The organism is Billgrantia kenyensis, from assembly GCF_013697085.1.
In the GTDB taxonomy this organism is placed as follows: Bacteria; Pseudomonadota; Gammaproteobacteria; order Pseudomonadales; family Halomonadaceae; genus Halomonas; species Halomonas kenyensis.
Genome location: NZ_JACEFT010000006.1, coordinates 1 through 57,671 on the forward strand (window position 1 = coordinate 1; position 57,671 = coordinate 57,671).

Consider the following 57,671-nt stretch of genomic DNA (forward strand, 5'->3'; position numbering starts at 1 on the left):
ATGAATTGCTGAAGAAGCCCTCTGGCCACTAGCAGAGGATAACTCCTATAGGCGATTTGATCATCCGGGACCCTACAGTTAGGCATTCTGAACCATGCGCCGGAACATCAGGTTACGGGTGTTCAGCTCGTCGTAACTGCCTTGATCGATCACCTGACCGTTTTCCATCAGATAGATACGATCGCACTTTCTCACAGTGGCCAGGCGATGCGCGATGATTACGATGGTCTTGTTACCGGAGAAATCATTGATGGCATCCATGATCAACTGCTCGGTGATCCCATCAAGAGCACTGGTCGCTTCATCGAGCACCAGAAGGTCCGCATCATGATAGAGCGCTCGAGCAATGCCGATACGCTGTCGTTGGCCACCGGATAGCTGGACCCCCCGCTCCCCTACCCGGGTATCCAGTCCCTGAGGCAGTTGATCGAGCAGCTCACCCAAGTGTGCCATGTCTGCTGCACGCCGGACCTTCTCTTCATTGACCTGCTCCGATGGTAGGCCAAAGGCGATGTTCTCCCGGATGCTGGCATCGGCCAGAAAAATGAACTGCGGTACCAGCCCCAAAGCGTTCTGCCACTGGCGTTTCTGCTCCGGCTGGAGTGGGGTTCCGTCTATCAATAGCTCACCTTCATTAGGTTCAATCAGCCCCAGCAATAGATCGATCGTCGTTGACTTGCCCGAGCCTGATGGCCCCACCAGGCCGATGGTCTTTCGAGCCGGTATCGTCAGCGTCAGGCCGTTCAATGCCGGCTCCACTTTCCCTGGGTAGCGGAAGGTGATGTCCTTGAGTACTAGTGTCTCCTCTGGGATTAGCCGTTTGCTATCGCAATTTGCTTCACCTAGGAGCAATTTCTCGTCTACACTCGCAGCCAGATCGTCACGGATACTCTCGAATGCCGCAACGTTGCTGCGAATGTTGGAAATTCCGGAATAGATCTCCTGAAAAGCAGGCAAGAGTTTGAACCCGGCCAGGGCATAAACCGAGAGTACCGGCAGGATCGCTCCCAGATTGCTTTGGTGACTTTTCAATAGATAAAGCACCAGGAAAATGACGCTACCAAAGGCCACCAGCTCCATCATGTAGCGTGGAACGCGGGCCATGACCTGATTGGTTCCCACAGCCCACGCAAAGCGCCGACTCTGATCATTGAATCGCTCGACAAATATCCGCTGACGCCCCAACAGCAGCATGTCCTTGACACCCCCAAACCCCTCCGCCATCAACTTGTAACGCATGCCTTCCACCGCGGAAATTACTTGGCCGTTTTTTCTCAAACGCTGGCGAACAGTACGGTACAGTACAACATAAGAGGCTAGGAATATTGATATCCCAATGATCGCTACCCATGGGTTATAGATAAAAATCGCCGCCATCATAAACAGCGCCATCATCGCCCTGGCATTTAGCTGAAGGACCGGATTGATGATATTGTCAGTGACCCTCCGGCACTCCTGAGCAATCTTGTTGGTCAGCTGATTGCTGCTGCCTGAGGCATGGTAGAGCCAATCCTGATGTACATAATAACGATATAGTCGGCTAGATAGCTCCGCTCCAATCAATGACCCGAACAAACACAGCCGCCAGACGGTATACATCGAGACCAGGGCCGCGGTGATAAGACATACCAACACCACCACCCCTGCCCAGAATAAAAACGCCTCAGGCGTTGCCATTCCGCTCCATTGGTAGATACCAGCCATCACTCCCTCCCCCTCGAGGAGACTGATATCCCCTACCATCGCCATGAAAGGACCGATCGACATCACACCTAGAATCTCGAGAAGCGCCATCACCACGACTAGAATTTGCAGCTTTAGTAACTTCCTACGCTGCTCGTGGGTCAGCAGCCTGTAGAGTTCCAACAAGCTTGTCAGCATAGTTCACCGAAAGAGTTAATCCTCACCTGGAACCAAATCCAGTGAGTATGATCTTGACTGTCTTTATCACGATTAGCATATCGAGCCAGAATGAAATGTTCTTGATATAGTAGAAATCGTATTCAATCTTGCGCACCATGCCGTCAACTTCAGCGGCATAGCCCTGCTCCACCTGGGCCCAGCCGGTGATACCCGGCTTCACCATATGGCGATAGAAGAAGAAAGGTACATCCTTTTCGTACCAATCGGTGAGATTCATGGACTCGGGCCGAGGGCCGATCAGGCTCATGTCACCCTTGAGTACATTGAATAGCTGGGGAAGTTCATCGATCCGATACTTTCTCAGAACGTGCCCTATACGGGTAATTCTCGGATCATATCCTTCACTTGTGAACCCAGATCCCTGTTGATCGACATACATTGTGCGAAACTTGTAGAGAGTAAAAGGGCGACAGTGAAATCCCATTCGCTGCTGGGTAAACAGGGACGGACCGGAGCTGTCATGTCGTATCAGCACGGCTACGATCAGCATCAGCGGTAACATGACGGGGATGAGTATCAAGGCGCCTAAAATATCCATCAGGCGCTTGATCACATCATAATCATCACGCGGCCGCAGGCTCCCGTATTGATTTTCGAATAGTTGATCGAGGGGAACCCGGCCGTTGATCATCTCCTGGACGGTGGTGGCATGGTAGATGGGAATACCACTGATGGTGCAATCCGCCAGAAAGCCTTGCCACTCTTTCGGCAGTAACTCCTTCATGTCGACCACTACGCCATCCACTCGGTGACCGACCAAGCTGGGAGCCAGGAGTGGACACCACTCTACATTCGGGCTGGGACTCATACTATTGGCTCTGCCGTAAGGTACTACGGCCAGTTTCAAGATCGAGTAGCGAGAAACCAACTGGTAGTGTGCAAGCGACCAGAGCGCCGCCAGCCCCATTGCAGATCCAACATAGGTAGGATCAATCAACAGTTCCAGAGCGATGGCTCCGCCCAATGCCACACCAAAGCCCATCGCCAACCCCGGCAAAACGACCATCAGCGGACGCATCCCAGGATAACGTGACAACTGAAGTGCCAGAATCACCGGCAAGGCGTAGGCCAATGTCACTACGGCCATGCTGTAGCCTTGGCTGGGTGCACTGTTCGTCCAGAAGCTCCACCCCCACAGCCACAAAGCCGGTGCCAGCACCACTACGCACAGGCCGGTTGCGAACTGCACACGCCTGCTCAACAGCAAGCGTTCTGAAAAACGTGAACGCCGTCGCTGGTGCTGCATGACATTGGAAAGTGTATTCACGTTCCCTCGCCACCATTGTGTCAAGCTATGGATGATTGGTCCCTAGAGGCCGGTCATATATCAGCGGTAGCTATAGCTGTAGTACTGATAGCCATACTGCTTGGCTAGTCGCCTCTCGATACCGTTGAGGATCGCACCCCGTACCCTGACACCAGCCGTTTCCAGTTTCCGAAGCGCTGCCTCGACCTCTTTCTGCGTGGTTACCTGGAAGCGCGTTATCATCAGGCTGGTGCCCACCACCTTGCCGACGATGGTGGCATCCGTGACCGCCAGGATGGGGGGGGTGTCGATGATGACCAGATCATATTTGGCGCTGAGCTCATCGATGAGTGACGAGAAGCGCTTCTGCATCAGCAGCTCCGACGGATTGGGGGGCACCTTTCCGCGGGAGATGTATTCCAGCCCTTCTATATGGGTGTGGCGTACAGCATCCTGGCATTCGACCTGCCCCGACAGCAGTTCGGATAGTCCCAGTTCCGGGCTCCCCTTGAAGGCATCGTGGATATGGCCTTTGCGCATGTCGGCATCGATGACCAAGACTCGCTGACTGCCCTGGGCACAGGTTGCTGCGAGGTTGATCGTCGTGAAGCTTTTCCCCAACTCCATGGTCGGCCCAGTAATCATGATGGAATTGCTCTTGGCTTCCACCATCGCGAAGTGCAGACTGGTTCTCAGGCTGCGGAGCGCTTCAACTGCACCATCGGTGGGGTTAGCCGTGGCCAGGGTTCCATATATCACATTCTTCTTGTACTTCCTGCGCCGGTTATGGATCCGTCGCACCAGTTTCTGTTGGCTGTCAGATTGCGGGATAGTAGCATAGACCGGCAGGCCTGCCTCTTCCAGCTGTTGAGAGGTCTCGATTCCACGACTCATCAGACCACGCACCACGGCGAAGGCGACGCCCAGCAGGACCCCGAGGAAGCTGTACAGCAGCAGCATCAGCTTGCGATTGGGAAAGATGGGGCCTCCTCCCACATGCGCATTGTCGATGATGCGGATATTGCCCACGATCCCCGCCCGAGAGACCTGCAACTCCTGTGCACGGTTAAGCATACTCACATAGATGCTTTGAGCGACCTCCACGTCCCGAGTCAACCGGATGATCTCTTGCTGGGAACCGGGCATTTCGTCGATGCGAGCATTGAGCCTCTCGCGCTCTTCCAGCAATCGTGTACGCTGGCGCATCAACGACTGATAGGCAGGATGGTGGCGGGTATAGCGCATGGACATCTCCTCCTGGGAGACCTCCAGCTCGTTAAGCCGCTCTTCCAACTCAATCAGTCGTGACACCAGGCTCGATGACTCGGACGAGAGATCGACGCTGCCCGCCTGGACCCGATATTCGTTGAGTCGATTCTCCGCTCCGGTGAGAGTCTCCCGCATGGACGGAGCCTGCTCTTCGAGGAAACGCAGCCGCTTGTCGGCCTCCTCCGACTGCCGCTCCACGTTTTGCATCAAGAAGGTACGTGTGATGGCATTTAGCGAGCTGTCTATCTCAGCACGGTCCTCGCCCCTGAGCAGCAGAGTGATGATGCCGGTGCTACCGCTACGCCCACCGTCCGGAATTACCTCCAGCCGCGATCGCAGTGAGCCGATGGCTGCGGTACGTGACAGCTTGGTCAGAGCGAACTCACTGCGAGCCGGCGCCCGAATCTCTCCCACTCGGACACTGAGGGCTCCGTCCATGAAGGCCTCCAACCGACCTACCATGCCCTCCCCGAGCAGTTCCTCTCCCAGATAGAGTCGATACTGTAGTGGACTGGCCACTCGTAGGGTAATGGGCGTATTGCGGTATCGATCATCGGTATCCAACTCGGTGACCTGAATCCACTCATGGCCCCAGACAGCCTCATCGAAGCTCATATATGCCAGCAGGTCGAACGGCAAGCGGGACAACAGCCAGCCGATCACCGGGTGCTCTTCAGGATTGGGGCGCTCAATTCCATTGCGCTGAACGTACTCCCCGATCAGTGGGAGCCGCCTGGGCTGTACTAGCGTATCGATATCAGTCTGATCAACCACCTGACCCAGCACCATCCGGGAGCTCAGAATGCGCACTTCAGCCATGGCGTTATCATCCCCCTCGCTCCCCATGGCGTCCGCCAAAGGGTTCACAGTGCCGCGTCGCTCGATCTGGACCAGGGCATCTCCCTGGTAGATCGGGATCGAAAGCTGACCATAGCCCCACCCCCACGCCGTAAACACCAGGGTGATGGCCAGAATCCACCACTTGTACTGCAAGAAATTTCCAAAGAACCGACGCAGGTCGATATCATTGTTCCTGGGCGGTGTGGAAGGAAGAGAAGGCATCTGGGTCATATCTAAGGTCTGCCTGTTCAGAGTTCGCCAATATCCGACGAGACATCGACTACGGTCCCCGGCAGGATTGCCGAAGGCAGCAGCAGACTGATCACAGTGTTCCAGCGAGCGATTGGTGCGGCGGTGACATAGACCACATCCTGGGGTTGCAGCGGGAAGTGAGTGCCCATGGTCAGCGCCGTAGCATTACTGATATCGAGCTGATAGACGGTAGCAATCTTGTCGCTCTCTTCCGGCTGAGTGCGGATGACAAAGATGCCGGAAGGCCGCGCTGCGGTTTCCACCACCCCTCCTGCCCTGGCAATTGCATCGGTCAGTGTGATCCTTTCGTTGCCCAAGGTCAGGTTACCGGGAGAACGTACCTGACCTAGTACCGCCACATTTTGGGTTTCGAGAGTCGGCACGTGCACGACATCTCCATCCTTCAGCAGGCGATTCTGGGTCTGATCGCCCTGTCGTAACAGTGCATAAAGAGAGAGCTCTTCCTTGCGACCATCGCGGTTGAGCACTACTTGATGCCAGTTTGCGCTATCACTCGCGCCACCCACAGCACTGATAGCATCCAGGACAGTCATGGGCTCGTTGGTGACCGGCAGCGTGCCGGGAGATCCCACAGCACCGCTGATATAGACCCTCTTCGACCGGTAGCCGGCGACACGGACTTCAAGCTGGGGGTCGGAGATGTATTGAGAGAGGCGGCTGGTAAGGATCCGGCGGATATCTTCTACCGTGCGCCCTTCGACATGGACACGACCAATATAGGGATAAAAGATGCTGCCATCGCGCTGGACGACATGCCCGGCCTCTTCGGCGCTGCGCTCACCGCCGGCAGGAATCGTCAACTCTGGATGGTCGTAGACAGTGATACTCAGGACGTCGCTCCGCCCAACAAGATACTCGTATTCATCTATCTCTGTGCGAAGTTGTGGCGGCATCAAGCTGGCGATATCACCATTCACCTCACGCCGATAACGGGACACTAACTCCGGTGTGATAGCCTGAATATCCACCAAGTGATCGATGTCCGGAGGGTCGGCATCATAGGTAATATTTCCCCCAGGCGCCAAAGCACAGCCAGAAAGGCTGATGACAGCGAACAGATACCACGCCAGATTCCTGCGTAAGATGCCCATATTTCTTCCTACCATTATAGTTTTTTATTACTTTAATCTCATGCTAATGAAAAAACTGACATCCAATATGATTTATCGATCCTCTCAACCTTAACGCACTCGGCAAGCCTTACAATATCTTTGCCCATGCTTCTGCAGCTTCTTTTATCTTTAAATGTACGTGCATATACATTTCGTCACTCTGCCTGTATGGGTCTGGTATTTCCTTTCCTTTTTCATCATCTAGCCAGTGTCCCATAAGCATCACTTTTCCCAGGGCTTCCGGGGCGCGCTCCCCGATAGCATTGCGTTGTCTTTCGCTCATCACCAAGATGAGGTCGTGCTCCAAGATAAGTTGGTGACTAAGCTGTCGCGCCTTGTGATCGGCCACTTCAAGGCCGTCTGCCTCAGCCAGATAACGCGCCTGATGGGCGACTCCGCGCCCTACCAAGGCCATGAGGCCGGCGGAACTCACTTGCCTATCAGGCATGAGTTTCCTGAGTAAGGCCGCAGCTACCGGGCTGCGGCATACATTACCAGTGCAAATGATTAGTACACGTAAGGACATCTTTATCGGTTTAGCAGGCCACTGCTCTTCCCACTGTCAGTCATGGTGCCTCGCATGCGCTGGCAAACCATTGGCAATTCCAAATTTTGCAGAGCGTAACTTTGGGTTGCGTATAATTTTGCCACGCTACCGCCCCGGAGTTTTATCGGCCGCCTCCCTAGCCTTACTTCCCAAGATTCACCTTTCTAGGATTTCCACCAAACCCTGTCTCCGTATGGCAACAGGAATAGCTAGGACGGAAACTTTGGAAACACCCTGCATACAATAATTAACAAACCGGGCCGGGTTTGACATCCTTATTTTTTAAACATGTGCTGAAGGAGGTTTCGACATACGCCAAAATTAGAAATATAACTTTATTTTATTAAAAATGACTAGTTTAGTAATACTAAAATAATTACAAAAACCATTATTACAAATTATCAAGTATAAATATCAGCCGCCACAAGGGTTTTAATTCGCATTTATTTCATAAAAAAATAAGCGAGCGCGAGACAACATCAACTAGTTATAGTCACCTGGCCTACAGGACATACACCGCTTCTGGGGAAGCACTCACCAAGAGGAATGGTGTTTCCCATACACTTAGAATGATATTGCTCTGAATTTCCTGCGAGGGCCCTACTTTCTTCTGATATTGCACGCATCAAAAAAATACGCCGATCTGAAAGGATCGGCGTATTGGACAGACAATCGATAGCCTTTTCTAGAAGACCCGGTTCAGCCCGTTCTGAGCCGCCACACGGTAGGCCTCGGCCATGGTGGGGTAGTTGAAGGTGGTGTTGACGAAGTACTTCAGCGTGTTGGCTTCGCCCTTCTGCTGCATGATCGCCTGGCCGATGTGAACGATCTCGGAGGCCTGGTCGCCGAAGCAGTGAATGCCGTAGATTTCCAGGGTGTCCTGATGGAACAGGATCTTGAGCATGCCCACCGTGTCGCCGGTGATCTGGGCGCGGGCGGTATCCTTGAAAAAGGCCTGTGCCACTTCGTAGGGCACCTTGGCTTCGGTCAACTCACGCTCCGTCCGGCCGAACGAGCTGATCTCGGGGATGGTGTAGATCCCGGTCGGCACTTCGCTCACGTAGCGGTAGTCCCGCTCAAGCAGCTCGTCACAGGCGTTCAGCCCCTGATCATAGGCCGCACTCGCCAGGCTTGGCCAGCCGATGACATCACCGGCGGCATAGATATGCGGGATGATGGTACGGTAGTGATCGTCGACCTGCAGCTGACCGCGGCCGTTGGCCTCGATGCCGATGTTTTCCAGACCAAGCTCATCGGTGTTGCCGGTGCGGCCGTTGGCCCAAAGGAAGGCATCCGCGCGCAGCTTCTTGCCCGACTTGAGATAGAGCACCACACCCGACTCATCCCCTTCGACCCGCTCATACTCTTCATTGTGGCGGATCAGGACTCCGTGCTTGCGCAGGTGGTAGGAGAGCGCATCCGAAATCTCGTCGTCGAGGAACGAGAGCAGGCTGTCGCGGCTGTTGATCAGGTCGACCTTGACGCCAAGACCGGAAAAGATCGAAGCGTATTCGCAGCCGATCACGCCGGCACCGAAGATGATCAGCGTTCGCGGCGTATGCGACAGGCTGAGAATGGTGTCCGAGTCATAGATGCGTGGGTGACGGAAGTTGATATCCGCCGGGCGATAGGGGCGCGAGCCCGTGGCGATCACGATCTTTTGCGCTACCAGCTCTTCCGACACATCCTGGCGGTCACGTACCAACAGGGTGTGTTCGTCCTTGAAGCGAGCGACGCCGCTGTAGAGGTCAATCCGGTTGCGGGCATAGAAGCGGGTACGCATCTCGACCTGCTGGTCGATGGTGATGCGGGAGCGTTCCATGACCTTGGGAAAGGAGAACCAGCGCGGCTCGCCGATGTCGCGGAACATGCGGTTGGTATTGAACTGCATGATCTGCTTGACCTGATGGCGCAGTGCCTTGGAGGGTATGGTGCCCCAGTGAGTGCAGTTGCCTCCGAGCACCGGCTGTTTCTCGACCACCGCGACCCGCTTGCCATGCTTGGCGGCATTGATGGCCGCACTCTCGCCGGCGGGTCCGGTGCCGATCACCACCACGTCGTAGTTGTGGACTGCCATGGGTTCTTGTGTCTCCTTTCCCTTGTCGATATTGGCTTGCGGCCTCCTCACCCGCGCCTAACCCGGCCCGCCCGCGCCTGACTACCCGTGGGGCGAGCCGGATTTGGCGTCAACGGCGAGTGGCGTCGTAGCCCAGGTCCGCACCGCGACTCTCGTCGCTCCTGCGGCGAGCACTGACCTGCCCGGCCTGGCGCTTGCGATTCTCTTCCTCGCAGACTTCGTCCTTGCCTCCACAGATATCGCAGCCTTCCTTGAGGCCAAGCCTGTTGAGGCCACCACAGGAGCCGGCGATCGGCTTGCGCCCCATGATCACGCCAATCGCCATGGCAGCCATGATCAGCAGCATGAAGCCCAGAACGACAAGGTAAATGGTCATTGCGTCTCTCCTGGCGGCTATGGCTCGAGCCAAGGCTCGAGTGCCGCACTATGATGAATTTCGATACCCTGTGGTGTCTTGACAACAACCCTGGCCGCGCTATCCAACTCCTTGGCCAGACGCAAGGCTTCTTCGGGCCCGGCATGAATCATCAGGCTGGCCTCATAGATGGCCCGGCTGGCATCCGCGGCGATGACGCTTACCGACAGCGGTGCTGCAGGAGTGACCAGAGGCGCTGGCGCCTGCTGCACGAATCGGTGCACCAGGGCGGCATCCTGCAAGCGTACGTAGCGTGCGCCGTCGGGGGCGGGAAGGCCCGCCTGGTCAAGCGATAGACGCCAGTAACCACCGGAGGGGTCACCGATACCACGTACCACTCCCCCCACCTCGACCATCACCGCCGAGGGGGCCAGATCATGTTCCTCGAACCACTGCGTCAGACGATCTACCGCCAGCGCATGAAACCAGCGATCGACCTCATGCTGCAGGGAGGTGGGCAGCACCGCCCAGAAACGTCCAAACGCCATTGCCGCCGCCCGGTGGAAATGGCTGCGCTGGCCTTCGAGTATTGCCAATTCACCTTGTATACCAACTTCGATCTCAGTGATCTGTTGCGGATCGAGATTGGCATACAGGGTGATATGGTACCCCGTGCCCAGAGTCGTGCCCTGGAACATGTGCTCATCGGCCTGCGGCCGACATGCGATGAGCAGGGTCGATGCCCATAACAGGAGAAGGAGCCGGGCCGGCCCAGGATGGGCCAGCCCGGAGAGTCGCCCGAGGGCGAGCGGGATCATCCGCCGAAGTCATCCAGCAGGATGTTTTCGGGCTCGACACCCAGATCCAGCAGCATCTTGATGACGGATGCGTTCATCATGGGCGGTCCGCACATGTAGTACTCGCAATCCTCCGGAGCCGGATGGTCCTTGAGGTAATTCTCGTACAACACGTTGTGGATGAAGCCAGTCGGGCCGTTCCAGTTGTCCTCGGGCAGCGGGTCCGACAGCGCCAGGTGCCACTGGAAGTTGGGGAACTCCTCCGCCAGCTGGTCGTACTCCTCGTTGTAGAAGGTCTCACGCCAGGAGCGCGCACCATACCAGAAGGAGATCTTGCGCTGGGACTTGAGGCGCTTGAGCTGGTCGAAGATGTGGCTGCGCATAGGCGCCATCCCCGCACCACCGCCGACGAAGACCATCTCGGCATCGGTCTCCTTGGCGAAGAATTCACCGAAGGGCCCCATCACGGTGACCTTGTCGCCCGGCTTCAGGTTGAAGACGTAGGTCGACATCAGGCCCGGCGGATGACTGGTGCCCGGGGGCGGCGTGGCGATACGGATGTTGAACTTGAGGATGCCCCTCTCTTCCGGATAGTTCGCCATGGAGTAGGCGCGGATGACTTCCTCGTTGTTCTTGTGGGAGATCTTGAACAGATCGAATTTCTCCCAGTCGCCACGATACTCCTCCTCGATATCGAAGTCGGAGAACTTGATATCGTAGGGAGGAGCCACCAGCTGGACGTAGCCACCGGCGCGGAAATCGACCTCTTCGCCCTCGGGCAGCTTGAGGTTGAGCTCCTTGATGAAGGTGGCGACGTTGGGGTTGGAGATGACCTCGCACTCCCACATCTTGACGCCGAAGACTTCCTCGGGCACTTCCACCTTCATGTCCTGCTTCACCGGCACCTGGCAGGAGAGACGCCAGCCCTCCTTCTTCTCGCGCATGGTGAAGTGGGATTCCTCGGTGGGCAGGATGGCACCGCCACCCTCTTCCACACGGCACTTGCACTGGGCGCAGGAGCCGCCGCCGCCGCAGGCCGAGGAGAGGAAGATGCCGTTCGCCGCCAGCGTGTTGAGCAGTTTGCCACCGGCTTGGGTAGTGATGGTGTGCTCCGGGTCGCCGTTGACCTCAATGGTCACGTCGCCGGTGCTCACGAGCTTGCTGCGAGCGGCCAGGATCACCAGCGTCAGACCGATGACGATCAGGGTGAACATGAACACACCGAGCAAGATGACAGATGTTGCAACCATGTCGGTTTCCTATTTGCTGTGAGTAACCTGCTTTCCGGCGCTGCGCCGCAGCGCCGGAAACGCGCCCTGGCTCAGAGCTGAATGCCGGAGAAGGACATGAAGCCCAGTGACATCAGACCCACGGTGATGAAGGTAATGCCGAGCCCCTGAAGGCCGCCAGGCACATCGCTGTACTTGAGCCTCTCGCGCAGCCCCGCCAGGGCGGTGATCGCCAGCGCCCAGCCAACCCCGGAGCCGAAGCCGTAGATCACGGACTCGCCGAAGTTGTAGTTACGCTCGACCATGAACAGCACGCCACCGAGGATGGCGCAGTTCACGGTGATCAGCGGCAGGAATACGCCCAGCGCGTTGTAGAGTACCGGCACGTACTTGTCGAGGAACATCTCGAGGATCTGCACCAGGGCGGCGATGACGCCGATGTAGGAAAGCAGACCCAGGAACGACAGGTCGATGTTCTCGGCACCGGCGATACCGGTCCAGGTCAGCGCCCCTTCCGCCAGCAAGGCGTTGTAGATCACGTTGTTGACCGGCACCGAAATGGTCAGCACCACGATCACCGCAATGCCCAGACCGAAGGCTGCCGAGACCTTCTTGGATACCGCCAGGAAGGTACACATGCCGAGGAAGAACGCCAGGGCCAGGTTCTCGACGAAGACCGAGGCGACGAAAAGGCTAATATAGTGCTCCATGTTACACAGCCTCCTTCGGCTCGGTGTTGTGCTTCATCTTGAACTCGTTGGCCTCGACCTGTTCAGGATGCATCTCGCGAATCACCCAGATCAGCAGGCCGATGATGAAGAACGCCGACGGCGGCAGCAGCATCAGGCCGTTGGGAACGTACCAGCCACCGTCCTGAACCGGCGCCAGCACGGTGAAGCCGAACACGCTGCCTGAACCGAACAGTTCACGGAAGAAGCCGACCAGCATCAGGATCAGGCCGTAGCCCAGGCCGTTGCCGACACCATCCAGGAACGACAGCCCCGGGGTGTTCTGCATGGCGAAGCCTTCGGCGCGGCCCATGATGATGCAGTTGGTGATGATCAGGCCGACGAACACCGACAGCTGCTTGGACATCTCATAGGCGAACGCCTTGAGCACCTGATCCACCACGATGACCAGCGAGGCGATGATGGTCATCTGCACGATGATGCGGATGGACGAAGGAATGTGCTGACGAATCAGCGAGACGAACAGGTTCGAGAACGCACAGACGAAGATTACCGCCAGGGTCATGACCAGCGACACGCTCATGCTGGTGGTCACGGCCAGTGCCGAACAGATGCCAAGCACCTGCAGGGCGATGGGGTTGTTCCTCGTCAGCGGCGTCGTGAGAACGCTCTTGGGAGTAACGGCTGACATGATCGCTCCTTAAGCTTCAGCTTCGAGTTCGACATCGGCTTCCTGAGCTTCTTCCGGGTCGATTCCTGCACGGAATCTCGCCAGATACTCACCGAAGCCTTCCGGGCTCAGCCAGAACTGCAGCATGTTGGTGACACCGTTGGCAGTCAGGGTAGCACCCGAGAGGCCATCTACCTGATGCTCGCCAGTGCCGCTGCCGCGGGCCACGCGAATGGCGGGGGCGATGCTCTCTTCATCAGCGAAGATCTGCTTGCCCTCCCACTGTGCCTGCCAGCGCGGATTGTTGACTTCCGCACCCAGGCCCGGCGTCTCGCTGTGCTCGTAGTAGGTGATGCCGACGATGGTGTTGCCGTCGCCCTCGATGGACATGTAGCCACGCATCAGCCCCCACAGGCCCTGACCGCGAATCGGCAGGATGATCTGCTCGGGGTTGTCCGGGTCGCCGACCAGGTAGACCGTCGCGTAGTTCTCGACACGGCTCAGGCCGGCGATATCACGATCACCCGACAGGGTGCGGCCGGTGGCCGGGTCGCGGGCCGCCTGGAAGTGGTCGAAGGTTTCTGCGTCGAACTGGTCGGTGTACTCGCCGGTCTGCATGTCCACCACCCGCGGCGTGATCTCGGCGAAGGCCGCTTCCACGTCGATGCCACGCTCATAGAGGTTGGCGACACGCAGGATGTTGGTCTTGCGGTCGAGCTCCACGTTGAGCTGCTGCATGGGGCGAAGCGCCACAGCGGCAGTGGAGACGATGACGGAGCACACGATGCAGAGTGCGAACGCCACCGTCAGGATCTTCTTGATGGAGTTGTTGCTCTGGGCCATCAGGCAGTCTCCTCGGCCGGCACACCGGTGCGCTGCATGCGGCGCTTGATGTTGGCCTGAACAAAGATGTGGTCGATCAGCGGGGCAAACAGGTTGGCGAACAGGATGGCCAGCATGATGCCCTCAGGGAACGCCGGGTTCACCACGCGAATCAGGACCGTCATGATGCCGATCAGGATGCCGAAGATGAGTCGCCCCTGGTTGGTCATGGAGGCCGATACCGGATCGGTGGCCATGAACACCATGCCGAAGGCAAAACCACCGATCACCAGATGCCAGTACCACGGCATGGCGAACATCGGGTTGGTATCGGAACCGATCAAGTTGAAGAGTGCACTGGTCGCGACCATGCCGAGGAATACCCCGAGCATGATTCGCCACGAGGCAATCTTGGTCCATAGTAGTATCGCGGCCCCGATGAATATCGCCAGCGTCGACACCTCCCCTACCGAGCCCGGTACGAAGCCGATGAAGGCATCCCACCAGCTGTACTGGCTGGTCAGGTCGGCCATGCTCTCCTGGAAGGCGATGGAGAGCGGGGTTGCGCCGGTAAAGCCGTCCGCGGCCACCCAGACGGCATCGCCTGAGATCTGCGCCGGATAGGCAAAATAGAGGAAGGCACGGCCGGTCAGCGCCGGGTTGAGGAAGTTCTTGCCGGTGCCACCGAAGATCTCCTTGCCGATCACCACGCCGAAGGTGATACCCAGTGCCACCTGCCACAGCGGGATGGTGGCCGGCAGGATCAAGGCATAGAGCACGGAGGTGACGAAGAAGCCTTCGTTGACCTCATGGCCACGCTTGACCGCGAAGACCACTTCCCAGAACCCGCCGACGGCGAAGGTCACCAGATAGATGGGCAGGAAGTAGGTCGCGCCGAGCACGAAGTTGGCCCACAGGCTGCCCGGGTCGTGACCGCCAGCCAGGGTCATGACGACCGCTTCGCGCCAGCCGCCCAAGGAGGCGTAGCCGTCAGCGATCGCCGTGTTGGCCATCCAGCCGGCATTCCACATGCCGAAGAACATGGCGGGGAAGGTACACAGCCACACGGTGATCATGATGCGCTTCAGGTCGACGCCATCGCGCACGTGAGCCGTGGTCTTGGTCACGCTGGGGGGAGCATAGAAGATGGTGTCGACCGCTTCGTAGAGCGGATACCACTTCTCGTACTTGCCACCCTTGTGGAAATGCGGTTCGAGATTGTCGAGTGTCTGTCGGATACCCATCATCAGGCCTCTTTCTCGATCATGGTGAGGTTGTCACGCAGGATGGGACCGTATTCGTACTTGCCCGGGCACACGTAGGTGCACAGCGCCAGGTCCTCTTCGTCCAGCTCCAGGCATCCGAGCTGCATGGCCACCTCGATGTCACCGACGATCAGCGAGCGTAGCAACTGGGTCGGCAGAATATCCAACGGCATCACTTCCTCGTAAACGCCAACCGGCACCATGGCTCGCTCGGAACCGTTGGTGGAGGTGTTGGGCGCATAGTTGGTGAGACCCTTGAATTTCGACAGATAGATGCCCAGCACGGAGTGCCGGTTGCTGCCCGGCGACATCCAGCCCATGAAGGCCCGCTTGTTGCCTTCCTCGAGCACCGTCAGCTGGTTGTGGAAGCGGCCCAGGTAACGCAGACCGCCCTCTGCGGTGAAGCCGGAGAACACCGAGCCGGAGATCACCCGGGTGTCTTCGGGTTGGAGGATTTCACCTGCCAGGAGTTCCTCGGTGCTGGCACCGATTCGCGTACGCAGCAGACGCGGCTTCTCGGCGCGCGGGCCGCCCAGTGCCACTACCCGTGCGGTCTCGAACTTGCCTTGCGCGAAGAGCTTGCCGAAGGCGATCACATCCTGATAGCCGATGTGCCACACCTTCTTGTGCAGCGCGACCGGCGAGAGGTGGTGGATATGCGTGCCTACCAGGCCAGCCGGGTGCGGGCCGCCGAAGGTTTCCACTTGCACCCCTTTGACATCGCCGCCGGGAATACGAGCTTCCGGAGCGGTGCACAGATACACCTTGCCTTGGGTCAGCCGCGCCAGCACCTTGAGGCCGTCCTCGAACGCCTCGGGCTGGTCGTTGATGACGATGGCAGGATCAGCGCACAGCGGGTGGGTGTCGATGGCGGTGACGAAGATGTCGGCCGGCTCGCTGTCGATGGCCGGTGTGCGCGAGAAGGGACGCGTGCGCAGCGCCGTCCACATGCCCGACTCGACCAGCTGGTCGACGACGAGCTGACGGTCGAGGCTCTCGAGCTTGTCGCGGCCATGCGCCGAGAACTTGACCGCTTCTTCGTTCTCGTCGACCTTGATCACCACCGAGAGCAGCTTGCGCTTCTCGCCGCGGTTGATGGCGACGACTTCACCGGCCGCCGGTGCCGTGAAGCGAACGCCTTCGTTCTTCTTGTCGGTGAAGAGGAGTTGGCCCAGTTTCACCCTGTCCCCTTCCCGGACCTCCATGGTCGGCTTCATGCCGACGTAGTCGGTGCCCAGGATAGCCACGTGACGCACGGCTCGCGCATCCTCGATGCGCGGCTCGGGCGTCCCCGTGATGGGGAGATCCAGGCCTTTCTTGACTTCGATCATAGTCTCGCCCAGTTGATGGATCGGAAATGCGAAGGAAAGGGGTTCGAATGGATTCGAATTCTTGTTGAGTCGGTACGTTACCAGTCAGGCCCGAAGGAGCTTCGGACCACCCCGAAAAAATCCCCAGCATTATAAAGACAAGCGCGACCAAAGGCCACACGGCCTAAGGTCGCAAAAGCGGCTATGGAGCCGCGCGATGGCTGGTTTGGAAAAGGTTCAACTGGCGTTGAAACGCGCTCGTTTCAAGCCTTTCCGGGGACCAGGGCAAGGCGGGCCGGTGCCAGAGAGGCAGCGGCCCGCTAGAGACGAAAATGACTCAGATCAGAAATTCCCGACCTCCAGGGTCGGGATTGGTCCATCAGTGCTCAGGCCTGGGCCCGCGGCAGCTTGAGGAAATGCACGTTGGAGATGTGCTGCAGGATACGCACCACCTGGCAGCTGTAGCCGAACTCGTTGTCGTACCAGACGTAGAGCACCGCCTGCTTGCCGTTGGCAATGGTGGCCTTGGCATCGACGATGCCTGCATGGCGGTTGCCGACGAAGTCGGACGACACCACCTCGGGCGAGTCGACATAGTCGATCTGCTTCTGATAGGAGGAATCGATCGACATGCGGCGCAGGTAGTCGTTGAGCGCCTCGGCGTCGGTTTCGCGACCCAGGGTCAGGTTGAGGATCGCCATGGAGACGTTGGGAATCGGCACGCGAATGGCGTTACCGGTGAGCTTGCCGCCCAGCTCCGGCAAGGCCTTGGCCACCGCCTTCGCCGCACCGGTCTCGGTCAGCACCATGTTGAGCGGGGCGCTACGACCGCGGCGATCGCCCTTGTGGTAATTATCGATCAGGTTCTGGTCGTTGGTATAGGCGTGAACCGTCTCGACGTGGCCGGTCTCGATGCCGTACTCATCGTTGAGCACCTTGAGCACCGGCACGATGGCGTTGGTGGTACACGAAGCCGCCGAGAGAATGTTGTCGTCAGCGGCAATGTCGCCATGGTTGATGCCGAACACGATGTTCTTGATGTCGCCCTTGCCCGGTGCGGTGAGCAGCGCCTTGGATACGCCCTTGCACTCCAGGTGCTGACCCAGGCCTGCCTCGTCGCGCCAGATGCCGGTATTGTCGACCACCACCGCGTTATCGATGCCATAGGCGGTATAGTCGATGTCGCTGGGCTTGTCGGCGTAGATCACCTGGATGACGTTGCCGTTGGCGGTAATGGTGCGCGCCTCGTAGTCGACGCTGATGGTGCCGTCGAAGGGGCCGTGGACCGAGTCGCGACGCAGCAGGCTGGCGCGCTTCTCGAGATCCTTGGCGATATCGCCACGGCCGCGCACGACGATGGCACGCAGGCGCAGCAGGTTGCCGCCGCCGGCTTTCTCGACAAGTACACGCGCCAGCAGGCGGCCGATGCGACCGAAGCCGTAAAGCACGACATCCTTGGACTGACCGTTGTCCCCACCTGAATCATGGGCATCGACGATCTCGGCAAGCTCCTCGCGCAGGAAGGCCTTGGCATCGCCACCGCCGCGCTTCTTGAAGGCCACGCCCAGCTTGCCCACGTCGACATGCGCCGGGCCCAGGTTGAGTTCGGTCATGGCCTGGACCAGCGGCAAGGTGTCCTGAACGGAGAGTTCGGTGCCCTCAACCTTCCTGACGAAACGATGGTCCTTCAGGATACGGATCACCGAGCGGTTGAACAGCGAGCGCCCATAGAGGGTAGTGACCACGTTGTTGTGACGATAAAGGCTGCCGATCAACGGGATCATTTGCTCGGCAAGGGCCTGATTATCATGCCAATCCTGAAAGACGGTCTCGAGGGGTTGCTGACTCACGTGAAGCCTCTCCAAGTAATTAAAAGTTCATGGGTATTATCGCGTTCGTGCCGCAGTCCGGCAATCGCAGGATGGTCGCAGGCGCTGTAGGGGGATTACAGAAATCGAGGCTTGACTACAAGCACCACGTCGGGCTGGTATGATCGCTCTCCGGTTCATGCCGCATCTTCCCAGCAAGGTTGCCAACGGCCACGATGGCCAGCACACACGAATGACGATACCTGCAGACGCCATGTCCAAATTCTCGCTTCTCGATCCACCCCGCCCCTCCGGGGTCCGCGAAACCCTCTTCTGGCAAAGCCCGCCGGGAAGTGCAGTGGCGCTGTCGCTGGCCCACCTTGCCGATGATGCACCACTGCTGGTCATCACACCGGACACCGCCAGCGCACAGCGGCTCGAGAGCGACCTCAACTTCTTCGCGCGGGTGCCGGTACTGCCCTTCCCCGACTGGGAAACGCTGCCCTACGACAGCTTCTCGCCGCACCAGGATATCGTCTCGGAGCGACTGCGTACCTTGCGCCGGCTGCAGGATGGCGAACACGGTATCGTGCTGGTATCGGTCAATACCCTGATGCAGCGGCTTCCTCCGGCCGAGTATATCGCCGGGCGGGTGCTTACCCTCGAGGTGGGCATGCGGCTGGATCGCGAAGGCTTCCGCGAGAGCCTGTCGCGGGCCGGCTACCGCGCGGTGGAAACGGTCTACGAGCCCGGCGAGTACGCCCTGCGCGGCGCACTAATCGACCTCTACCCCATGGGCAGCGACAGCCCCCTGCGCATCGATCTGTTCGATGACGAGATCGACACCCTGCGCCGCTTCGACCCGGATACCCAGCGCAGCCAGGACAAGGTCGAGCGCGTCGAGCTGCTGCCCGCGCACGAGTATTCGCTGTCGCGCAGCGCCATCGCCTGCTTCCGCGAAGGGTTCGAAACCCTGTTCGATGTCGATCCACGCCAATGCCCGCTCTATGTGGATGCGCTCAAGGGCATCCCTGCCCCGGGGCTGGAGCAGTACCTTCCATTGTTCTTCGAAGAGACGGCGACGCTGTTCGACCACCTGGCCGATAGTACCCGGGTGGCCCTGATGCCCGGTATCCACTCCGCCGGGGAGCATCACTGGGCCGCCATCGACAGCCGCTACGAGAACCTTGGCGTCGACCCCACCCGCCCCCTGCTGCCGCCCCACCGCGCCTTCATTCCGGTGGCGGAGATATTCGCCGCCATCAAGCAGCATCCTCGCGTCGAGCTGACGGCCGACCCCGACCAGCCTCATGCTGACCAGGCTGCTGCCCGGGCGCTGCCGGAGGTAGCGATAAACGCGCGTGCCAAGCACCCACTGGCAGCCCTGGAACGTTTTCTGCAGGAACAGGATGCCATGCGCGTGCTGTTCGTCGCCGAGTCACGCGGTCGCCGCGAGGCGCTGGAAGAGACCCTCGCCCCCCTGCAGCTAGCCCTCAGCCACGTCGACACTTTCGATGGCTTCCTTGAGCAAGACACAGCGCTTGCCATCACCGAGGGCGACGTCAGCGCCGGACTGTGGCTCGAACGGCCGAACCTTGCGGTGATCAGCGAGACAGAGCTGTTCGGCGACGTAGTGCGCCAGAGTCGTCGCCGAGAAAAAGCCACCGACATGGACGAGCTGGCCATTCGCCACCTTGCCGAGCTGCGCCCTGGCGCCCCGGTGGTCCACCTGACTCACGGCGTCGGGCGCTATCGCGGTCTCGAACGGCTCGAAGCCGGCGGACAGGCAGCGGAATTCGTCGCCCTGGAGTATGCCGAAGGCGCCAAGCTCTACGTGCCGGTCGACAACCTGCACCTGATATCGCGCTATGCCGGGGCCGACGATGAGCTGGCGCCGCTGCACCGCCTGGGCTCGGAACAGTGGGACAAGGCGCGGCGCAAGGCAGCGGAAAAGATTCGCGACACCGCCGCCGAACTGCTTGACGTCTATGCCCGCCGGGAAGCTCGCGAGGGATTTGCCTGCACCCTTCCCGATCAGGAATACAGCCGTTTTTCCGCCAGCTTTCCGTTCGAGGAGACCCCGGACCAGCGGGCCGCCATCGCTGCCGTGATTGGCGACATGACAGCACCCCGCCCCATGGATCGCGTGGTGTGCGGTGACGTCGGCTTCGGCAAGACGGAAGTGGCCATGCGCGCGGCTTTCCTCGCCGTGCACTCAGGCCGCCAAGTGGTGGTGCTGGTTCCCACCACGCTACTCGCCCGCCAGCACTACGAGAACTTTCGCGACCGCTTTGCCGACACGGCGGTGCAGATCGAGCTGGTGTCGCGCTTCACTGCCGGCAAGGGCCAGGCGGCATCACTCAAGCGTATCGAGAGCGGCCAGGCCGACATCGTGATCGGCACCCACAAGCTGCTTTCCAAATCGATGAAGCTGCCTAACATGGGCCTGCTGATCATCGACGAGGAGCACCGCTTCGGCGTGTCCCAGAAGGAGCGCCTGAAGGAGCTGCGCGCCGAGGTCGACATCCTCACCCTGACCGCCACGCCGATACCGCGCACGCTCAACATGGCCATGAGCGGCATCCGGGACCTGTCGATCATCGCCACCCCCCCGGCACGACGGCTTTCGGTGAAGACCTTCGTCCAGCAGCGCGACGAGTCGATCATCAAGGAGGCAATCCTGCGCGAGGTCCTGCGCGGCGGGCAGGTCTACTACCTGCACAACGAAGTCAAGACCATCGAGGCTGCCGCCGAAACGATCCGCAGCCTGGTGCCCGAGGCTCGCGTTGCGGTGGCCCACGGCCAGCTCCCCGAGCGGACACTGGAGCGGGTGATGTCGGACTTCTACCACAAGCGTTTCAACGTACTGGTGTGCTCCACCATCATCGAGACGGGAATCGACGTTCCCAGCGCCAACACCATCATCATCGAACGCGCCGACAAGTTTGGCCTGGCCCAGCTGCACCAGCTGCGCGGGCGCGTCGGCCGCAGCCACCACCAGGCCTATGCCTACCTGCTCGCCCCACCACCGCGGGCGATGACCAAGGATGCGGTGAAGCGCCTGGAAGCCATCGGTGCCGCCGAGGACCTGGGCGCTGGCTTCACCCTGGCCAGTCACGACATGGAGATTCGCGGTGCCGGCGAGCTGCTCGGCGAAGAGCAGAGCGGCCAGATGGAAGCCATCGGCTATACCCTCTACATGGAGATGCTGGATCGTGCCGTGGCCGCCATCCGCGCCGGCAAGACGCCGAACATCGAGACGCCGCTGAGCGAAGGCGTCGAGGTCAGCCTCAACCTGCCGGCGCTGATTCCCGACGACTACCTGCCTGACGTGCAGCAGCGACTGGTGATGTACAAGCGCATCGCCAGCGCCGCCGACGAAGCCGAACTCAAGGAGCTGCAGGTGGAGATGGTAGACCGTTTCGGACTGCTGCCGGCAGCGGTCAAGACCCTGATGCGCCAGACCCGGCTGCGCCAGCGCGCCGAACGGCTGGGGATCGTGCGCCTCGAGGCCGGCGCCGAGCGTGGGCGAGTCATCTTCGGCGCCCAGACCCGCGTCGACCCCCTGGTGCTGGTCAAGCTGATCCAGGCCGAGCCACAGCGCTACCGACTCGATGGCGCCGACACCCTGCGCTTCGAAGCCGCCATGGAGGGGGAAGAGCAACGCATGCAAGCCCTGGAGCAGCTGCTGGAGACCCTCAACCGCAAGGTCGAAGCGGCTTGAAAGACGCTCACCACGGTGCCGGGACTCCCGTAACGTGCGGGAACGCTATACTATGCGCAGGTGTCTCAATCGCAACCTTGACACGAACCCGGCGCCCCAGGAACGGAGGCGCATGACCGTCGCCCGGCGGCAGGCCCATGGCACCACCAGGTGACACTAGATGAGATCAAGAAATCGATGAACAACCCGACATTGACCAGGCGCATCGGTCTTGGCGCTGTCCTGTTCGGTCTGGCCGTCCTGCTGATGACGTCGGCCCTTGCCGAGGAAGACTCCCCCTCTGCCGAGGAGTTGCCCCGAGGCCATTACCTCATGCCCGACGAGGGCAACGTCATCGGCGAGATCTACACGGTCGTCGTCGAAGAGGGCGATACCCTGCTGGACATCGGCCGTCGTCATAACGCCGGCTACGAAGAGATCCGCATGGCGAATCCCGACGTCAGCATCTGGGCTCCCCAGCCAGGCAGCGAGGTGGTGATACCGGCCCAACACATCCTCCCGGACGCACCGCGCGAGGGCATCGTCATCAACCTTTCCGAGATGCGCCTGTACTACTACTCGCGTCCCGGCATCGTCGAGACGTACCCCATCAGCGTCGGCCGCGACGGCTTTGCCACCCCGGTTGGCGTGACACGTACCACCATCAAGGTGAAGGACCCCCACTGGTCACCGCCTCGCTCAATGCGTGAGGAAGCCGCCGCACGCGGCGAGCCACCTCCCGCCGTGGTTCCACCAGGCCCCGACAATCCGCTGGGACGCCACGCCATCCTGCTTGGCCTGCCAAGCTATCTGATTCACGGTACCAACATGCCCGACGGGGTCGGCATGCGCGCCAGCCGCGGCTGTATCCGCATGTTCCCGGAGGACATCGAGTCGCTCTACGAGCGCGTTCCCAGCGGTACCCAGGTCAATATCATCGACCAGCCATTCAAGGTGGCCTGGTCCGCGGATGGCGTGCTCTACGCACAATCCTTCCCGCTGCTCGAGGAGAACCAGGGGACCTTCGAGCCGATTCTCAATGCCATGGAAGTGCTGGCCAATGCCTTTGGAGAGGAGCGCCCGCCGGTCGACTATGCCCAGCTCCGCCGGGTCGTGGAAAACCCCGATGGCCGTCTGGTATCGCTGCTCAGAGTCGCCGATGAAGAGCCGACACCCCCTGTGGAAAGCCAGCCCGAAGGGCTCGATGAAGGCCTGTTCTCGGAAATCGAGCTCAGCCAGGTTTCCGGCCTCTTCAACGACCTGGAAGCCTATTTGCGCTGATTTCACGCGTGACCAGGACCACACACGAGAAAACCCCGCCGAAGCGGGGTTTTCTCGTTGCAGAACCGCCATCGCCCGAAGGCGATGTAACGCCCGGCAGAATTACTTCTGCATGGAGCGCTGGAACATACGGTTCATTTCCTCACGGTTCTGCTCGGACATCTGCAGAGCCGCCTGGGCGTCACGCTGGGCCTGGTTAGCGGTGTTCTGAGCCTGGGTGGCGATGCTGCGAGCTTCTGCAGCGTCGGCCTGAGCGGCTTCAGCAGTCTGGCGGACTTCGTCCAGAGCGGCATTGGTAGCACAACCAGCCAGGATAGCCATGGAGGCAGCAGCGGCGGTCAGCTTCAGGGTGGTCTTCAGAGTCATGATGTTCTCCTTGATTCTTCCTTGGTACTGCACAGGTTAGTACAGCGGCGTTGGTGTTGCCTGTGATCCAGGCTTCCTGCCAAATGCAGGTTCATAGCAGCGACTGCTGCCAAGCACAGGAATCAAACGCTGTTTTATAATACCCTACGGCGCTTGTCCATAGCTCGAAACGTCCCTTGCGTATCTTGAGCTTAGCGGATGACGACGCGAGTGCCAATGTCGACCAGCTCGGAGAGCCTCTCGATCTCTGCATCGGTCACCGCCACGCAACCCTGAGTCCAATGATAGCTGGCATGAACCTCCGGGTCCGCTCTACCGAGACCATGGATCCCGATGAACCCCCCCAGTACGGTTTGCTGGGGCGGGTAACCGTGGCGCCGGTAGTAGGCGAAATAATCTGCGTAATCTTGTTCCGTGTAAAGCCCTGATGTCAAAGCCATGCGCGCATGAGCCGGCGTAGGATAGTCAAGCCCGATGAAAATGTGCCACTGGCTCTCCCAGTTGAAGCGGTTGACGCGAAATTCACCCTTGGGCGTCACGTTGCCACCGTAGGTGCGCATCGTGTCGGCCCCCGAGCGGCCCAGCGAGACCGGTGCGAACCGCTCGAGTAGCAGATCCCCGCGGTAGACGCTCAATGTGGCATCGCTGTCATCGACGAGAATCCACACCTCTCCCCCATGGCGAGGCAGGTCGGCGCGAGCCAGCATGGTCTCGATCAGGTTGGCCTGGGCCTCGTGCCCCACTGCCAGGGTGAGGGGCGCCAGCATGAGCAGCTGACTGAAGCGGCGGCGAGAAACGTCGGTCATCGTGGCCTCACGCTCGGATCGGTTCGACAGTTTTATAACGTATCGCCAGGCCGCTGTCAGTTTTCTTAACGTAACCGCTGGGTGCGTTGATGCAGCATGATCCCGGTCAATGGCCAGGTCCCAAGCTTACCTCTAGGCTCACTGGAAGTTTCAGTATTCCTGTTATCGTTGCCCCGGAGCCGAAGCATGCCTACGTTTACCGAGCCTCCTATGCCACCACGCCATGCTCAGCAGCAAACCGCCGAGCGCGATCCCGACTTCGCTGCCTGGGCCAGGGGGTTTGGCATGATATCCCACGGTCCGGTGACCCAGGCGTGCATCGCTCGCCTGCTGGAGCGTCATGCCCATACGCCCGAGCACAGGCGGGAGTGGCTCACCAAGCTGATGGCTGCCGACCGGCTGGCCAACATGGGCATGTGGCTGGTTGCCCACATGACCTATGGGCAACGGGTGCGGCTGGATGGCAAGCCGCTCGATGCCGCCGACTTCAAGCAGCGCCCCGAGGGGCATACCGGCGGCACACTGAACATGGTTCCCGCCTACGTCGGCTACCTGACGGCCAACAGCCTCTCACGGCTGACCCGCAGCTGGATGATGGGGCAGGGGCACTGCGTAGCAGCCATCGACGCAATCAACGTGCTGGTGGACAACATGGGGCCGGCACACCATGAGCGCTACTCCCTGAGCGATGAAGGCCTGACGCGGCTGGTCAACGACTTCTATCATTGCGCAGTCGACCCGACCGGCCACCCGGCGTCTCCGCTCGGCAGTCACGTCAACCCTCACACGGCCGGTGGCATGAGCGAAGGCGGCTACCTGGGCTTTGCAGGGCTTCAGTATGTGCACATGCCTCTTGCGCACCAGCATCTTGTGGCCTTTCTAAGCGATGGCGCCTTCGAGGAACAGCGAGGCAGTGACTGGATGCCACGCTGGTGGCGCGCCGAGGACAGCGGCCCCGTGGTACCGGTGATGATCGCCAACGGTCGTCGTATCGACCAGCGTACGACCATGAGCCAGTCAGGCGGGACGCACTGGTTCGAGGAGCACCTCATCCTCAACGGGTTTGCGCCGTTGACCATCGACGGCCGCGACCCCGCTGCCTTTGCCTGGGCCATTCTCTCGGCAGAGGCTGAACTGGCCGAACAGGTCTACGCCCTCGAAGCGGGGCACGGCCGCTATCCGCTGCGCCTGCCCTATGTCATTGCCGAAACCGTCAAGGGGTACGGCTTCCCCGGGGCCGGCACCAACGCGGCTCATAACTTGCCTCTCGACGGCAATCCGGCACTGGATGAAACGGCTCGCAGGCAATTCAACGAGGGTGCCGCGGCACTTCACGTTCCCCTGGAAGAGCTGCGCCGAGCCGTAGCACAGCTCAACGATCACGCCACCAGCCAGCGCCCGAAGGAGCGCGACCACGACCTGGCCACGGCGGTTGTCCCCACGCCTTCCATGCCGGAGATACCCGCCTTCACCCAGGGCGAGCTCATCTCTCCCATGGCCGCCATCGATGACATGTTTTGCCGTTTGGTGGAAGCCAATCCTGAACTGCGGGTACGCGTCGGCAACCCGGACGAGATGCGCAGCAACCGTCTCAACCAGACCCTGGACCTGCTCAAGCATCGCGTGACCGACCCCGAACCGGGTGTGGCCGAATCGCTTCACGGCTCGGTCATCACCGCCCTCAACGAGGAAGCCGTGGTCAGCGCCGCCCTGGGCAACAAGCAGGGGCTCAACCTGGTGGCCTCCTACGAGGCCTTTGCGGTCAAGATGCTGGGAGCCATGCGCCAGGAGATCATCTTCGCCCGCCATCAGCGCGAGGCGGGACGCGAGCCGGGCTGGCTGTCGGTCCCGCTGCTTGCCAGTTCGCATACCTGGGAGAATGGCAAGAACGAGCAGTCGCATCAGGACCCAACCCTCTGCGAAGCCTGGCTCGGCGAGATGGACGACGTGGCACCCACGCTGTTTCCGGTGGATGCTCCCAGCGCCGTGCATGCCCTACAGCGTCTCTACGCCAGCCGCGGGCGTGTCGCAGTGGCCGTGGTGCCGAAGAATCCCGTGCCGGTGGTACTCAGCGCCGAGCAAGCGCAGCACCTGATCACGGATGGCATCCTGGCGCTGTCTACAGCACAGGATGCCCGCATCCAGCTCTTCGCGATCGGCGCTTACCAGCTGATTGAAATGCAGCGCGCCCAGTCACGCCTGCAGCAGGCAGGCATCCCCACTTCCCTGTTCGTGATTCAGGAACCGGGCAAGCTTCGCGAGGCCAGGGATGAACGGGAGGCAGACGCCACGCTGGGCGAAAGCCGCCTCAGCCAACTGGTGACCGATTGCCATGCCAGGGTCTTTCTCGCCCACTGCCGCCCCGAAGCGCTTTGCGGCGTGCTGAGGCCACTCGATACGGGGGGCGGCACACGCTTTCTTGGCTACCGCAATCGTGGCGGCACGCTGGACGTCTTCGGCATGCTTTATGCCAATCGCGCCACCTGGGCGCATGTCCTCGAGGCAGTGAGCGAGGTGGCGAAGCTGAAGCTCGAGCAGCTGCTCGACGAGCCGGAACGGCAGGCGCTGGCCGGCGAGGGGGATCCTGAAGCCCTGCGCTGAACCCTGCCGTGAAGCAACCGACTGCCTTCAGGCTCAGGCGGACAGGATCGCACCCATGCGGAAAACCTCCCGCAGGCTGGTGATACCGGCTTCGGCCTTGGCCAGGCCATCCTCCAGCATCAATCTGACGCCGCGGTCGTGGAGGCCGCGGCGCAGCTCGGATTCGTCGGCATGCCGGAGAATCCGGGCATGATCCCCCGCATTGAGCTGCCATATTTCGAACACGCCGATACGCCCGTGATAACCCAGGCCATCGCACTGCGGGCACCCTCTGGCGCTCCAGGCCAGCTGCGGAGGCACCAAGCCGATCGCTTCCAGCCACTCCCTGTCGCGCCTGTCCGGCGGTGCCTGCTCTCGGCAGTGCGCGCAAAGACGCCGCACCAGGCGCTGGGCGATGACCAGCCCCAGGTTGGCGCTGATCTCGTTGTCCGTGAGCCCGAGCTGGCGCATTGAAGTGACCACCCCAACGCCGTCACGACTGTGGAGCGTGCCCATCAGCGAGCGCCCGCTGCTGGTCACGCTCAAGGCAGCCTGAGCCGATTCTCGGTCGCGCACTTCGCCAATAAGCACGTAGTCGGGATCGAGCCTGAGCATGGAGCGGGTGCCACCGGCAAAATCGAGACCATGCTCGACATCGACCTGGATCTGGTTGACCCCGGGTATGCTGTATTCGACCGGGTTCTCCAGAGTAATCACGTGGCTGTCGGTCAGTCGCAGTTGGCTGAGCAGTGTATACAGCGTCGTGGTCTTGCCGGCGCCCGTGGGTCCGGCCACCAGCAGCATGCTGCCGGTGGCATCCATCCATCGCCGTATGCCCATGGCACCCTCTTCGCCAATACCCAACGCAGCGGTGTCGTCGAAGGCCAAGGGGGGAGTCAGGAAGCGTATGGCGAGCTTTTCCCCAGCAATGCAGTGCACTGCCGTGATACGCAGGTGGATCTCCTCGTCGCCCTCCTCTCGGGCCCAGCTGAACCCTCCCTCCATGGTTGCCACGGCAGGCACCGGGTTGAGTCTGGAGAGGACCTTGAACTGGTTGGCCAGGCGCAAGCCCTGCCCAGCGTCGAGTTTCACAGCCTCGACGATCCGGCCGTCGATGCGCAGGCGAATCCGATAGGCATCCGGCTCGGGGTCCAGATGCACATCGGTGGCCCGGGCGCGCACGGCATCGTCGAGCAGGGCATGCGCCTCGAGCGGGCTGTCACCGGAGGACCGGCTGGCCTCGAGCATCGGCAGCAGCGCAGGCAACAAGTGGTGGCGTTCGCTTTCCTCGGACACGGCCGATCCCTCCCTGATCGCTCGGTGACAAGTCATGTTCTACGGGGCAGTCTAGCCCAAGCTCACGTGGCTGCAGTCGGAGGAGGTCGGAAAACGGCAGCACCCGCCAGGCAAGGCCTGGCGGGTGCTCGGGGGCTGGCGAGATAGCGCGCTACGCTGTCAGCTGCCGCTCTCGTAGCGATCCGCTACGGTGAAGACGCTCTGCAGCTTGTGCTTCTTGCCGTAGATATGAACGGTCGTCTCGTCGAACGGGAAATGGTCGCGGTACTTGCTGTCGTTGTTGAAGCGGGGCTTGTGGGCATTGATCATTGCCGCCGTCATGCGCTCACGGTTGGGGTGGCCGACCAGCGCAGCGGCATACCAGATTTCCTCGCCCGGCTGGATGAAGGCATGCCACTTGTCGTGATCCGGGTGGTGCTCGAGACCGTAGCGGATACTGCGATGCTCACCCACGTAGAGCAGCTCCTGGACATCCATTTCATCGGTTTCCGGATCCTTGGCTGCCCGAAAGACACAGAAGAAGCCCGACTCGTCCGGGGTGTCGTGCAACTGGTCGCGGGTCCAGTAGCCCAACATCTTGGGAGAGAGCAATTGATCGGCCATGGGGTCTCCTTAATAATCTTCCAGTCGTTGCATATCACGGGCGATCCGCCGCACTTCCGCCTCATGTCCCGATGCGAGCGCCTCGAAGAAGGCCCGCTCGTCATTGCCGCCAGACAGCTCGGCGCGATGCGCATAGAGATCCTGAAGCGTCCTGTGCGTGGTCAGCGCTGTGGCTAGGACGTTCTGCACACTTTCACCATTGGCGCTTTCCGGCAAACGTTCAAGTACCGGGGCATGCGGGAAATCGTTGGGGTCATCGAACCAGGTCTCGAGTACGGTGCTGTGATCGCTGCCATCATCAAGATAGCCCAGCAGGTCGTTCTGCATCTTCCGCTCTCGCTCGGTCAGATACTCCAGTGCCATCCGCACCCGCTCGTTATCCCCCGCGGCGGCCATACGCGAATATTGGTCGGCCAGACGGGCATGATAATCCGCCGCCCAGTCGACCAGTTCCTTGACTTGATGAAAGCGCATAGTCACATCCCCCAGCGTCGCGTTGTGTCCTCTACACAGCTTAACCAAAACAACAAAAAGACAAATTGATGCATATCAACGCTCGTGCTGTACGCTACCAACGCCATCCGCATAGCAGGCATCATCGAACGACACCCGTATCAGCAACGAATAGAGCACCGGCACCACGCACAGGGTGATCAGCGCAGCGGCGAGCAGTCCGAAGATGATGGTGATCGCCATGGGAGCCCAAAGCAGCCCGCCACCCAGCCAGAGCGGCAGCAAGCCGCCACTGGTGGTGAGCGTCGACATCAGCACCGGGCGCAGGCGCCGCCGCCCCGCCTCGAGGATCGCCTCCTGGGGCGAGAGATGCTCGCGCTCCAGATCGATGCGGTCGATCAGCACGATGGCGTTGTTGATGACGATGCCTGCCAGCGACACCACCCCGAGGAAGGTCATGATACCGAAGTGGGAGCCAGTGATTGTCAGGCCGAAGATCACCCCGATCAGCGACATTGGGATAGTGGCCAGGATGATCAGCGGACGACGCAGGGAGTTGAACTGCACCACCAGCAGCAGCAGGATCGCCATGGCGCCGATGGGAAGTTTCTCGGCGATGGAGTCGGTCGCGACACGCGACGACTCCACCTCACCGCCGAACTCGAAGAAATAGCCCTCCGGCCAGCTTGCCTGCTGCGCTTCGAGCCAGGGGCGCAGCTCGGAGGCCACCCCGGCGGCGGTGACCCCGCGGGCCAGCTCCGCCTCCACCGAGATGGTGCGGAAGCGGTCCCGGCGCAGGATGCGCGCCGGCCCCCAGTCGAGCTCGACCTCGGCCACCTGGGCCAGGGGCACCCCTACCCCGCCGTCGGCGGGCAGCACGATGATACCCTCCAGGTCGTCGGGGGTGCGCGCCTCGCCGCGCTCGTTGCGCAGTTGGATCGGCACCAGGGTGTCGCCGTCGCGGAAGGTGCCGACGGTCATCCCCGAGAGCGCCGTCTGCAGGCTCAGCGCCACGTCGCGCTCGGTGACGCTGGCGCGCAGCGCCCGGGCCGGGTCCACGTCGATGCGCAGCCGCTTGATCCACTCGCCCCAGTCGTCGCGCACGTTTCGCGTCCCCGGCACCTCGGCCACCCGCTGGCGCACCTCCTCGGCGATGCGGCGCAGGGTCGCCTCGTCGTCGCCGGAGAGCCGCACCGCAAGCGGCACCGTCACCGGCGGGCCGAAGCTGGTGGCCGCCACGGTGGCCTGCAGGTCGGGGAAGCGCTCCGTGAGCCAGCCGTCGAGACGCTCGATCACCCCGTCTACCGCCTGCCAGCGGTTGGTCTGCATCAGCAGAAAGGCATACTCAGGGCTCGGCGGCTCCGGGGCGTGGTTGATGATATAGCGCTCGCCGCCGAAGCCAATGAAGCTGCCCCAGCGGTCGACCCCGTCACGCACCCAGTCGCCCTGCTCGTCTCGCTCGGCAACAAGCTCCTCGGCCAGGAAGGCCTCGACCTCCTCTACCACCGCCTGAGTGCTCTCGATGGGTGCCGAGAAGGGCAGGCGCAGCTCGGCGGTGACGATGGTGCGCTCCGCCTGAGGAAAGAATATCTTGGGCAGCGGCCCAAAGCCGAGCCAGGCCAAGCCCAGCAGGCCGGCCACCGCGACCAAGGTCAGAGCTCGTTGGCGCAGCAGGTCCAACAGCAACCGGCGATATCCAGCGTAGACCCTCTCGGCGATACGCGCCGATAACGGCGGGCGTGTCTTGCCCTTCTGGTCGCTTTCACCGTCGCACGCCACTCCCCCCTCCTCTCCCTCGGACGAAGCGCCATCATCTTTCGGCTTGACCCGGATAAAGGCCACGCAGAGCAGCGGGATCATGGTCAGCGAGAGCAGCCAGGAGGAGAGCAGCGTGATGGTGACCACCTGGAACAGCGAGCGGGTGTACTCCCCCACGTCGGAGACCGCCAGGAACTGAGGCAGAAAGGCCGCCGCCGTGGTGAGCGAGGCGGTAAGCAGCGGAAAGCGCAGCTGCCGGGCGGAGTCCAGAGCCGCCTGGCGCACGCTCTTGCCCTCCCGGGCCGAGACCTGGATCGACTCCACCATGACGATGGCGTTGTCCACCAGCATGCCCAGGGCGATGATCAGCGCCCCCAGCGAGACCTGGTCCAGCCCGATGTCGAAAAGCCCCATGAAAGCGAGGCAGGCAAGTATCGCCGATGGCACCAGGCTCGCCACGATCAGCCCGGTGCGCAGCCCCAGGAAGAGCAGCATCACCAGGCAGACAAGCGCCACCGCCTGCAGCAGGTTGACCAGGAATTCGTTGATGCGCTCCTCGACCCGGTCGGGCTGGTTGGCCAGCACCTCGAACTCGAGGCCCACGGGCAGCTCGCGCTCGAGGCGCTCGATGGCGCCCTCTACCTGCTCGCCCAGGTCGAGGATGTTGCCCCCCTCGCGCATGGCAACGGCGATGGCGAGCCCCTGGACGCCATTGGCGTGGTAGCGGGTCATGGGCGGCTCGGCGTAGCCGTGGCGCACCTCCATCAGCGAGCCCAGAGGCACCAGGCTACCGTCGGGCAGCGGTAGCAGTGCCCGGCGGATGTCGTCGATGTGAGTGAAGTTGCCGGTGGGCTCGAGGATCATCCGCTCGTCGCCGCTGCGGATCGCCCCGCCGGGCAGCACGATGTTGCGAGCCGCGAGCAGCTGGGCAAGCCCCTGGGGAGAGACCCCCAGCTCGGCCAGGCGCGCCTCGCGGTACTCCAGAAAGATGCGCTCCTCGGCAAAGCCGTGGACGTTGACCTTGGCCACGTCGTCGAGCCTCAAGAGCCGGTCGCGGACGTCGTCGGCGACCTCCTTGAGCTCCGCCTGCTCATACCCTTCGCCGGTCAGCGAGAGCATGATGCCGAAGACGTCGCCGAACTCGTCGTTGATGATGGGCGCCTGGGCCTCGTCGGGGAGCTTTCCTCGGGCATCGCCCACCTTGCGGCGCAGCTTGTCCCAGCCCGCCTGGACATCCTTGACGTCCGGACGCAGCTCGACCCGGATGATGGAGACCCCGGCCCGGGAGGTGCTCTCGACGAAGTCCAGCTCGGGCATCTCCATGATGGCGGTCTCCAGCGGGTCGCTGACCAGCTGCTCGACCCGCTCCGGGGTCGCGCCGGGCAGATAGGTGACCACCTGGGCCACCCGCACCGTCACCGCCGGGTCCTCGGCCCGGGAAATGGAGAGGTAGCTGATCACCGCCCCCAGCAGCACCACCAGCAGCCCGGCGATGGTCACCCGGTTGTAGCGCAGCGCGGCTTCGGTGAGGGTCACGGCGCGCCCTCCCCATCGGCGCGACGGTCATCGATGAGGCGCACCCGCATGCCGTCGTGGAGCCGGCTCATTCCCGCCACGATCAGCTGCTGGCCCGGCTCGAGCCCCGCCAGCACCTCCAGGCGCTCGCCGTGGCGCCCGCCCAGGGTCACCGCCTGGCGCACCACCCTCGCCTCGCGGCTTCTGTTGCCATGGCTGGTATCGCCCTCTGCCGGCTCGGCCACCTTCTCTTCCGCCACGTAAACGAAATGGCCATCGATATCCCGCTGCACCGCCACCATGGGCACCCAGATGCCGCTTCCCGGGCCGCCCAGCGGGAGCGTCAGCTCCGCCGCCATGCCGGGGCGCAGCCGATCACGCACCTCCTCTGTCAGACCGAGCAGCCGAACCCGCAGCGGCCAGGTGGCCTGGCGGGGATCCACCGGCAGGCCGATCTCGGTCACTTCGCCGGCCAGGGTGAGGTCGGCAAGCGGCAGGCGCACGCCAACCGGTGCCCCCGCCACCAGCGTGCCCAGCAGGTCCTCGGAGAGCGCGGCGCGCACCTCAAGCTCATCCCCGCAGGCGAGCACCAGCACCGGCTGGCCGGCACCGACGTTCTCGCCGGCCTCCACCGGTCGATTCGCCACTCGGCAATCGCCGGGGGCCTCCAAGTGGGCAAAGCCCAGCTGGCGCTCGGCCAGGGCCAGGGCGTCCCGGGCGCCGTCCCGCTGGGCCCGGGATGCCTCCACCTGGGCACGGGCCGCGTCGAGGTCGCGCGCCGGGACGCTGCCCGCCTCATAGAGGCGACGGGCGCGCTGCCATTCAGCCTCGGCGTTGGCCGCCGCCGCCTGGCTGCCGGCCAGGGCCGAACGGGCACGGTCGCGCTGCAGGCGCAGGTCGGTGGCCTCAAGGCGGGCCAGGCGCTGGCCGGCTTCCACCCGCTCCCCCACCGTCACCTCGAAGGCCTCGAGCTGACCCGCCACCCGGAAACTCATCCGTCGGTTGGCAGCCGCCTCCAGGCGCCCCGGCAGCTCGCGCTCACCGGCCACCCCACTGGCCTCCACGATCAGGGTACGCACCGGGCGCAGCGGCGACTCCTCGACCGGCTCGTCGGCGCAGCCGACCAGCAGCACCAATACCGCCAGCAGGACGATATGCCGCATGATCATCGACTCTCTCCACTGTTCGCCGCAACATTCACGCCATCAAGCAGTCGGTCCCGGGCCTCGGCGACCATGGGACCCGGTGTCACGCCCAGGGCACGCTGCAGGTGCACCAGCGCCTGGAGCGCCTGCCAGCGCGCTTCGGCGGCGGCCAGCCCCGCCTGACGGGCGCTGGTGCGGGCATCTAGCAGCGCCACCTGGGGCAGCGCGCCCTCGCGCCAGCCCGCTTCGGCCAGGGCCAGGGCCTCCTCGGCGTGGCCCAGCGCCTCGTCGCGCAAGGCGATACGCCGCCAGGCGGCGGCGAGCTCAACGCTGGCCGCGCGCAGCCGGGCCTCCAGGCCGAGGCGCGCCTCGGCATCCTCGAGTGCCACCTGCTCCAGACGCCCCGCGGACCGATCACGCTCGATGCTGCGCCGCCCACCGGCATAAAGCGGCAGCCGCGCCGAAAGGCCGACGCTCCACTCGTCGCGGCCGGTCTCGGGCAGCGCCACCCCGGCCCCCTCGAGGGCCGCGGCACCGGCCTGGACGGTGGGATGGGACGACTCCCAGGGTGCCCGCTCCCCCGCGCCGCTTCGGGAAAACTCGCTGATATAGCGCGCCTCCAGCCCCACCTCGGGAACCCAGAAAGCGCGCCGGCGGGAGCTGAGCTCCCGCTCGGCGGCGCGGCGCAGCTCGCCCAGCGCGGCGAGCTCCGCCGAGTCGCGCAGGGCGCGCTCCACCAGCCGCTGCTGCCAGGCGGCGAGACTCGCCGGGGTGGCGAGCGCCGCATCGAAGCGAGGGTCGCCACCCAGCCATTCCCGGCGGCCCAGGTCCGGCTCGACCGGCAGGAGCGAGGCATCGGGCTCGCGGCCGAGGCGCCGATTCAGGGCAATGGCCAGCCGCTCGCGGTCGGCCACCGCCTGCTCCAGACGCTCCCGGGCCTGGGTGAGCTCCGCCTCGAAGCGCGCCACCTCGCCCCGCCCCACGGCGCCGGCTTGTTCATCACGCACCGCCTGGTCGCGCTGGGCGCGGGCGAGTTCGAGGTCGGCCTCGAGGACCTCGCGGCTCGCCTCCAGGCGCAGCAGGTCGAGGAACTCCCGCGCCACCTCCAGGGCCAAGTCGAGGCTCTCCACCTCGAGTTCGGCCCGTCGGGCGCGATCGCGGCTGCCGGCGACGGCGATGGCGGCCAGCGCCGGCTCTGAGAAGAGCAGCTGCTCGAGCACCACGCCGCCCGTGACCCGGTGCTCCGGTTCCTGGCCCAGGGCGGCACGGGCCCGGGTTTCGTCGATCATCCGCCCAGTGGCTTCCAGATAGAGGCTGGGGCGATAGCGCGACGCCGCCAGATCGCGCTCGTGGGCGTCTACCTCGACCGCCTGACGGGAAGCGGAAAGGCCCAGATTGTCGGCAAGCGCCAGGGCCACTGCCTGACCGAGCTCCAGCCGCTTGTCATCGGGGGAGCCGGCCTCGCCCAGCAGGCGGGCCTGACTGAGCAAAGTAAAACTCGGCGACCAATCGAGGCGCGCGGCGGTGTCCAGGTTGAGCCAGGCGCGGTCCAGCGCGGGGCGGCTCTCCAAGGGTTCTGGCGTGCGCCCGGCGGCCGTGTCGTCCAGCCGCAGCGCCAGGCGGCGCAGCCAGGCTTCGCGATCCAGCGCCCCGGGTGAGGAGAGCAGCGCACCGCGCTCGACCTGTCGAGCGTCGGTGAGCGCCACCCCGGGCACGCCGGCGGCGGCCAGCTTGTTTAGTAGCCGGCGCTGGGCCGGCGCGTCGTGTTCGGGCAGGGCCAGCAGCAGGGCAACATCGGCTTCCCCCAACTCGGCAACGGTGGGCAGTCGCGAAGGCTCCACGGTCAGGGGCACCAGGGCGATGCCACGGGCATCGGCCTCGGCGGCCAGGGACTCGCTGGCAGGCCCGACCACGCCGGGCGGGCCGATCAGCAGCACCCGGGAGGCGCCCTCGAGGGGCTCGAGGGCGAAAGGGACGGTGGCGGTGAGGAGCGCGGGCGTTTCCAAGCGCGCCAGGCCCGGCAGGCGGGCCCCGCCGCCGGGCGGCGCCGGCACCAGTGTCGGCGCGGTGCGCCCGGCGGCGAGGCGCCTCAGTTCCTGCTGCAGGGCGGGCAGGTCGGCCTCACCGCCGGGCAGCAGGCGGGGGTCCAGCCCCAGCTCGGCCGCCCCGGCGGGAGCCGATGCCAGCAGCAGGACCAGCAAAGGGGGGATGAACAGGCGCGTCCATGCGGTGGCGTTCATATCGGGTGCCCGGTGGGTGGCGGATGGCCCCGAGTATAAACGACTGTTTGAAAGTTACCAGCCAGTAACGCCAAAGATCTGGCAAGATGCTGCCAACAATCGTCTCTCTACCACTCCTGACTGGTTTCCCGCAGTGCCGCGATTTCAAGCTTGGCGTCTTCCAGGCACGCCCTGATCTCGTCGCCAAGCGCCGCGCTGCTGCCCACGGCGATAAGTCCCGGCTGGGCAACGTTTCGGCGTCGCGCCACACCCGTACTCTCATGCAGGGCCTCGATGCGCTGCAGCAGCCTCCCCAGCCAGCTCTCGGGCCGGGCCGCCAGCTCACGCAGCCGGTGAAGCTCGGCTATGCCGGCCCCCTCCCTGCCCAGCAGCTCGCGCCAGTCGTGACGCTCGAGCCGAGCATGTTCGGTAACCTCACGCAATAGCGACTCGAGCGCCAGCTCGACAAGCGCCAGCGCGGCCTCCTCGGCGGCCATCCGACGCGCCTCGGCATGCTCGTCAGTACCCGGCGCGACATCGAGCAACAGCTCGGCCTGGTAGAGCAACTGGTTGGTACGGCCACGCGGGGTCACTTGCGCTTGTCCTCCACCTGCCATTTTCCACCATGGTAGCTGGCCCGCCAGCCGGTTGCCTTGCCCTCTTCCTCGGTCATCACGAACTGCTCCTTGTTCTTGCGCGAGTAGCGAATCTGGGTCGGGCGGCCATCCGGGTCCTGGCTCGGCGCATCGAGCAGGTAGCGATACTTGTCGGGAAGCTCCTCGGCATGAGCCTTGAGTTCGCTGACCAGCGGGGGGCGCGTCTCGCGATTCCGCGGGAACTTGCTGGCAGCCAGGAACAGGCCACTGGCACCGTCGCGCAATACGTAATGGTCGTCGACCTTCTGGCAGGCCAGCTCCGGCATCGGTATCGGGTCCATCTTGGGTGGCGCCACCTCACCGCTGCGCAGCAGCTTGCGGGTGTTCTTGCAGGCCTCGTTGGTGCAGCCGAAGTACTTGCCGAAGCGGCCGGACTTGAGCTGCATCTCGCTGCCGCACTTGTCGCACTCGATGGTGGGGCCCTCGTAGCCCTTGATACGGAACTTGCCGTGCTCGACCTCGTAGCCGTCACAGTCCGGGCTGTTGCCGCAGATATGCAGTTTGCGCTTCTCGTCGATCAGGTAGCTGTCCATCGCCGTACCGCACTTCGGGCAGCGGTGCTTCGCGCGCAGCGCCTGGGTCTCGGCCTCCTCCCCGGCATCGGCGGGCACCGCCTCGTCGCCGGGCAGCAGGTCGATGGTGGTCTTGCAGCGTTCCTTGGGCGGCAAGTTATAGCCGGAGCAGCCCAGGAAGACCCCGGTCGAGGCCGTGCGGATCTGCATCTTGCGAGCGCAGGTGGGGCAGTCGATATCGGTCGGCACCGGCTGGTTGGGGCGCATGCCCTCCTCACTCTCGGCGGCCTCCAACTCTTCGCGGAATTCGGCATAGAACGCATCGAGCAGTTCGCGCCAGTTGCGCTCGCCTTCGGCCACTTCGTCGAGGCTGTCCTCCATTCTCGCGGTGAAGGAGTAGTCCATCAGGTCGGGGAAGGACTCCTTCAGCCGTTCGGTGACGATATCGCCGAGCTTCTCGGCATAAAAGCGGCGGCTCTCCAGCTTGACGTAGCCGCGATCCTGGATGGTGCTGATGATTGAGGCGTAGGTCGAGGGGCGACCGATACCGCGCTTCTCCAGCTCCTTGACCAGGCTCGCCTCGGTGTAGCGCGCCGGCGGCTTGGTAAAGTGCTGCTGCGGATCCAGCGCCTCGAGCCGCATCGGCGTTCCCTCGGCCAGATCCGGCAAGGCCTGGTCATCGCTCTTGCCAGCCGGCTTCATCACCCGGGTATAGCCGTCGAACTTGAGTACCCGCCCCTTGGCACGTAGCTCGAAACCTTCTGCCTCGACGGTCAGGGTACTGGAGAGATATTCGGCAGGGGTCATCTGACAGGCCACGAACTGGCGCCAGATCAGCTCATAGAGCCGCTCGGCATCACGCTCCATGCCGGCCAGGTCGCCGGTCTTGCGGTTCACGTCCGAGGGGCGAATCGCCTCGTGTGCCTCCTGGGCGCCCTCCTTGCTCGAATAGCGGTTGGGCGACTCCGGCAGGTAGCGCTTGCCGTACTCCTGCTCGATATGCTCGCGCGCCATGGCCACCGCATCCTGCGACAGGTTGGTGGAGTCGGTACGCATATAGGTGATGTAGCCCGCCTCGTAGAGGCGCTGGGCCAGGGTCATGGTCTTCTTCACCGAGAAGCCGAGGCGCCCGCTGGCAGCCTGCTGCAGGGTCGAGGTGATGAAGGGCGCATTGGGCTTGGAGCGGGTCGGCTTGTCTTCGCGCCCAGTGATTGCCAACGAGGCCTGGCGCAGCGGCTGGATGCGCTCGAGGGTCTCGGCCTCCGAAGTGGGCCGGAATGCCTTGCCATACTGACGCACCAGCTCGAAGCGCACCGGCTCGCCTTCGCTCGATACGAGATCGGCATGCACGTCCCAGAATTCCTCAGGCACGAAAGCACGAATCTCGCGCTCGCGCTCGACGATCAGGCGCACCGCCACCGACTGCACGCGACCGGCGGAAAGGCCGCGGGCGATCTTGGCCCACAGCAAGGGCGAGAGCATGAAGCCCACCACACGGTCGAGAAACCGCCGTGCCTGCTGAGCCTCGACGCGGGGGATATTGAGCGTGCCCGGCTCCTTGAAGGCCTCCTTTATGGCGTTCTTGGTGATCTCGTTGAACACCACCCGGCGATAGCGTTCATCGTCACCGCCGATGGTTTCCTTGAGATGCCAGGCGATTGCCTCCCCCTCCCGGTCAAGGTCGGTCGCGAGATAGACGGCATCGGCCTTCTCGGCAAGCTTCTGCAGCTCGGAGACTACCTTTTCCTTGCCGGGCAGGATTTCGTAGTGGGCTCGCCAGCCATGCTCGGGGTCGATACCCATGCGCCGGACGAGCTGCTCCTTGGCCTTGTGCTTCTTGTACTCGGCTTTCTCCTCAGGCGACATCTTGCGCGTCGCCGCCGCCTGGCGGGCACGCTCCTTGGGGTCGGAGGCTGCCTTGCCCGAGCCGCTCGTCGGCAGGTCACGAATGTGGCCCACGCTCGACTTAACGACGAATTCGCTGCCGAGATATTTATTGATCGTCTTGGCCTTGGCCGGCGACTCGACGATGACCAATGACTTGCCCATAGTGCTCCACTTTCTGCAAGGCGGGTCCACTACCCCACCTGACGGTTCCGGCCCGCCGGTCCTCGGCGGACATTCCGTACGGGGTGAAAAATGCGCTTACCCTACCCCAGCCACCCGTTTCACGCCAGTCGCTTCCGCATGGCGGCAGTAAAGCAGCTCCAGCAACAAGGCATCAAGCGAGTTGGCAATTCATGCGAGCCCAATACACCTCACACAGCAGAAATGCGACGCCCCTGTCGCATGACAGGGGCGTATGGCAGCTATCGCCGTTGAAGGCTTGTGCTCAGCGCTTGCGCGGCTTGCGTGGCGCCTGCTTCGCTGGCTTGGAGGCCGAGGAGGCATCGGGCTCACTCTTGGCTTCTGCCTTGGCCGCTTTCGGCTTGGCGGCTTTCTTCGCTGCGCTTCCCGTAGAGGAGGCCGGCGAGGCAGTCACCTCTGCCTTGGCATCCGCATCAGCCCTACTCTTGGCTACCGGCGCCTTGGTGCTACCGGCCTCGAGCAGGTTATTGATTTCGTCCCTGGCCGATGCCTCGGCCTTGGCGCCAGTCACAATCGTTTCGTGCAGCTTGGCAAGGGCCTCGCGACTCTCGGCTGGGTCAATCCGCTCCAGCGCCTGACCGAACAGCTCCTGAATGTGCGCGTAGCGCCTGCGAGCATCCTCGGAGAGTTCACCGCTGGCGGCGAGCACATGATCGATATGCTCGAGGGATTCTCGAATGGTATCGGCCGACTCCCCGGCAAGCAGCTGCGGTATCGCGTCCAGGGCAGCTTCTCGGTCCAGCTTGAGTATGAAGAACTGATCCCGCACCAGATCCTTGAAGTCCGACAGGCTGCTTCCCGGCTCCAGTTCGGCGCGCGTCGCACGCAGGCGCTTGAAGTTGCGTTCGTCGGTGGTTGGTGCTCCACCCAGCACATGAATCACCGAACGCATCAGTGCCTCGTGCACACCGCCCTCGGCCACATGGCGCCGCAGCTCTTGCTGTCGCCGCTCGATGAAGCGGCGGTGTTCAGGCTCGCTACCGGGCTGCCTGCGGTGAACGTGAGCATCGCCGCCGAGTCCCACCATGGCCTGCAGCAGAGGCTGGCCGTACACGGCCAGGAAGAGTTGCTCGATGCTCTGGTCGCGCATTGCGCGCCAGGCATCCAGGCCTTGCGAAATCTGCCGCGACACCGCCAGCTCAAGGCTTCTCAGCAGGTTGGTATCGTCGATGGGGTGGCGGTCCCGACGCACCCAGTCGGCCACTACCGGCAGGGGCACCGACAGGGGGTTGCGGTCGGAGTGCAGCTTGTAGCCCATCCGAATCGGATGCAGGCGACGCATGAGGCGTGCCGCCTCGGGAGTGATCATCGCGCGAATCCAGGGCTGCACGAACAGCCGATATAGCCCCAGGTTGATCTCCGAGATGCGTGCCACGGTGGCAAAGCGCGTGTCGTCATCGACGCGATGCTTCAGGACATCGCGATTAAGACCTTCGATGGAGCGCGCCTTGAATTCGAGTAGATAGTCGCGCTCGAGCAGCTCGGCATCATCACGCTCCTTGGCACTGGTGACCGTGGTCTCGTAGAGCCCAGGCGGCAGCACATCGATGTAGTCGATGTTCGCGGTGAATTCCGCATGCTCCTTGCGCGACACGCTGCCCGAGACAAAGATGCCCAGGTGACCGGTAGAGTCATGCACACAGTAAACGATAGTCTGCTCACTGGCGATGATGTCATCGACCCCACCATAGAGATCCCTGACCCAGCCCAGCGCCTGCGGCGGCGGGGTAATGTCGTCGCCCTGGGAACAGAACACCACCACCGGGGAGCGTACGTTGCGCAGGTCGATGCGACGACCGTCGGACGTCACCAGCTGGGCCGTGGAGAGCCGGTTGCCGACGAACAGGTTATCGACAATGTACTGGATCTCTTCGCCACCCAGCACGACATGACCGCCCCACCAGCGCTCGAAATTGAGATAGCGTTCGGCCTCGCTATCGACGTTGGCGTAAAGGCGATACTGCTTGTCCCACCAGGTATTGGCGGGATTGAGGCGCTCGAAGTTCTGCACCAGCAGGGCACCGTCGAACAGGCCGTCGCCCAGGTCGCTGGCCAAGGTCGTCATCCAGCTTCCACCGGTCATGCCGCCGGTATAGCGCATGGGGGCCTTGCCCCGTTCACCGGCCCAGTAGGAGAGAGGCGCACCGGCAATCAGGATCGGCCCGAAGCAGTCGGGCTCGAGCGACGCCGCCATCATGACCTGCCAGCCCGCCTGACAGTTGCCCACCACCATGGGCTTCTCGCTGCATTCGGGATGTTCGTCGATCACCCGGCGCAGAAACGCGATCTCGGCTTCAACGACATCCTCGACGGTCTGCCCCGGCTCGGGATAAGGGAGAAACCCGATGAAGTAGCAGGGGTGACCGGCGCGCAGGGCGACGCCGATTTCGCTGTCGGGCTTGAAGCCGCCGATACCCGGCCCATGCCCGGCGCGGGGGTCAACCACCACGAAGGGACGCGATTCGGGATCGATCTCCACCCCGGGCGGGGGCAGTATGCGCATCAGCTCGTAGTTCACCGGCCGCGGCAGGTCGCGTCCGTCCATCATCACCTCGGCATCGAAGCCAAGAACGTTGGGCTTGGTCTGCTCTATGTGCTCGAGGTACTGGTTGCCGCGCTCGCGCATTACGTCCATGTACAACACACTGCGTTCGACCGCATCGCGCCAGTAGTCGAAGGCGGCACGGCCAAAACCGAAGGGGTCCAGGAAACTGAGCGCCTCGGTGGGCGGTGTCGGCATCAGTGGGTTCATGTTCGACTCCAATGTGACCTTCCACACTCGGAGCGTGGACAGGCGGAGAATATATGCTGCACTGCAACAAGCATAATACGCCCTGCGCCGGTTCAGCGCAGCCGTTTTTGTCGATTTTTTGTATCTGGAGTTACCGAGGAGTCACTCGAAGTCATCTTGTCATCGTCCCCAGAGGGGTCAGGTTCGCCATACCATTCTCTCAGTGCCCGGCGCTCCCGGCGCTGCGCCTCAGCCTCGTCCCGCCCCCAGGTCAGCAGCCGCATGCCAGCTTCCCGGGCAGCCTGGTCGAGCCTGACGCCCGGCCCTCCCCCCAGGTGACCACTGCCGGGCGACAGCAGACGCCAGCGCGCCTGGCCTGGACGCCCCGGACCATGCCCCATATGCCCGACCCTGGGGCGCCGGAGCCGCTCGCCGGACACCAGGCGAATCTGCTCGACGGCCAGATCGAGCCCGCTCAGCACCTCGGCCAGACCTTCATAGCCCGTCAGACCAGGGCGCATGGCAACGAAGCCAAGGCGATTATTGGCCAGGGTAAAGCTCAGCGTTGCCAAGCCGACCAGGCCAATGGCTTTCGCTCCTTTCACGGCGAGCTGGCCCAGGTAGGCGCGTTGCTCTGGCGTCAACCGCTCGCTTGGCGCCACCGCGAAGTCCTCACCCAGCCATTCATGCTCGACCAACGCCAGCGCCTGACCGCGCTCGTCGGCCAGTACCGGCAGGTGAACTCGCGCGGCACAGGCTTCCGGCTCGCCAAGCGGCAGTCCTGCTTCGAGCATCCATTGGCAGGCGGCGCTCGCATCGCACATGGCTGTGATGAACGCTTCACTCGGGCCAATGAATGCCAGCCCTGAACGCGAACAGGCCCGGGCCAGGCGACACTGGTCGTCGGCACTCATTTCACCCGGATGCACGGCGTCACAGCCCAACGCCCGGGCTCGCTCCATCAGCGCTTCACCGGAGACACCATCGGGGCCGCACCAGGCCAGCCCCAGTTCTGTGCACGCCTGACCGGCACGCAGTCCCGCAATGCCGCTGCCGGCCAGCATGACGCGGCGCCACCGGTGCTGACGCAGCACTTCGTTATCAACGCTGTGCATTGACTCGATTCTCAGGCAAGGTCGCCGGCATGACCCGCTGTGCCGGCGGTGATAGCATGACAGGGGCCCCGCCGGGCCTCACCCTTTCCTCTCTGCAGGTCCAACGATGACGACGCCAAGGCTGCTCAACCGCCTGACCTTTCGCCAGCTGCAGGTCTTCCAGGCCGTGCATCGCCAGCAGTCCTATTCGCGGGCTGCCGAACAGTTGGGCCTGACCCAACCAGCCGTCAGTGCGCAAGTTCGCCAGTTGGAACAGGCCCTTGGCCAGCCGCTGTTCAAGTACACCGGAAAGACACTGCATGCGCTGCCCGCCGCGGACGCCCTGGCGGCGTCGACCCAGGCCATCTTCGGCCAGGTATCGCGCCTGCAGATGACCCTGTCGGACCTGGACGGCACCATCTCGGGAGAGCTCAACCTTGCGGCCGTGTCGACCGCGCAGTATGTCGTGCCCCACCTGATCGCCCGCTTTCGTGCACACTACCCCAACGTGCAGGTCCGGCTTCAGGTGTGCAATCGCAGCCAGGCGCTGGAGCGCCTGGCGGCCAAGCGGGACGACCTGGTGATCATGGCCATGGTGCCCGAGGACAACGACAACCTGGTCTTCATGCCGGTACTGGAAAATGAGCTGATTCCCATCGTCTGGCCCGGCCATCCGCTGCTGGAAGCAAACGCGCCCACCCTGGAGGACCTGGCTCGCCATTATCTGCTGATGCGAGAGTCGGGTTCCGGGGTTCGCACCGCCTTCGAACAGCTCGCCGCCGAGCAGGACGTAGCACTTCAGCATACCATGGAACTGGGCACCAACGAGGCGATCAAGCAGGGTGTCATGGCGCACCTGGGCGTGGCGGTGCTGCCACGCCTGGCCGTCCGGCTGGAGCTTCGCGCGGGACTGCTGGCCGAACTGCCACTGCCCGGTTTCCCCCTGCGCCGCTCCTGGTGCACGGTCTATCCCAGGGACCGCTTCCCCACACCGGTCACCGAACTGTTTCTGCGCTTCGTGCGCGAACGGCTGGGCGAGATCGAGGCGCATTTCAAGGCGCCGCCACAGCCGATACCCGACCATGGTGTGGTCTGCTTGCCCATGCCGTCCGATTGAGCGACTTGCTCCTGCCACGAGACAGCGTCGCTGTGCCAGCCCGGCTTGAATATGATAGATTACGGACACTGCGACTAACGTATCAACCTGCCAGCCCTATGGCCTGCCGCCCGCCCCGACCGAACCTTTTTCGCGGTGCATGCATGGCACTGGCAGGCGCCGAGTGGAGGGCTCACACCCTATGAGCGACAACGCCTCAAACCGTGTGCCGAGCGGCGCGAAATTCCGCACCGAACACGGCTTTGCCGCCATCAAGGATGGCATCAAGCAGCGCAACCAGGCCGAGGAGCGAGCGGAGCCGGGACGCAAGCCTCACTGGCTGCGGGCCCAAATACCCGGCGGCGGCCGCTTCGAGGCGGTCAAGCGCAACGTCAACGAACATCGCCTGAGCACCGTGTGCGCCGAGTCCCACTGCCCCAACATGGGCGAGTGCTGGAGCAACGGTACCGCGACCATCATGCTGATGGGCTCGGTGTGCACCCGGGCCTGTCGCTTCTGCGCCGTCGATACCGGCAACCCCGGCGGCTGGCTCGACAGCGAGGAGCCGGCCAACACCGCCAAGTCAGTGGAACTGATGGGACTGCGCTACGTGGTGTTGACCTCGGTGGATCGTGACGACCTGGTCGACGGCGGTGCCGCCCACTACGCGGCTTGCATCAAGGCCATCAAGGCGAATACCCCGGCCGTGGTCGTCGAAGCCCTGACCCCCGACTTCGATGCAGATCCGGCCGCCATCGAGCGGGTGGTGGATTCCGGCCTCGAGGTATTCGCCCAGAACGTCGAGACGGTAGAGCGGCTGACCCACTACGTGCGTGACCCCCGCGCCGGGTACCGCAAGACCCTCGACGTACTGGCCCACGCCAAGCGCCATCGGCCCGACGTGCTGACCAAGACCAGCCTGATGCTGGGCCTGGGCGAGACCGACGAGGAGATACTTGCCACTTTCGACGATCTGCGCGCCATCGATGTCGACATCGTCACCCTCGGCCAGTACCTGCGCCCCACCCGCAACCACCTGCCGGTGGAGCGCTGGGTCAGCCCCGAGGAGTTCGAGCGCTACCGGCGCCTGGGACTGGAGAAAGGCTTCATGGAGGTGGCGTCCGGCCCCCTGGTGCGCTCCAGCTACCGTGCCGACCGGGTGTTCGAAAAGAACAACCTGGGCCTCGCGGCCCCGGCCGAAGTTCCCGGGCAGGAGCCCGACGCCAACCGCATTCAGGCCATCAACGTGGGCTGAGAACCGCAAAGGCCCGGAGCATGAGACGCAGAAGGCGACCCGCGGGTCGCCTTCTGCGATTGTGGCACGCCGTCGCTTCAGGCGGAGTGCACGGCACCGGGGCCGGCCGGCATGTCGTTCGATGCCAGCAGCGCCCGCCCGAGCTGGCCGGCCAGCTGTCTGGCGAGCGCGGTGCCGACCTCCTCGACGCCGGGCGGAGTCTCAACCAGGTCGGCGAGGCGGGTCATGGCCATGCCGGCATAGCCGCAGGGGTTGATGCGCTGGAACGGGGCAAGGTCGGCGTCGACGTTGAGGGCCACCCCGTGATAGCTCGAGCCGCGCCGAATGCGCAGGCCCAGCGAAGCGATCTTGGCCTCGCCCACGTAGACACCGGGAGCGTCGGGCCGCGCCCGGGCTTTCACCCCATAGTCCGCCAGCACGGCAATCACGGCATGCTCCAACGCGCTGACCAGGTCACGTACGCCAAGCCGGTTGCGACGCACATCGAGCAGCGGATAGAGCACGACCTGCCCCGGCCCGTGATAGGTCACCTGCCCGCCTCTGTCAGTCTGGACCACGGGGATATCGCCGGGCATCAGCAGGTGCTCGGGCTTGCCCGCCTGCCCCTGGGTGAACACCGGCTCGTGCTCGACCAGCCAAAACTGGTCGGGAGTGGAAGCGTCGCGGGTATCGGTCAGGTCGCGCATGGCCTGCCATACCGGCAGGTAGGGCCGGCGCCCCAGGCGATATAGCACGATCGGCTCGCCGCGGCCTTGCTGCTGAGGCGCGGCCATCACACGACCATGTGTACACGGCCGGTGGCCTTGAGCTCGCTGAACAGTGCCTTGAGCTGGGGCTCGCCGGTGGCGCGCAGGGTCAGGCGCACCGACAGAAAGCGCGCCGTACGACTCTCCACCACTTCGATGGCAGTCGCATCGAAGCCGGGATCGTGCCGTGACACCACCTGGCAGACCACGGCGGTGAAGTCCTCGCTGGCGTCACCCACCACCTTGATCGGGTAGTCGCAGGGGAAGTCGATCTTCGGCGCCGCCGCCTGGGCCGGCTGACGGAGGTCGCGTAGCTTATCGTCTGACATGGCTCTCTTCGATTCGGGCAGTTCCCGACCATTTTACTCAACTACCTGACGGCAACCAAGGCGGGCTAGAACCACCCGCCCACCAGGTTGCTGAAGAAGCGACGCACCTGATCGAACAGGCGCTTGAACAGCCCCCCTTCCTCGATCGACTCGAGCGCCACCAGGGGGTGCTCCCCCACGACCTCCTCACCCAGGCGAACCTCCAGGGTCCCTACCCGATCGCCGAGGCTGACCGGCGCAGTGAGGTCATCGCGAATGTCGAGACGCGCGCTGAGCTCCTCATTACGCGCCCGCGGCAGCGTCATCGCCACGTCGCTGTCGACGCCAACGCGCAGTTCGTTCTTCTCGCCTCCCCAGATGCGCGGCGAGTTGAGCACGGCACCCTGGTCGTAGAGCTTCAGGGTCTCGTAGTAGCGAAAACCGTAGCTGAGCAGCTTCTGGGTTTCCTGCGCGCGCGACTCTTCCGAGCTGGTGCCCATCACCACCGAGATGAGACGCATGTCGTCACGCTTGGCCGACGCCACCAGACCATAGCCCGCCTCCGTGGTCCAGCCGGTCTTGAGCCCATCGACGGTAGGGTCGCGCCACAGCAGCCGGTTGCGGTTCGGCTGGCGGATGTCGTTGTATGTGAAGTACCTCTCGGCATAGACCGCGTAGTGCTCGGGATAGTCGTTGATGATGTATTGCGAGAGCAGCGCCATGTCGCGGGCCGTGGAGTACTGCTCGGGATGCGGCAGTCCGGTGGAATTGGCAAAGCTGGTGTTATGCAGCCCCAGGCGCGTGGCGTGCTGGTTCATGAGGTCGGCAAAGGGCGCCTCCCCTCCTGCCAGGTGCTCGGCCACGGCCACGCTGGCGTCGTTACCCGACGAGATGATGATGCCGTAGAGCAGGTCGCGGATCGACACCTCGGTGTTGACCTCGATGAACATCTTGGAGCCGCCGGTACGCCAGGCGTTTTCACTGACGCGAACCTTGTCGTCGAGGCTGATGTTGCCACGATCCAGTTCCCGCTCGACGAGATAGGCGGTCATCAGCTTGGTCAGGCTTGCCGGTGGCAAGCGTTCATCGGCATTGTGCTCGACCAGCACCCGGCCACTGTCGGCATCCATCAGGATCCACGATTTCGCCGCGATCTGCGGCGGGGCCGGAATCATCGTCTGTGGCTGGGGCACCGCCTGGGCCAGAGCCTGCGAAACGACCAGCGTCAGGCACAGCAGTGCCAGGATCAGAAGTCGCGAACGGAAACGGGAAAACAGCACTCGCATGGGCATGGATCTCATCGCTACGTCGTCAAGAAAGGTCAAAGGATAAAGACGCTGATCACTCGGCGCCGTTGACAATAAAGGCTTGATCGAAACCGGCCCGCCTCAATTCAGTACGCACGGGTTCGATCTTCCCGGCATCGGCCAGGGGACCGACCTGTACACGGTACATACCGGTGGCATCCGCGACCCGCACGGGATGCGACAGCTCGTTTTCCAGGCGTGCCTTGAGCGCCCTGGCACTGTCAGCCGAGCCCAGCGCCGCGATCTGCAGATAGATCGGCGCGGCCCCTTCGCCGGAGCTGCGGGAGCCATTGGTCGAGGCCGCGGCATCATTCGAGGCTGCCAAAGCCACCTCCTGCACCGCCTCGTCCCGGCCACCCTCGTCCTGGCCAACCTCCGTTCCGGCCGCAGGTTGGACAGCGGCGACGGTTTCACCGTTCGCTGCGTTACCGGCATTTTCCGCCAACCAGGCCTCTGCATCGATCGCTTCGACTTTGACCCGGCCGGTGCCACGCTCCAGTATGTCGAGCCGCGCAGCAGCAGCATAGGAAAGATCGATTTCCCTATCATTGTGGAAAGGCCCGCGATCGTTGACCCGCACGATGACCGAGCGACCGTTGTCCAGGCTCGTGACCCGGGCGTAGGTGGGCAGCGGCAGCGAACGGTGCGCGGCAGTCATCTTGAACATGTCATAGATTTCGCCGTTGGAGGTGGCATAGCCATGGAACTTCTCGCCATACCATGAGGCGGTACCCTGCCGCGCGTAGCCGCGGGCGTCCGGCAGCACGTTGTAAGTCTTGCCCCAGACCTCGTAGGTCGACCGGTTGCCCCCGCGAGAAAGTGGCTCGATCCGCGGCACGGCGTCCGGCACCTGACTGACATCGGGGGGGGTCATGGGATAGGCATCGCCGCTCATGGCGTAGCGCTCGCCGCTTGCCGGGACGACAGCCGTTGCCTTGACGGTGTCATCTCGCTGGGCCGGAGTTTTCGAGCCGCTCCCGGCGCAGCCCGCCAGCAGCGTCGTCACGACCAGTATTGCCCACCCGATCTTCACGGCATGTCCTCCGGCTGGGCATCCAACGCCGAGGACAGCGTGACAACCCCTAGCTCGCGCATCGCCGCAATCTCTTCGGCCAGCTCGGTCACGGCCATGGCATAGAGATGGCTATGGTTGTAGCGGGTGATGACGTAGAAATTGTGGTGGCCCAGACGATAGCGCCAATCGCTGTCGCTGGTTTCCAGCGCCAGGGGGATCACTGCGGCGTCCTCCTCGTCAGCGCTCTCGGGCGAGATGCCGGCCCGCTCCAGGTCCGCCAGCTCGGCATAGGGAGGCTGGGTGCGGTTGAAGTCGATCTCTCCGGGAGGCTCCGCAGGACCTTCCGCCTCGGCATAGATCGGCTCGCCAGGGCGCCAGCCATGCACGGCGAAGTAGTTGCCTACGCTGCCGATGGCATCGATCGGGTTGGTCCAGAGATTGCGCTGCCCATCACCGTCGAAGTCCACCGCATAGGCACGATAGCTGGTGGGAATGAACTGTGGGTAGCCCATGGCACCGGCATAGGACCCCTTCAGGCTACCGGGTTCCACCTGCTGCTCGTGAGTAATCTCGAGAAAGGCCGCCAGCTCGCCGCGAAAGAAGTTACCGCGTACCGGGTGGTGAAAGGCCAGCGTGGCCAGGGAGTCGAGCACCCGGTGGCGCCCGGTAAAGCGCCCATAGCTGGTTTCGACACCGATGATGGCGGCGATCATCTCCGCAGGCACGCCGTACTCCTCCTCGGCGCGCTGGAAGGCCTCCTCATGGGCCTCGATGAAGGCGGCACCACGCTGGATGCGCTCCGGCTGCAGGAATATCTCACGGTACTCATCCCAGCGCAGGCGTCTTTCCGCGGCACCCTCCATGGCGTCGAGCACGCCCTGTTGGAATACGGCATCGTTGAGTGCCGCCTCCAGCCAGTCGCGATCGATGCCTTGCTCGCTGAGTTCGCTGACCATCTGCCTGGCCCCTTCATGCTGAGTCGGGGCAAAGTCCGCCGCATACAGTGGCGCTGTCACTAATCCAAGGAACGTTGCCGCCAACGCGGCAGCCCCCTTGCTTTTCCACAATGGCGTCATGCTTGTGCCACTCCCTGACCGGGGCCTAGTCGCTCGAACCCATGCCGCTGGCCGGCTAACGCGGCAGCAGGCGACGGTGTCCATGAATGGACATGAGAATACCGAATCCCGCCAGCAAGGTCACGCTGGAGGTCCCCCCATAGCTCACCAACGGTAGCGGAACGCCTACCACTGGCAGGATACCGCTGACCATCCCCACGTTGACGAAGACATAAATGAAGAAGGTCAGGATGATGCTCCCCCCGAGCAGCCGCCCGAAAGTTTCATGCGCGGCCATCGCCAGCCACAGTCCGCGCAGCACGATCAGCAGATAGAGGATGAGGATAAGCAGCATCCCCACCAGGCCGAACTCCTCGCCCAGGACGGCAACGATGAAATCGGTATGCCGCTCGGGCAGGAATTCGAGCTGCGACTGGGTGCCTTGGAGCCAACCCTTGCCCCACGTGCCCCCGCTGCCAATGGCGGTGGTCGACTGAATGATGTTCCAGCCGGCACCAAGCGGGTCGCTCTCCGGATTGAGAAAGGTCAGTACGCGCTGGCGCTGGTAGTTATGGAGGTTCATCCACAGCAGCGGCAGCGCCGAGGCGGCGGCTACCGAGAGAAAGGCGATAAAGCGCCAGGAGAGTCCGGCCAGCAGCACGACGAAGACCCCGGCGCAGGCGACCAGCAGCGATGTTCCCAGGTCGGGCTGCTTGGCGATGAGCATGACCGGCAGGCCGAGCAGCACACCGCAGACGATGATGTCCTTCCATCGCGGAGGCAGCTGGCGACGACTCAGCCACGCGGCCAGCATCAGCGGCATGGCCAGCTTCATCAGTTCGGAAGGCTGGAAGCGTACCACCCCCGGGATCACCAGCCAGCGCTTTGCGCCCATGCCGACATCACCCACCAGCTCGACAGCCACCAACATCAGCAGGCCTACGCCATAGACCAGCGCCGCCCAACGCAGCAGCGTGACAGGCTGAACCTGCGCCAGCACCAGCATTACCACGACGCCGACCAGGAAACGGGTTCCCTGGGCCATGACCACTTCGATGCGCTGGCCGCTGGCGCTGAACAGCACTGCCAGACCGGATACCATCAGCACCAGCAGCAGCAGCAGCAGCCAGGGATCGAGATGCGTTCGCTCCCACAGGCTCTTGCGTCGCGAGATCCCGCTTTCCGGCGCCTTGACCGGTCGGGCCCGCAGCCCCTTCGTCAACGCCATCAGAGCCATGGTTCAGTTCCCCGCCACGACACTGTCGTCGCTGTCCATCGCCTCGCGGATTTCATCGGCATCGGGCGCCTCCTCTTCAAGCAGCCAGGCATCGGTCATGGCGCGTGCAAGGTGGGCAGCATGGGTGCTGCCGCCGCCAGCATTCTCGACGATGACCGAAACGGCAATCTGGGGATCCTCCAGCGGGGCAAAAGCCATGAACAGCGCGTGATCACGCAGGCGCTCGGCTAGCTCCTCGGCGTTGTAGCGCTGATCCTGGCCCAGGGAGAACACCTGGGCAGTGCCCGACTTGCCCGCCATGCGATACTCGAGCCCCACCCCGGTGCGCCTGGCCGTCCCCTCGCTCCCAGTGAGCACCTTTTCCATACCGGAGAAGACCCGGTCCCACCAGACATCGTTCTGGACGTGGATATTGCCGGGGGTGTCCGGCAGCTCCGACTCTACCGGCTCATCGCCGATCAGGCTGGCCAGGCGAGGCTTGACCCACTGGCCGCGATTGGCAAGCACAGCGGTGGCGGTTGCCAGCTGCAGCGGCGTGACCTGCCAGTACCCCTGGCCAATGCCCACCGAAAGCGTCTCGCCGGGATACCATGGCTGGTTGAAACGGGCGCGTTTCCAGTCGCGTGACGGCATCAGCGCCCCGCTCTCGCCGAACACATCATGTCCAACCCGCTGACCGAAGCCGAAGGCAGTCATATGCTCGTGCAGGCGGTCTATGCCCATTTCATGGGCAAGGGAGTAGTAATAGGTATTGTTCGATACCGCAATGGAACGCTCCATGTCCACGCGGCCGTGCCCCCAGCGCAGCCAGTTGCGGTAGCGGCGGCTATCGTTGGGCAGCTGGTAAAAGCCGGGGTCATTGATCGTCTTGTCCGGAGTAATCACTCCTTCCACCAGGCCGGCCAGGGCGAGAAAGGGCTTGATCGTGGAGCCCGGCGGATACTGGCCGCGAATGGCGCGGTTGAACAGCGGCAGGTCGATGTCCTCCTGCAGCGCGCGGTAGGAGGCGAAATCAATCCCGGTCACGAACTGGTTGCTGTCGAACCCGGGAGCGGAAACCATGGCCAGAATTTCACCCGTCTGGGGAACGATGGCCACAATGGAGCCGCGCCGACCATCGAGCAGATCATAGGCCAGCTTCTGCAGCTCTCTATCGAGTGTCAGGGCGAGGTTCTGTCCCGGCACCGGATCGGTGCGCCCCAACTCGCGCAGGACGCGACCCCGGGCGTTGGTTTCCACCTGGCGCAGCCCGGCCTGCCCGTGCAGCACATCCTCGTAGTAACGCTCGACGCCGGTCTTGCCGATGAAATGAGTGCCAGCATAGCGACCTGGATCGAGCGTTCTCATCTCTTCCGCATTGATGCGGCCCACGTAGCCCAGGGCGTGCGCCATGATCCGGGAGTCGGGGTAGTAGCGCAGCAGTTGGGCTTCGACCTCGACCCCCGGCAAGCGATGCCGGTTGACCGCCAGCCGGGCGATTTGCGTCTCGTCGAGATCGCTCATCAGCAGCGCAGGCTGGAACGGCCGCTGGGGCTGGCGGGCGCGGATGCGGAAGCCTTCCGCCTCTTCCGCGCTGAGCTCGAGCAGCTCCTGCAGCCGGTCCAGCGTGGCATCGAGATTGCCGGCCCGTTCGCGGATCAGGGTCAGGTTGTAGGTTGGGCGGTTCTCGGCCAGCAGGACGCCGTTGCGATCATAGATCAAGCCGCGGGTAGGCGGCAGCGGCTCCACCCTCACCCGGTTCTTTTCCGAACGGGTGCTGTAGACCTCATGCTGCACCACCTGCAGGTAGACCAGCCGCCCGGACAGCAGCCCGGCCAGTATCAGGATCGTCAGTGCAGCCAGCATGGCGCGCACTCGAAAGATGCGCAGCTCCTGCTCGGGATTCTTGAGGGTATCTCGGCGCTCGCGCATGCCGGCAAATGATCTCGACTCAGTGTTCTAGGTAAACCGACGCTCAGCGGTGGTAGGGGTGGCCTACCATCAGGGTCCAGGCGCGGTAGAGCTGCTCTGCCACGACCACCCTGACCAGCGGGTGCGGCAGCGTGAGCGGTGACAGCGACCAGCGTCGGTCTGCTGCCGAGGAGAGCTCGGGCGCCAGGCCATCGGGGCCGCCTACCAGCAGCACCACGTCACGCCCTTCATGGCGCCAGCTCTCAGCCTGCTCGGCAAGGCGCCGGGTGCTCCAGGGCCGACCCTCGACCTCGAGAGCGACCGTCAATTCATCGCCGCGAAGCCGCTCGCGGATGCGCTTGGCCTCGAGGGCGACCGCCTTTGCCGGGCCGGTATTCTTGCCACGCTGCCCCGGGGCGATCTCCTCGATTTCCAGACTGAAGTCACGCGGCAGGCGCTTGCGATACTCCTCGACCCCCTCGTTGACCCAGGCGGGCATACGGGTACCGACCGCCAGCAGGCGAACCCTCATGCGCTCCCGTGCTCCTGCTGCTGCTCGCCATCGCTGGGCAGGTCGGCCCAGAGTCGCTCCAGGTCGTAGAGTGTTCGCGTCTCGGGCAACATGACATGGACCACGAGATCCCCGAGATCGACCAGGACCCAGTCGGAACCGCTCTGCCCCTCCACCCCCAGGGGCTGGTTCCCCCTGGCCTTGGCCTGTTCGACCACATGCTCGGCAAGTGCCGCCACGTGACGCGTGGAGGTCCCGCTGGCCACGATCATCAGGTCAGTGACGCTCGTCAGCCGGGAGACATCCAGCAGCGCGATATCCTTGGCCTTGAGGTCCTCCAGTGCATCTACTACCAGGGTCTTGAGCGAATCGTTATGCATAGCCCCTCATCAACGGGAAGTCTTGGACGCCGCCATTGTAGCGTCTTGAGCCATCGCTGGCAGCGTTCAAATCTGCTGGTAAAGCGATTTGGCCATGATTCTTCGCTCAACGGCTTCAGGCAGCAGGTAGCGTATGCTGCGGCCCGCAGCCAGCCGCTCGCGTATCGCCGTCGCCGAGAGGGCCAGCCGGGTGGGGAGCGCCAGGCGCAACAGGCGACCCGCAGGGCGCTGCATCAATGCCTCAGGACTATCGACCTCCCTCCCGGCAATCAGTTCGCTCAATGCAGGTGAAAGAGGACAATCGTGGTCGGGACGGTCGATGACGACCAGGTGGGCCAGCGAAAAAAGGCGTTGAGGCGTATGCCAGTCTGCCAGGCGCAGGAAGGCATCGTGCCCCAACGCCATCACCAGTCGTGCCTGAGAGCCATACTCTTCACGCAAGCCGGCCAGGGTATCGGCAGTGAAGGAGGGGCCGTCGCGCTCGAGCTCGCGGCCATCGGCCACGAGCCCTGGCGTATCACCGATGCCCAGCTCGAGCAGGGTCAAGCGCTCCTGCGGCGCTACCTGCGGCGCATCTCGCAGCGGCGGGATGCTGGCAGGCACCATGTGCACCCGGTCCAACCCGAGAACTTCTCTCAGCTCGACGGCGCTGCGCAGGTGCCCCAGGTGGACCGGATCGAAGGTGCCGCCCAGCATTGCGACTCGCGGCGGCTGTAGCGGCTTGGTCGCTTGCCGGGACGGCACCGGGCAGCACTGGACAGTCACTGACGAACCTGACCGTCGCCCAGAACCACGTACTTGCGGGTAGTCAGGCCTTCGAGACCGACCGGCCCGCGGGCGTGCAGCTTATCGGTGGAAATGCCGATCTCGGCGCCCAGGCCGTACTCGAAGCCATCGGCGAAGCGGGTCGAAGCGTTGACCATCACCGAACTGGAGTCGACCTCGGCCATGAATCGGCGCGCCAGGCCATAATGCTCGGTGACGATGGCATCGGTGTGATGCGAACCATAGCGATCGATATGTTCCATGGCCGCTTCGATGCCATCCACCACGCGAATTGCCAGCACCGGCGCCAGGTACTCGGCATGCCAGTCCTCTTCGCTGGCGGCAGTGATAGTGTCGAGGATCGCCCGGGTGCGCTCGCAGCCCCGCAGCTCGACACCATGCTCCGCGTAGGCGCTGGCCAGGCGCGGCAACAGCTCCTCCGCCACGGGGGCATCGATCAGCAGGGTTTCCATGGTGTTGCAGGTGCCGTAGCGCTGGGTCTTGGCGTTGACGGCGATGGCCAGCGCCTTGTCCAGTTCGGCAGTGGCATCGACGTAGACGTGGCACACCCCGTCCAGGTGCTTGATGACCGGGACTTTTGCTTCGCGCGAAATCCGCTCGATCAGGGACTTGCCCCCACGCGGTATGATCACATCGACATACGCAGGCATCGAGATCAGCTGCCCGACCGCGGCACGATCGGTGGTGGCAACGACCTGAACCGTCGCCTCCGGCAACCCGGCCTCGCGCAATCCGCGGCGAATGCAGGCGGCAATCGCCGCATTGGACTCGCGCGCCTCGGAGCCCCCACGAAGGATACAGGCATTGCCCGACTTCAGGCACAGGCTGGCTGCCTCCAGGGTCACGTTGGGCCGAGACTCGTAGATGATGCCGATCACGCCGAGCGGCACGCGCATCTGGCCGACCTGGATGCCGCTCGGGCGCGAGCGAAGGGCGTCGATCTCACCGACGGGATCAGGAAGCGCCGCCACCTGATGCAAGCCCTCGAGCATGGCATCGAAGCGCGCATCGTCCAGGGCCAGACGATCCAGCAGCGCCGCATCCAGCCCGCTTTCCTGGCCTCGCGCCAGATCGGCGGCATTAGCTGCCATCACCTCGCTGCGGTGATGCTGCAACTGTTCTGCCATCGCCAGCAGGGCACGGTTCTTGTCACCCGTCACGGTACGGCGCATGCGGGTGGCAGCGGCTCGAGCCGCCTGGCCGAGGTTCGTCATGTAGGTGGCGATATCACCGACGTCACTGTCGGTGCGTTCGTTATGAGAGGCGTGAGCGGTCATGCTGAGTGAAGTTCTCCTGGGCAGGGCGCCACACGGCGCTACGGGCGTTATACTGGCGCGACACCACGTCGGACTCCATAGTAAGGCACCATGCAGAGCAAGTACAAAGTCGGGCTGATGCGCCTGAACCTGTGGGCCGCAGCGCTACTTTTGATCCTGCTGGCCTTTTTCTCGGAACAGCTCTCCAGCGGTAGCTTGCTGGCACTGGCAGGTGCCTGGCTGATGGTCACGGCAAGCCTGCTCGAGCTGAGTCATCGCCGCCCCGCCGCGGTACCCTGGCAGCTGCTGCCCGGCCTGCTGCTGGCCGGGCTGCTGCTGGTCGACCCCGAACGCCATGCCCTGTGGCTATGGGTATGGCCTGCCCTGCTGATGCTGCCGCAGCCCGGCTGGGTACTGGCCTTGAGCTGCGCCCTGGCGGGCCTGTCCTGGTGGAGACTGGCCGATCTGCTGGGTATCGAACAGACCCTGTTCTCGGGCCTGGTGCTGCTACTGCTCATGCTCCTCGGCCTCGCGCACAACCGCAACCTGATGCCGACAGGATCACCCTCGCGGCAGCGCATGCGCCTGGTGCCAGGCCTGCCACTCTGGAGTCGCCAGCAGCTGACGAGCGACCTGCGTCGTGAGCGCGCACGCTGTCGTCGCGAAGGCGTGCACGGTGAGCTGATGCTGGTGCATACGCCACGACGACAGTTCTGGACCATGGCACAGGAGCTGTGCCGCCTGACGCATCAGTTCGAGAATTGCTACCGCCTGGACAATCGTACCCTGGCCACACTGCTGCTCAGCCGTGACGGCACCCAGGCCGGCGAGCGGCGTCAGACGCTGCTCAACGCGCTACGCCCCAGGAGCAAGGTACGCTTCATACCCCTGAGCCACATCACCACCCTGGAGGAGCTGGCAGTGCGCTTCGAGCGCCAGCAAGAGCCCACCCGGGTGGAAGCGGAGCTCCCCCATGGATGAAAACCCCAACCTGGCGATACGCTTCGGTGCTGCCTATGGGGCAGCCACCCTGTTGCTGGGTACCTACGCAATGTGGCGATACCTGATGGGGGATTACGACCGTATTCTGCTTCCCGCCTCCCTGTCCCTGGTCATGCTGGTTGCCTGCCTGCTGCGCCTTTCTCGCGTCAGCCAGGTGCGCCTGCCGGCCTACCTGACATTGATCGTCGGTTACCTGATGCTGGCCCTGGAGCTACCCTGGCTGGACAAGAGTGGCGTCATGTGGCTGGGCCTGGCACCACTGCTCACAGTGCTGCTGCTGCCGCTTGCCTCCGCCATGCTGCTCAACCTGCTGCTGGCCCCCGCCTGGCTACTGCTGATCGATCATCCCGCGGATATCCACCTGGCATTGAGTTATGGTGCCATCGCTCTGGTAGTGGCCCTGGTTCCCTGGGAACAGCGACGCCAGCAGGTGCTGCTCGATGCAACCAATCCGCAGGACCGCCAGTGCAACGCCCTGGCACGGGAGTCGCTTCACGAACTGCTGGTCAGCGAGTACCAGCGCACCCAGTTTCTCGGTCAACCGCTGGGCGTGCTGGTCGTCCACTTGCCCCAACTGGAAATGGCCAGCGAGCAGTTCGGCGGCCGGGCTCGCCAGTCGCTCCTCGATGCCCTGTGCCTGGCGATTCACCGCTGCTCGCGCCGCCACGACTTCCTGGGACGCCAGGGCAGCGCAACGTTCTGGCTGGTGCTCCCGGATACCAGCCGCAGCGGTGCGCAGATGGTCCAGCAGCGCATAGAGCAGTCGTTGGAGAGTACGGTGCTGGTGGA

45 protein-coding genes (1 of these 45 running past the window's edge) are annotated in these 57,671 nt (G+C 63.2%); 7 read left to right on the forward strand and 38 right to left on the reverse strand.

The window, feature by feature from the left end:
* Positions 1 to 78 precede the first annotated feature (78 nt).
* From H1D44_RS07175 to H1D44_RS07245, 15 genes are all read right to left on the reverse strand, one after another.
* Positions 79 to 1,881: an ABC transporter ATP-binding protein gene (locus H1D44_RS07175; RefSeq protein WP_181514168.1), complete on the reverse strand. Its 1,803-nt coding sequence runs from the start codon at positions 1,879 to 1,881 to the stop codon at positions 79 to 81.
* 22 nt (positions 1,882 to 1,903) lie between these two features.
* Entirely contained in the window at positions 1,904 to 3,190 is a 1,287-nt protein-coding gene (locus H1D44_RS07180) for a sugar transferase (RefSeq protein ID WP_238984435.1), read from the reverse strand.
* Positions 3,191 to 3,250: 60 nt separating this feature from the next.
* Positions 3,251 to 5,509, reverse strand: coding sequence for a polysaccharide biosynthesis tyrosine autokinase (locus H1D44_RS07185; protein ID WP_181514169.1), 2,259 nt, complete (start codon positions 5,507 to 5,509; stop codon positions 3,251 to 3,253).
* Positions 5,510 to 5,526: 17 nt separating this feature from the next.
* A complete protein-coding gene (locus H1D44_RS07190) occupies positions 5,527 to 6,642 on the reverse strand; it encodes a polysaccharide export protein (RefSeq protein WP_181514170.1) in 1,116 nt (371 codons plus the stop codon).
* A 109-nt stretch (positions 6,643 to 6,751) separates the two neighbouring features.
* Positions 6,752 to 7,189, reverse strand: a complete 438-nt coding sequence (locus tag H1D44_RS07195) for a low molecular weight protein-tyrosine-phosphatase (protein ID WP_181514171.1) — start codon at positions 7,187 to 7,189, stop codon at positions 6,752 to 6,754.
* 706 nt (positions 7,190 to 7,895) lie between these two features.
* Positions 7,896 to 9,287, reverse strand: a complete 1,392-nt coding sequence (sthA, locus tag H1D44_RS07200) for a Si-specific NAD(P)(+) transhydrogenase (RefSeq protein ID WP_181514172.1) — start codon at positions 9,285 to 9,287, stop codon at positions 7,896 to 7,898.
* Positions 9,288 to 9,396: 109 nt separating this feature from the next.
* Positions 9,397 to 9,663, reverse strand: coding sequence for a (Na+)-NQR maturation NqrM (nqrM, locus tag H1D44_RS07205; RefSeq protein WP_181514173.1), 267 nt, complete (start codon positions 9,661 to 9,663; stop codon positions 9,397 to 9,399).
* Positions 9,664 to 9,680: 17 nt separating this feature from the next.
* Positions 9,681 to 10,340, reverse strand: coding sequence for a hypothetical protein (locus H1D44_RS07210; protein ID WP_181514174.1), 660 nt, complete (start codon positions 10,338 to 10,340; stop codon positions 9,681 to 9,683).
* A gap of 116 nt (positions 10,341 to 10,456) precedes the next feature.
* Positions 10,457 to 11,689: an NADH:ubiquinone reductase (Na(+)-transporting) subunit F gene (gene nqrF / locus H1D44_RS07215; RefSeq protein WP_181514175.1), complete on the reverse strand. Its 1,233-nt coding sequence runs from the start codon at positions 11,687 to 11,689 to the stop codon at positions 10,457 to 10,459.
* Positions 11,690 to 11,760: 71 nt separating this feature from the next.
* A complete protein-coding gene (gene nqrE / locus H1D44_RS07220; protein WP_181514176.1) occupies positions 11,761 to 12,378 on the reverse strand; it encodes an NADH:ubiquinone reductase (Na(+)-transporting) subunit E in 618 nt (205 codons plus the stop codon).
* Between the two features lies 1 nt (position 12,379).
* The gene (locus H1D44_RS07225; protein WP_181514177.1) at positions 12,380 to 13,048 is read right to left on the reverse strand and encodes an NADH:ubiquinone reductase (Na(+)-transporting) subunit D; all 669 of its coding nucleotides are present in this window, start codon (positions 13,046 to 13,048) and stop codon (positions 12,380 to 12,382) included.
* A gap of 9 nt (positions 13,049 to 13,057) precedes the next feature.
* Positions 13,058 to 13,870 carry a Na(+)-translocating NADH-quinone reductase subunit C gene (locus H1D44_RS07230; RefSeq protein WP_181514178.1) on the reverse strand — a complete coding sequence of 271 codons (813 nt, stop codon included), beginning with the start codon at positions 13,868 to 13,870 and terminating at the stop codon, positions 13,058 to 13,060.
* The gene (locus H1D44_RS07235) at positions 13,870 to 15,096 is read right to left on the reverse strand and encodes an NADH:ubiquinone reductase (Na(+)-transporting) subunit B (protein ID WP_181514179.1); all 1,227 of its coding nucleotides are present in this window, start codon (positions 15,094 to 15,096) and stop codon (positions 13,870 to 13,872) included. The genes H1D44_RS07230 and H1D44_RS07235 overlap by 1 nt, the downstream gene beginning before the upstream one ends.
* Positions 15,096 to 16,445, reverse strand: coding sequence for a Na(+)-translocating NADH-quinone reductase subunit A (locus H1D44_RS07240; RefSeq protein ID WP_181514180.1), 1,350 nt, complete (start codon positions 16,443 to 16,445; stop codon positions 15,096 to 15,098). Before H1D44_RS07240 ends, H1D44_RS07235 begins: the two co-directional genes overlap by 1 nt.
* Before the next feature lie 365 nt (positions 16,446 to 16,810).
* Complete coding sequence (locus H1D44_RS07245) at positions 16,811 to 18,274, reverse strand: glyceraldehyde-3-phosphate dehydrogenase (protein WP_181514181.1); 1,464 nt, start codon at positions 18,272 to 18,274, stop codon at positions 16,811 to 16,813.
* A 232-nt stretch (positions 18,275 to 18,506) separates the two neighbouring features.
* Here H1D44_RS07245 and mfd point away from each other — a divergent pair, with 232 nt between their 5' ends.
* Complete coding sequence (gene mfd / locus H1D44_RS07250; protein ID WP_181514182.1) at positions 18,507 to 21,956, forward strand: transcription-repair coupling factor; 3,450 nt, start codon at positions 18,507 to 18,509, stop codon at positions 21,954 to 21,956.
* A 177-nt stretch (positions 21,957 to 22,133) separates the two neighbouring features.
* The gene (locus tag H1D44_RS07255; RefSeq protein WP_181514183.1) at positions 22,134 to 23,216 is read left to right on the forward strand and encodes a L,D-transpeptidase family protein; all 1,083 of its coding nucleotides are present in this window, start codon (positions 22,134 to 22,136) and stop codon (positions 23,214 to 23,216) included.
* A gap of 102 nt (positions 23,217 to 23,318) precedes the next feature.
* Here the strand turns inward: H1D44_RS07255 and H1D44_RS07260 are convergent, their stop codons facing one another.
* Positions 23,319 to 23,582, reverse strand: coding sequence for an Lpp/OprI family alanine-zipper lipoprotein (locus tag H1D44_RS07260; protein ID WP_010629080.1), 264 nt, complete (start codon positions 23,580 to 23,582; stop codon positions 23,319 to 23,321).
* 191 nt (positions 23,583 to 23,773) lie between these two features.
* Entirely contained in the window at positions 23,774 to 24,349 is a 576-nt protein-coding gene (locus H1D44_RS07265; RefSeq protein WP_422671659.1) for a L,D-transpeptidase family protein, read from the reverse strand.
* Between the two features lie 225 nt (positions 24,350 to 24,574).
* Between H1D44_RS07265 and H1D44_RS07270 the strand changes: the two genes are divergently transcribed.
* Positions 24,575 to 26,989 carry a phosphoketolase family protein gene (locus tag H1D44_RS07270; protein WP_238984436.1) on the forward strand — a complete coding sequence of 805 codons (2,415 nt, stop codon included), beginning with the start codon at positions 24,575 to 24,577 and terminating at the stop codon, positions 26,987 to 26,989.
* Between the two features lie 33 nt (positions 26,990 to 27,022).
* On the opposite strand, the gene H1D44_RS07275 is transcribed toward H1D44_RS07270, so the two are convergent.
* The 10 genes from H1D44_RS07275 to H1D44_RS07320 all read right to left on the reverse strand — a co-directional run bounded on the left by H1D44_RS07275 (position 27,023) and on the right by H1D44_RS07320 (position 43,059).
* Positions 27,023 to 28,264, reverse strand: a complete 1,242-nt coding sequence (locus H1D44_RS07275; RefSeq protein ID WP_181514185.1) for an ATPase, T2SS/T4P/T4SS family — start codon at positions 28,262 to 28,264, stop codon at positions 27,023 to 27,025.
* 159 nt (positions 28,265 to 28,423) lie between these two features.
* Positions 28,424 to 28,867 (reverse strand): hypothetical protein, encoded by a 444-nt coding sequence (locus tag H1D44_RS07280; RefSeq protein WP_181514186.1) that lies wholly within the window; start codon positions 28,865 to 28,867, stop codon positions 28,424 to 28,426.
* A gap of 9 nt (positions 28,868 to 28,876) precedes the next feature.
* The gene (locus H1D44_RS07285; RefSeq protein ID WP_181514187.1) at positions 28,877 to 29,341 is read right to left on the reverse strand and encodes a 2-hydroxyacyl-CoA dehydratase; all 465 of its coding nucleotides are present in this window, start codon (positions 29,339 to 29,341) and stop codon (positions 28,877 to 28,879) included.
* Positions 29,342 to 29,416: 75 nt separating this feature from the next.
* Entirely contained in the window at positions 29,417 to 32,614 is a 3,198-nt protein-coding gene (locus tag H1D44_RS07290) for an efflux RND transporter permease subunit (protein WP_181514188.1), read from the reverse strand.
* Positions 32,611 to 33,762, reverse strand: coding sequence for an efflux RND transporter periplasmic adaptor subunit (locus H1D44_RS07295; RefSeq protein WP_181514189.1), 1,152 nt, complete (start codon positions 33,760 to 33,762; stop codon positions 32,611 to 32,613). The genes H1D44_RS07290 and H1D44_RS07295 overlap by 4 nt, the downstream gene beginning before the upstream one ends.
* A complete protein-coding gene (locus H1D44_RS07300) occupies positions 33,759 to 35,978 on the reverse strand; it encodes a TolC family protein (protein ID WP_181514190.1) in 2,220 nt (739 codons plus the stop codon). Before H1D44_RS07300 ends, H1D44_RS07295 begins: the two co-directional genes overlap by 4 nt.
* Positions 35,979 to 36,085: 107 nt before the next feature.
* Positions 36,086 to 36,550, reverse strand: a complete 465-nt coding sequence (locus tag H1D44_RS07305; RefSeq protein ID WP_181514191.1) for a DUF6586 family protein — start codon at positions 36,548 to 36,550, stop codon at positions 36,086 to 36,088.
* Positions 36,547 to 39,174 (reverse strand): type I DNA topoisomerase, encoded by a 2,628-nt coding sequence (gene topA, locus H1D44_RS07310; protein WP_181514192.1) that lies wholly within the window; start codon positions 39,172 to 39,174, stop codon positions 36,547 to 36,549. Before topA ends, H1D44_RS07305 begins: the two co-directional genes overlap by 4 nt.
* Positions 39,175 to 39,457: 283 nt before the next feature.
* Positions 39,458 to 41,965, reverse strand: coding sequence for a DUF3141 domain-containing protein (locus tag H1D44_RS07315; protein ID WP_181514193.1), 2,508 nt, complete (start codon positions 41,963 to 41,965; stop codon positions 39,458 to 39,460).
* Between the two features lie 92 nt (positions 41,966 to 42,057).
* Positions 42,058 to 43,059: an ATP-binding protein gene (locus H1D44_RS07320; protein ID WP_181514194.1), complete on the reverse strand. Its 1,002-nt coding sequence runs from the start codon at positions 43,057 to 43,059 to the stop codon at positions 42,058 to 42,060.
* 106 nt (positions 43,060 to 43,165) lie between these two features.
* On the opposite strand from H1D44_RS07320, the gene H1D44_RS07325 reads away from it, so the two are divergent.
* Positions 43,166 to 44,155, forward strand: a complete 990-nt coding sequence (locus H1D44_RS07325) for a LysR family transcriptional regulator (RefSeq protein WP_181514195.1) — start codon at positions 43,166 to 43,168, stop codon at positions 44,153 to 44,155.
* 181 nt (positions 44,156 to 44,336) lie between these two features.
* The gene (gene lipA, locus H1D44_RS07330; protein WP_181514196.1) at positions 44,337 to 45,389 is read left to right on the forward strand and encodes a lipoyl synthase; all 1,053 of its coding nucleotides are present in this window, start codon (positions 44,337 to 44,339) and stop codon (positions 45,387 to 45,389) included.
* 77 nt (positions 45,390 to 45,466) lie between these two features.
* On the opposite strand, the gene lipB is transcribed toward lipA, so the two are convergent.
* The 11 genes from lipB to H1D44_RS07385 all read right to left on the reverse strand — a co-directional run bounded on the left by lipB (position 45,467) and on the right by H1D44_RS07385 (position 55,901).
* Entirely contained in the window at positions 45,467 to 46,162 is a 696-nt protein-coding gene (gene lipB / locus H1D44_RS07335; RefSeq protein ID WP_181514197.1) for a lipoyl(octanoyl) transferase LipB, read from the reverse strand.
* A complete protein-coding gene (locus H1D44_RS07340; protein ID WP_181514198.1) occupies positions 46,162 to 46,464 on the reverse strand; it encodes a YbeD family protein in 303 nt (100 codons plus the stop codon). Before H1D44_RS07340 ends, lipB begins: the two co-directional genes overlap by 1 nt.
* 65 nt (positions 46,465 to 46,529) lie before the next feature.
* A complete protein-coding gene (locus H1D44_RS07345) occupies positions 46,530 to 47,729 on the reverse strand; it encodes a D-alanyl-D-alanine carboxypeptidase family protein (RefSeq protein WP_181514326.1) in 1,200 nt (399 codons plus the stop codon).
* Between the two features lie 55 nt (positions 47,730 to 47,784).
* Positions 47,785 to 48,783 carry a septal ring lytic transglycosylase RlpA family protein gene (locus H1D44_RS07350; protein ID WP_238984437.1) on the reverse strand — a complete coding sequence of 333 codons (999 nt, stop codon included), beginning with the start codon at positions 48,781 to 48,783 and terminating at the stop codon, positions 47,785 to 47,787.
* Entirely contained in the window at positions 48,780 to 49,841 is a 1,062-nt protein-coding gene (mltB, locus tag H1D44_RS07355) for a lytic murein transglycosylase B (RefSeq protein ID WP_181514199.1), read from the reverse strand. The genes H1D44_RS07350 and mltB overlap by 4 nt, the downstream gene beginning before the upstream one ends.
* Before the next feature lie 55 nt (positions 49,842 to 49,896).
* Positions 49,897 to 51,057, reverse strand: coding sequence for a rod shape-determining protein RodA (gene rodA, locus H1D44_RS07360; RefSeq protein WP_422671657.1), 1,161 nt, complete (start codon positions 51,055 to 51,057; stop codon positions 49,897 to 49,899).
* A 3-nt stretch (positions 51,058 to 51,060) separates the two neighbouring features.
* Positions 51,061 to 52,968, reverse strand: a complete 1,908-nt coding sequence (mrdA, locus tag H1D44_RS07365) for a penicillin-binding protein 2 (protein ID WP_181514200.1) — start codon at positions 52,966 to 52,968, stop codon at positions 51,061 to 51,063.
* Positions 52,969 to 53,011: 43 nt separating this feature from the next.
* Complete coding sequence (rlmH, locus tag H1D44_RS07370) at positions 53,012 to 53,479, reverse strand: 23S rRNA (pseudouridine(1915)-N(3))-methyltransferase RlmH (RefSeq protein WP_181514201.1); 468 nt, start codon at positions 53,477 to 53,479, stop codon at positions 53,012 to 53,014.
* Entirely contained in the window at positions 53,476 to 53,838 is a 363-nt protein-coding gene (rsfS, locus tag H1D44_RS07375) for a ribosome silencing factor (RefSeq protein WP_181514202.1), read from the reverse strand. The genes rlmH and rsfS overlap by 4 nt, the downstream gene beginning before the upstream one ends.
* 66 nt (positions 53,839 to 53,904) lie before the next feature.
* The gene (gene nadD, locus H1D44_RS07380) at positions 53,905 to 54,534 is read right to left on the reverse strand and encodes a nicotinate-nucleotide adenylyltransferase (protein WP_181514203.1); all 630 of its coding nucleotides are present in this window, start codon (positions 54,532 to 54,534) and stop codon (positions 53,905 to 53,907) included.
* A gap of 65 nt (positions 54,535 to 54,599) precedes the next feature.
* Positions 54,600 to 55,901, reverse strand: coding sequence for a glutamate-5-semialdehyde dehydrogenase (locus H1D44_RS07385; protein ID WP_181514204.1), 1,302 nt, complete (start codon positions 55,899 to 55,901; stop codon positions 54,600 to 54,602).
* 90 nt (positions 55,902 to 55,991) lie between these two features.
* On the opposite strand from H1D44_RS07385, the gene H1D44_RS07390 reads away from it, so the two are divergent.
* Both H1D44_RS07390 and H1D44_RS07395 read left to right on the forward strand, forming a co-directional pair.
* A complete protein-coding gene (locus tag H1D44_RS07390) occupies positions 55,992 to 56,861 on the forward strand; it encodes a hypothetical protein (protein ID WP_181514205.1) in 870 nt (289 codons plus the stop codon).
* Positions 56,854 to 57,671 carry the 5' portion of a diguanylate cyclase domain-containing protein gene (locus H1D44_RS07395; RefSeq protein WP_181514206.1) on the forward strand. 112 nt of this gene lie beyond the right edge of the window, so only the first 818 of its 930 coding nucleotides appear in the window; its start codon is at positions 56,854 to 56,856; its stop codon lies off the right edge, out of view. Before H1D44_RS07390 ends, H1D44_RS07395 begins: the two co-directional genes overlap by 8 nt.

What these genes read in the sequence shown, in the direction of transcription:
- H1D44_RS07390 (WP_181514205.1), top strand. Translation starts at nt 55,992, where the DNA reads ATGCAGAGCAAGTACAAAGTCGGGCTGATGCGCCTGAACCTGTGGGCC.
- H1D44_RS07270 (WP_238984436.1), top strand. Translation starts at nt 24,575, where the DNA reads ATGCCTACGTTTACCGAGCCTCCTATGCCACCACGCCATGCTCAGCAG.
- H1D44_RS07230 (WP_181514178.1), bottom strand. Translation starts at nt 13,870, where the DNA reads ATGGCCCAGAGCAACAACTCCATCAAGAAGATCCTGACGGTGGCGTTC.
- H1D44_RS07345 (WP_181514326.1), bottom strand. Translation starts at nt 47,729, where the DNA reads ATGCGAGTGCTGTTTTCCCGTTTCCGTTCGCGACTTCTGATCCTGGCA.
- H1D44_RS07265 (WP_422671659.1), bottom strand. Translation starts at nt 24,349, where the DNA reads ATGCTGGCGCCCCTCACCCTGGCAGTGGGGCACGAGGCCCAGGCCAAC.
- H1D44_RS07300 (WP_181514190.1), bottom strand. Translation starts at nt 35,978, where the DNA reads ATGAACGCCACCGCATGGACGCGCCTGTTCATCCCCCCTTTGCTGGTC.
- mrdA (WP_181514200.1), bottom strand. Translation starts at nt 52,968, where the DNA reads ATGCGCGAGCGCCGAGATACCCTCAAGAATCCCGAGCAGGAGCTGCGC.
- lipB (WP_181514197.1), bottom strand. Translation starts at nt 46,162, where the DNA reads ATGGCCGCGCCTCAGCAGCAAGGCCGCGGCGAGCCGATCGTGCTATAT.
- rsfS (WP_181514202.1), bottom strand. Translation starts at nt 53,838, where the DNA reads ATGCATAACGATTCGCTCAAGACCCTGGTAGTAGATGCACTGGAGGAC.
- nqrF (WP_181514175.1), bottom strand. Translation starts at nt 11,689, where the DNA reads ATGGTTGCAACATCTGTCATCTTGCTCGGTGTGTTCATGTTCACCCTG.
- H1D44_RS07325 (WP_181514195.1), top strand. Translation starts at nt 43,166, where the DNA reads ATGACGACGCCAAGGCTGCTCAACCGCCTGACCTTTCGCCAGCTGCAG.
- H1D44_RS07340 (WP_181514198.1), bottom strand. Translation starts at nt 46,464, where the DNA reads ATGTCAGACGATAAGCTACGCGACCTCCGTCAGCCGGCCCAGGCGGCG.
- mltB (WP_181514199.1), bottom strand. Translation starts at nt 49,841, where the DNA reads ATGACGCCATTGTGGAAAAGCAAGGGGGCTGCCGCGTTGGCGGCAACG.
- H1D44_RS07190 (WP_181514170.1), bottom strand. Translation starts at nt 6,642, where the DNA reads ATGGGCATCTTACGCAGGAATCTGGCGTGGTATCTGTTCGCTGTCATC.
- H1D44_RS07285 (WP_181514187.1), bottom strand. Translation starts at nt 29,341, where the DNA reads ATGCGCTTTCATCAAGTCAAGGAACTGGTCGACTGGGCGGCGGATTAT.
- nqrE (WP_181514176.1), bottom strand. Translation starts at nt 12,378, where the DNA reads ATGGAGCACTATATTAGCCTTTTCGTCGCCTCGGTCTTCGTCGAGAAC.
- nadD (WP_181514203.1), bottom strand. Translation starts at nt 54,534, where the DNA reads ATGCTGGGCGGCACCTTCGATCCGGTCCACCTGGGGCACCTGCGCAGC.
- H1D44_RS07185 (WP_181514169.1), bottom strand. Translation starts at nt 5,509, where the DNA reads ATGACCCAGATGCCTTCTCTTCCTTCCACACCGCCCAGGAACAATGAT.
- H1D44_RS07315 (WP_181514193.1), bottom strand. Translation starts at nt 41,965, where the DNA reads ATGAACCCACTGATGCCGACACCGCCCACCGAGGCGCTCAGTTTCCTG.
- H1D44_RS07210 (WP_181514174.1), bottom strand. Translation starts at nt 10,340, where the DNA reads ATGTTCCAGGGCACGACTCTGGGCACGGGGTACCATATCACCCTGTAT.
- H1D44_RS07385 (WP_181514204.1), bottom strand. Translation starts at nt 55,901, where the DNA reads ATGACCGCTCACGCCTCTCATAACGAACGCACCGACAGTGACGTCGGT.
- H1D44_RS07235 (WP_181514179.1), bottom strand. Translation starts at nt 15,096, where the DNA reads ATGATGGGTATCCGACAGACACTCGACAATCTCGAACCGCATTTCCAC.
- lipA (WP_181514196.1), top strand. Translation starts at nt 44,337, where the DNA reads ATGAGCGACAACGCCTCAAACCGTGTGCCGAGCGGCGCGAAATTCCGC.
- H1D44_RS07255 (WP_181514183.1), top strand. Translation starts at nt 22,134, where the DNA reads ATGAACAACCCGACATTGACCAGGCGCATCGGTCTTGGCGCTGTCCTG.
- nqrM (WP_181514173.1), bottom strand. Translation starts at nt 9,663, where the DNA reads ATGACCATTTACCTTGTCGTTCTGGGCTTCATGCTGCTGATCATGGCT.
- H1D44_RS07225 (WP_181514177.1), bottom strand. Translation starts at nt 13,048, where the DNA reads ATGTCAGCCGTTACTCCCAAGAGCGTTCTCACGACGCCGCTGACGAGG.
- rodA (WP_422671657.1), bottom strand. Translation starts at nt 51,057, where the DNA reads ATGGCTCTGATGGCGTTGACGAAGGGGCTGCGGGCCCGACCGGTCAAG.
- mfd (WP_181514182.1), top strand. Translation starts at nt 18,507, where the DNA reads ATGTCCAAATTCTCGCTTCTCGATCCACCCCGCCCCTCCGGGGTCCGC.
- rlmH (WP_181514201.1), bottom strand. Translation starts at nt 53,479, where the DNA reads ATGAGGGTTCGCCTGCTGGCGGTCGGTACCCGTATGCCCGCCTGGGTC.
- topA (WP_181514192.1), bottom strand. Translation starts at nt 39,174, where the DNA reads ATGGGCAAGTCATTGGTCATCGTCGAGTCGCCGGCCAAGGCCAAGACG.
- H1D44_RS07280 (WP_181514186.1), bottom strand. Translation starts at nt 28,867, where the DNA reads ATGGCCGATCAATTGCTCTCTCCCAAGATGTTGGGCTACTGGACCCGC.
- H1D44_RS07240 (WP_181514180.1), bottom strand. Translation starts at nt 16,445, where the DNA reads ATGATCGAAGTCAAGAAAGGCCTGGATCTCCCCATCACGGGGACGCCC.
- H1D44_RS07195 (WP_181514171.1), bottom strand. Translation starts at nt 7,189, where the DNA reads ATGTCCTTACGTGTACTAATCATTTGCACTGGTAATGTATGCCGCAGC.
- H1D44_RS07175 (WP_181514168.1), bottom strand. Translation starts at nt 1,881, where the DNA reads ATGCTGACAAGCTTGTTGGAACTCTACAGGCTGCTGACCCACGAGCAG.
- H1D44_RS07260 (WP_010629080.1), bottom strand. Translation starts at nt 23,582, where the DNA reads ATGACTCTGAAGACCACCCTGAAGCTGACCGCCGCTGCTGCCTCCATG.
- sthA (WP_181514172.1), bottom strand. Translation starts at nt 9,287, where the DNA reads ATGGCAGTCCACAACTACGACGTGGTGGTGATCGGCACCGGACCCGCC.
- H1D44_RS07320 (WP_181514194.1), bottom strand. Translation starts at nt 43,059, where the DNA reads ATGCACAGCGTTGATAACGAAGTGCTGCGTCAGCACCGGTGGCGCCGC.
- H1D44_RS07295 (WP_181514189.1), bottom strand. Translation starts at nt 33,762, where the DNA reads ATGATCATGCGGCATATCGTCCTGCTGGCGGTATTGGTGCTGCTGGTC.